Annotated in this window: 53 protein-coding genes, 1 other RNA gene, 3 pseudogenes and 2 riboswitches; of the genes and pseudogenes, 38 read left to right on the plus strand and 19 right to left on the minus strand. The window is 65.7% G+C overall.

The window, feature by feature from the left end; all coding sequences use genetic code 11:
• Window positions 1-170 precede the first annotated feature (170 nt).
• Together MSM1_RS18205 and MSM1_RS18210 are read left to right on the plus strand one after the other, a co-directional pair.
• Complete coding sequence (locus MSM1_RS18205) at window positions 171-1304, plus strand: epoxide hydrolase family protein (protein ID WP_213445046.1); 1134 nt, start codon at window positions 171-173, stop codon at window positions 1302-1304.
• Window positions 1305-1312: 8 nt separating this feature from the next.
• Window positions 1313-2281 (plus strand): cobalamin biosynthesis protein, encoded by a 969-nt coding sequence (locus MSM1_RS18210; RefSeq protein WP_213445724.1) that lies wholly within the window; start codon window positions 1313-1315, stop codon window positions 2279-2281.
• On the opposite strand, the gene MSM1_RS18215 is transcribed toward MSM1_RS18210, so the two are convergent.
• Both MSM1_RS18215 and MSM1_RS18220 read right to left on the minus strand, forming a co-directional pair.
• Entirely contained in the window at window positions 2235-3059 is an 825-nt protein-coding gene (locus MSM1_RS18215; RefSeq protein ID WP_213445048.1) for an SURF1 family protein, read from the minus strand. The genes MSM1_RS18210 and MSM1_RS18215 overlap by 47 nt on opposite strands.
• A 195-nt stretch (window positions 3060-3254) precedes the next feature.
• Complete coding sequence (locus MSM1_RS18220; RefSeq protein WP_307857456.1) at window positions 3255-3941, minus strand: HAD-IA family hydrolase; 687 nt, start codon at window positions 3939-3941, stop codon at window positions 3255-3257.
• A 110-nt stretch (window positions 3942-4051) separates the two neighbouring features.
• On the opposite strand from MSM1_RS18220, the gene cobC reads away from it, so the two are divergent.
• Genes cobC through MSM1_RS18240 form a run of 4 tightly spaced genes read left to right on the plus strand, consistent with a single transcriptional unit; the run spans window position 4052 to window position 8036 of the window.
• On the plus strand, window positions 4052-5053 hold the full coding sequence (cobC, locus tag MSM1_RS18225) for an Rv2231c family pyridoxal phosphate-dependent protein CobC (RefSeq protein WP_236057112.1): 1002 nt from the start codon (window positions 4052-4054) through the stop codon (window positions 5051-5053).
• Window positions 5050-6189, plus strand: coding sequence for a Nif3-like dinuclear metal center hexameric protein (locus MSM1_RS18230; protein WP_213445054.1), 1140 nt, complete (start codon window positions 5050-5052; stop codon window positions 6187-6189). The genes cobC and MSM1_RS18230 overlap by 4 nt, the downstream gene beginning before the upstream one ends.
• Entirely contained in the window at window positions 6186-6917 is a 732-nt protein-coding gene (locus MSM1_RS18235; protein WP_213445056.1) for a zinc ribbon domain-containing protein, read from the plus strand. Before MSM1_RS18230 ends, MSM1_RS18235 begins: the two co-directional genes overlap by 4 nt.
• A 3-nt stretch (window positions 6918-6920) precedes the next feature.
• A complete protein-coding gene (locus tag MSM1_RS18240; RefSeq protein ID WP_213445058.1) occupies window positions 6921-8036 on the plus strand; it encodes a bifunctional RNase H/acid phosphatase in 1116 nt (371 codons plus the stop codon).
• Between the two features lie 134 nt (window positions 8037-8170).
• Here the strand turns inward: MSM1_RS18240 and MSM1_RS18245 are convergent, their stop codons facing one another.
• Window positions 8171-9625 (minus strand): FAD-binding oxidoreductase, encoded by a 1455-nt coding sequence (locus MSM1_RS18245; RefSeq protein ID WP_213445060.1) that lies wholly within the window; start codon window positions 9623-9625, stop codon window positions 8171-8173.
• Between the two features lie 298 nt (window positions 9626-9923).
• Here MSM1_RS18245 and MSM1_RS22555 point away from each other — a divergent pair, with 298 nt between their 5' ends.
• Together MSM1_RS22555 and MSM1_RS18255 are read left to right on the plus strand one after the other, a co-directional pair.
• Entirely contained in the window at window positions 9924-10166 is a 243-nt protein-coding gene (locus MSM1_RS22555) for a transposase (RefSeq protein ID WP_307857434.1), read from the plus strand.
• 100 nt (window positions 10167-10266) lie between these two features.
• On the plus strand, window positions 10267-11058 hold the full coding sequence (locus MSM1_RS18255; RefSeq protein WP_213445064.1) for an IS3 family transposase: 792 nt from the start codon (window positions 10267-10269) through the stop codon (window positions 11056-11058).
• Window positions 11059-11638: 580 nt separating this feature from the next.
• Here the strand turns inward: MSM1_RS18255 and MSM1_RS18260 are convergent.
• Window positions 11639-12109 (minus strand): hypothetical protein, encoded by a 471-nt coding sequence (locus MSM1_RS18260; protein WP_213445066.1) that lies wholly within the window; start codon window positions 12107-12109, stop codon window positions 11639-11641.
• A complete protein-coding gene (locus MSM1_RS18265; RefSeq protein WP_213445068.1) occupies window positions 12106-12492 on the minus strand; it encodes a hypothetical protein in 387 nt (128 codons plus the stop codon). Before MSM1_RS18265 ends, MSM1_RS18260 begins: the two co-directional genes overlap by 4 nt.
• 1239 nt (window positions 12493-13731) lie before the next feature.
• Between MSM1_RS18265 and MSM1_RS18270 the strand changes: the two genes are divergently transcribed.
• Window positions 13732-14649, plus strand: a complete 918-nt coding sequence (locus MSM1_RS18270; protein ID WP_307857435.1) for a transposase — start codon at window positions 13732-13734, stop codon at window positions 14647-14649.
• Between the two features lie 101 nt (window positions 14650-14750).
• Window positions 14751-15047: a hypothetical protein gene (locus MSM1_RS18275; protein ID WP_213445070.1), complete on the plus strand. Its 297-nt coding sequence runs from the start codon at window positions 14751-14753 to the stop codon at window positions 15045-15047.
• Window positions 15048-15396: 349 nt separating this feature from the next.
• Here MSM1_RS18275 and MSM1_RS22145 read toward each other — a convergent pair whose 3' ends face one another.
• The gene (locus MSM1_RS22145; RefSeq protein WP_236056878.1) at window positions 15397-15609 is read right to left on the minus strand and encodes a hypothetical protein; all 213 of its coding nucleotides are present in this window, start codon (window positions 15607-15609) and stop codon (window positions 15397-15399) included.
• A 27-nt stretch (window positions 15610-15636) separates the two neighbouring features.
• Here MSM1_RS22145 and MSM1_RS22560 point away from each other — a divergent pair, with 27 nt between their 5' ends.
• The 6 genes from MSM1_RS22560 (at window position 15637) to MSM1_RS18300 (ending at window position 20424) form a co-directional block, all read left to right on the plus strand.
• On the plus strand, window positions 15637-16206 hold the full coding sequence (locus tag MSM1_RS22560; protein WP_236057431.1) for an alpha/beta hydrolase: 570 nt from the start codon (window positions 15637-15639) through the stop codon (window positions 16204-16206).
• The gene (locus MSM1_RS22565) at window positions 16161-16607 is read left to right on the plus strand and encodes an alpha/beta hydrolase (protein ID WP_236057423.1); all 447 of its coding nucleotides are present in this window, start codon (window positions 16161-16163) and stop codon (window positions 16605-16607) included. The genes MSM1_RS22560 and MSM1_RS22565 overlap by 46 nt, the downstream gene beginning before the upstream one ends.
• The gene (locus tag MSM1_RS18285; RefSeq protein ID WP_374101740.1) at window positions 16604-17290 is read left to right on the plus strand and encodes an LppA family lipoprotein; all 687 of its coding nucleotides are present in this window, start codon (window positions 16604-16606) and stop codon (window positions 17288-17290) included. Before MSM1_RS22565 ends, MSM1_RS18285 begins: the two co-directional genes overlap by 4 nt.
• 216 nt (window positions 17291-17506) lie before the next feature.
• Window positions 17507-17836: a transposase gene (locus tag MSM1_RS18290; protein ID WP_213445728.1), complete on the plus strand. Its 330-nt coding sequence runs from the start codon at window positions 17507-17509 to the stop codon at window positions 17834-17836.
• A complete protein-coding gene (locus MSM1_RS18295; protein ID WP_213445072.1) occupies window positions 17833-18141 on the plus strand; it encodes a hypothetical protein in 309 nt (102 codons plus the stop codon). Before MSM1_RS18290 ends, MSM1_RS18295 begins: the two co-directional genes overlap by 4 nt.
• A 543-nt stretch (window positions 18142-18684) precedes the next feature.
• Window positions 18685-20424, plus strand: a complete 1740-nt coding sequence (locus MSM1_RS18300) for an IS1634 family transposase (RefSeq protein WP_213443518.1) — start codon at window positions 18685-18687, stop codon at window positions 20422-20424.
• Between the two features lie 238 nt (window positions 20425-20662).
• Here the strand turns inward: MSM1_RS18300 and MSM1_RS18305 are convergent, their stop codons facing one another.
• Both MSM1_RS18305 and MSM1_RS18310 read right to left on the minus strand, forming a co-directional pair.
• A complete protein-coding gene (locus MSM1_RS18305) occupies window positions 20663-21505 on the minus strand; it encodes an MOSC domain-containing protein (protein ID WP_236056882.1) in 843 nt (280 codons plus the stop codon).
• A gap of 75 nt (window positions 21506-21580) precedes the next feature.
• Entirely contained in the window at window positions 21581-21775 is a 195-nt protein-coding gene (locus MSM1_RS18310; RefSeq protein WP_213445074.1) for a ferredoxin, read from the minus strand.
• A 230-nt stretch (window positions 21776-22005) separates the two neighbouring features.
• On the opposite strand from MSM1_RS18310, the gene rnpB reads away from it, so the two are divergent.
• An RNA gene (rnpB, locus tag MSM1_RS18315) (RNase P RNA component class A) lies at window positions 22006-22422 on the plus strand.
• 18 nt (window positions 22423-22440) lie between these two features.
• Here rnpB and MSM1_RS18320 read toward each other — a convergent pair.
• The 5 genes from MSM1_RS18320 to panB all read right to left on the minus strand — a co-directional run bounded on the left by MSM1_RS18320 (window position 22441) and on the right by panB (window position 27712).
• Window positions 22441-23952, minus strand: coding sequence for a CYTH and CHAD domain-containing protein (locus tag MSM1_RS18320; RefSeq protein WP_213445076.1), 1512 nt, complete (start codon window positions 23950-23952; stop codon window positions 22441-22443).
• Window positions 23953-24076: 124 nt separating this feature from the next.
• Window positions 24077-25165 (minus strand): hypothetical protein, encoded by a 1089-nt coding sequence (locus MSM1_RS18325; RefSeq protein ID WP_213445077.1) that lies wholly within the window; start codon window positions 25163-25165, stop codon window positions 24077-24079.
• Between the two features lie 48 nt (window positions 25166-25213).
• Window positions 25214-25939 carry a ZIP family metal transporter gene (locus tag MSM1_RS18330; protein WP_213445079.1) on the minus strand — a complete coding sequence of 242 codons (726 nt, stop codon included), beginning with the start codon at window positions 25937-25939 and terminating at the stop codon, window positions 25214-25216.
• 78 nt (window positions 25940-26017) lie between these two features.
• Complete coding sequence (locus MSM1_RS18335) at window positions 26018-26713, minus strand: phosphoadenylyl-sulfate reductase (protein WP_213445081.1); 696 nt, start codon at window positions 26711-26713, stop codon at window positions 26018-26020.
• A gap of 144 nt (window positions 26714-26857) precedes the next feature.
• A complete protein-coding gene (panB, locus tag MSM1_RS18340) occupies window positions 26858-27712 on the minus strand; it encodes a 3-methyl-2-oxobutanoate hydroxymethyltransferase (protein WP_213445731.1) in 855 nt (284 codons plus the stop codon).
• 281 nt (window positions 27713-27993) lie between these two features.
• On the opposite strand from panB, the gene MSM1_RS18345 reads away from it, so the two are divergent.
• The 12 genes from MSM1_RS18345 to MSM1_RS18400 all read left to right on the plus strand — a co-directional run bounded on the left by MSM1_RS18345 (window position 27994) and on the right by MSM1_RS18400 (window position 44329).
• The gene (locus MSM1_RS18345) at window positions 27994-29487 is read left to right on the plus strand and encodes an alpha/beta hydrolase (protein WP_307857457.1); all 1494 of its coding nucleotides are present in this window, start codon (window positions 27994-27996) and stop codon (window positions 29485-29487) included.
• A gap of 66 nt (window positions 29488-29553) precedes the next feature.
• A complete protein-coding gene (locus tag MSM1_RS18350) occupies window positions 29554-31128 on the plus strand; it encodes an alpha/beta hydrolase (protein ID WP_213445085.1) in 1575 nt (524 codons plus the stop codon).
• 135 nt (window positions 31129-31263) lie between these two features.
• Complete coding sequence (gene glnA / locus MSM1_RS18355) at window positions 31264-32604, plus strand: type I glutamate--ammonia ligase (protein WP_213445087.1); 1341 nt, start codon at window positions 31264-31266, stop codon at window positions 32602-32604.
• 84 nt (window positions 32605-32688) lie between these two features.
• Complete coding sequence (locus MSM1_RS18360; protein ID WP_213445090.1) at window positions 32689-35685, plus strand: bifunctional [glutamine synthetase] adenylyltransferase/[glutamine synthetase]-adenylyl-L-tyrosine phosphorylase; 2997 nt, start codon at window positions 32689-32691, stop codon at window positions 35683-35685.
• 986 nt (window positions 35686-36671) lie between these two features.
• A riboswitch (M-box (ykoK) riboswitch) is annotated at window positions 36672-36844 on the minus strand.
• An 869-nt stretch (window positions 36845-37713) separates the two neighbouring features.
• A riboswitch (M-box (ykoK) riboswitch) is annotated at window positions 37714-37886 on the plus strand.
• Between the two features lie 293 nt (window positions 37887-38179).
• Window positions 38180-38479 (plus strand): PE family protein, encoded by a 300-nt coding sequence (locus MSM1_RS18365; RefSeq protein WP_213445092.1) that lies wholly within the window; start codon window positions 38180-38182, stop codon window positions 38477-38479.
• 32 nt (window positions 38480-38511) lie between these two features.
• Window positions 38512-39786, plus strand: coding sequence for a PPE family protein (locus tag MSM1_RS18370; protein WP_282100999.1), 1275 nt, complete (start codon window positions 38512-38514; stop codon window positions 39784-39786).
• A gap of 28 nt (window positions 39787-39814) precedes the next feature.
• Window positions 39815-41083, plus strand: a complete 1269-nt coding sequence (locus MSM1_RS18375; RefSeq protein WP_282100970.1) for a PPE family protein — start codon at window positions 39815-39817, stop codon at window positions 41081-41083.
• A 136-nt stretch (window positions 41084-41219) separates the two neighbouring features.
• Complete coding sequence (locus tag MSM1_RS18380) at window positions 41220-41516, plus strand: WXG100 family type VII secretion target (RefSeq protein ID WP_213444167.1); 297 nt, start codon at window positions 41220-41222, stop codon at window positions 41514-41516.
• Between the two features lie 38 nt (window positions 41517-41554).
• Complete coding sequence (locus MSM1_RS18385; RefSeq protein WP_213445094.1) at window positions 41555-41839, plus strand: WXG100 family type VII secretion target; 285 nt, start codon at window positions 41555-41557, stop codon at window positions 41837-41839.
• Window positions 41840-41919: 80 nt separating this feature from the next.
• Window positions 41920-42213, plus strand: coding sequence for a PRC-barrel domain-containing protein (locus MSM1_RS18390; protein ID WP_213445096.1), 294 nt, complete (start codon window positions 41920-41922; stop codon window positions 42211-42213).
• A gap of 177 nt (window positions 42214-42390) precedes the next feature.
• Window positions 42391-44061, plus strand: a complete 1671-nt coding sequence (locus MSM1_RS18395; protein WP_213445098.1) for an Nramp family divalent metal transporter — start codon at window positions 42391-42393, stop codon at window positions 44059-44061.
• A gap of 52 nt (window positions 44062-44113) precedes the next feature.
• Window positions 44114-44329, plus strand: coding sequence for a hypothetical protein (locus tag MSM1_RS18400; RefSeq protein ID WP_213445100.1), 216 nt, complete (start codon window positions 44114-44116; stop codon window positions 44327-44329).
• 225 nt (window positions 44330-44554) lie between these two features.
• On the opposite strand, the gene MSM1_RS18405 is transcribed toward MSM1_RS18400, so the two are convergent.
• Window positions 44555-46294, minus strand: coding sequence for an IS1634 family transposase (locus MSM1_RS18405; protein ID WP_213440569.1), 1740 nt, complete (start codon window positions 46292-46294; stop codon window positions 44555-44557).
• Between the two features lie 319 nt (window positions 46295-46613).
• Here MSM1_RS18405 and MSM1_RS23085 point away from each other — a divergent pair.
• From MSM1_RS23085 to MSM1_RS18420, 4 genes and pseudogenes are all read left to right on the plus strand, one after another.
• Window positions 46614-46910 (plus strand): annotated as a pseudogene (locus MSM1_RS23085) (hypothetical protein); the annotation flags it as partial.
• Window positions 46911-46954: 44 nt separating this feature from the next.
• Window positions 46955-48016, plus strand: a complete 1062-nt coding sequence (gene glsA / locus MSM1_RS18410; RefSeq protein WP_236056886.1) for a glutaminase A — start codon at window positions 46955-46957, stop codon at window positions 48014-48016.
• Window positions 47952-48245: an ankyrin repeat domain-containing protein gene (locus tag MSM1_RS23090; protein WP_374101741.1), complete on the plus strand. Its 294-nt coding sequence runs from the start codon at window positions 47952-47954 to the stop codon at window positions 48243-48245. The genes glsA and MSM1_RS23090 overlap by 65 nt, the downstream gene beginning before the upstream one ends.
• A 245-nt stretch (window positions 48246-48490) precedes the next feature.
• Window positions 48491-48634, plus strand: a pseudogene (locus MSM1_RS18420) (IS110 family transposase); the annotation flags it as partial.
• Window positions 48635-48878: 244 nt separating this feature from the next.
• Here MSM1_RS18420 and MSM1_RS18425 read toward each other — a convergent pair.
• Window positions 48879-49283, minus strand: a complete 405-nt coding sequence (locus tag MSM1_RS18425) for a DUF732 domain-containing protein (protein ID WP_213445107.1) — start codon at window positions 49281-49283, stop codon at window positions 48879-48881.
• Window positions 49284-49496: 213 nt separating this feature from the next.
• On the opposite strand from MSM1_RS18425, the gene MSM1_RS18430 reads away from it, so the two are divergent.
• Complete coding sequence (locus MSM1_RS18430) at window positions 49497-49829, plus strand: DUF732 domain-containing protein (protein ID WP_213445110.1); 333 nt, start codon at window positions 49497-49499, stop codon at window positions 49827-49829.
• 57 nt (window positions 49830-49886) lie between these two features.
• Here the strand turns inward: MSM1_RS18430 and MSM1_RS18435 are convergent, their stop codons facing one another.
• Entirely contained in the window at window positions 49887-50219 is a 333-nt protein-coding gene (locus MSM1_RS18435; RefSeq protein ID WP_213445112.1) for a DUF732 domain-containing protein, read from the minus strand.
• A gap of 77 nt (window positions 50220-50296) precedes the next feature.
• Entirely contained in the window at window positions 50297-50575 is a 279-nt protein-coding gene (locus MSM1_RS18440) for a DUF732 domain-containing protein (protein WP_307857436.1), read from the minus strand.
• 647 nt (window positions 50576-51222) lie between these two features.
• On the opposite strand from MSM1_RS18440, the gene MSM1_RS18445 reads away from it, so the two are divergent.
• From MSM1_RS18445 to MSM1_RS18455, 3 genes are all read left to right on the plus strand, one after another.
• On the plus strand, window positions 51223-52380 hold the full coding sequence (locus MSM1_RS18445) for a PPE family protein (protein ID WP_213445116.1): 1158 nt from the start codon (window positions 51223-51225) through the stop codon (window positions 52378-52380).
• A 155-nt stretch (window positions 52381-52535) separates the two neighbouring features.
• Complete coding sequence (locus tag MSM1_RS18450; protein WP_236056888.1) at window positions 52536-53855, plus strand: PPE family protein; 1320 nt, start codon at window positions 52536-52538, stop codon at window positions 53853-53855.
• A gap of 577 nt (window positions 53856-54432) precedes the next feature.
• Complete coding sequence (locus tag MSM1_RS18455; RefSeq protein ID WP_213445120.1) at window positions 54433-54732, plus strand: PE family protein; 300 nt, start codon at window positions 54433-54435, stop codon at window positions 54730-54732.
• A gap of 322 nt (window positions 54733-55054) precedes the next feature.
• Here the strand turns inward: MSM1_RS18455 and MSM1_RS18460 are convergent.
• A pseudogene (locus MSM1_RS18460) lies at window positions 55055-55333 on the minus strand (IS256 family transposase); the annotation flags it as partial.
• Between the two features lie 122 nt (window positions 55334-55455).
• On the opposite strand from MSM1_RS18460, the gene MSM1_RS18465 reads away from it, so the two are divergent.
• Complete coding sequence (locus tag MSM1_RS18465) at window positions 55456-56562, plus strand: site-specific integrase (protein WP_213445122.1); 1107 nt, start codon at window positions 55456-55458, stop codon at window positions 56560-56562.
• Between the two features lie 461 nt (window positions 56563-57023).
• Here the strand turns inward: MSM1_RS18465 and MSM1_RS22155 are convergent, their stop codons facing one another.
• The gene (locus MSM1_RS22155) at window positions 57024-57227 is read right to left on the minus strand and encodes a hypothetical protein (protein WP_236056889.1); all 204 of its coding nucleotides are present in this window, start codon (window positions 57225-57227) and stop codon (window positions 57024-57026) included.
• Window positions 57228-57671: the final 444 nt, after the last annotated feature.

A 57671-nucleotide genomic window follows, 5' to 3' on the forward strand; every position in this document is an offset into this window, starting at 1 on the left:
ACCGATGAGACGCATTCGCACACCAGTCGACCGTTTACGCTTCTTTTACACACCAGCGGTCGGCGGTTCGATCCCGTCCGCGCCCGCCAGCACACCGGGTGCACGTCTCGCGCCACGACGACGGCGCCCCGCGATGTGGCCCGAAGCCGCTATCGGCGATTATGAACGGCATGTCCGAGGTCAGGCCGTTTCGGATCGACGTCCCCGATGAAGTGCTCGCCGATTTGCGATCACGTCTGGCGCGTACCCGCTGGCCCGACGCCGAGTGTGTGGACGATTGGAGCCAGGGTGTGCCGCTGGGCTATATCCGCCAGCTGGCCGCATATTGGGCCGACGGATATGACTGGCGGGCCCGCGAGGCCGCGCTGAACCGATTCGATCAGTTCATCACCGAAATTGACGGGTTGGACATCCATTTCATCCACCAGCGCTCGCCGCATCAGAACGCCTTTCCGCTGCTGATCACCCACGGCTGGCCCGGCTCAATAGTGGAGTTTCACAAAGTGATCGAGCCGCTGACCGATCCGACCGCCCACGGTGGCCGGGCCGAAGATGCCTTCCACGTCATCTGCCCATCGCTACCCGGGTTCGGCTTCTCGGGAAAGCCTACCCGCACCGGGTGGGGCGTGGAAAAGATCGCGCAGGCCTGGGAAACACTCATGGCGCGCCTGGGCTACCAGCGTTACGGCGCCCAGGGCGGCGACTGGGGCGCCGCCGTGACCACCCAGATTGGCCGCAACCGCGGCCGCTGCGCGGCCATCCATCTCAACATGCCGCTCGCTCTCCCCCCCACCGGGGGTATTGCCAACCCGACCGCGGAAGAGCGGCACGCCCTGGCCGCGTGGGCGCACCACCGCCGTTGGGGCACGGGCTATTCCAAGCAGCAATCCACGCGACCGCAGACCTTGGGCTACGGGCTGGTCGATTCCCCGGTGGGACAGCTGGCGTGGATCATCGAGAAATTCTGGGCGTGGACGGACTGCGACGGAAACCCGGAGAACGTCCTGAGCCGCGATGAGCTGCTGGACAACGTGATGATGTACTGGGTGACCGGTAGCGGCGCCTCGTCGGCTCGCCTGTACTGGGAGAGCATCAGCAGCTTCGCCACGACGGGGCGGGTCGAGTTGCCGACCGGTGTGGCGGCGTTTCCCAAGGAGATCCTGCCCGCGCCGCGGCGCTGGTGCGAGCCGAACTACCACATCACCCACTGGACGGCCATGCCCCGCGGCGGACACTTCGCCGCATTCGAACAACCGGACTTGTTCGTCGAGGACGTCCGGGCATTTTTCGCGACTCTGAGGTGAGGGTCGTCCTGTGGGGGCGTGCACGACGGGAATGGGCCGGCGGTGCGCTGGCGGGCTATCTGGCCGATGTGCTGCTCGGCGACCCGCGGCGAGGTCATCCGGTCGCGATGTTCGGCCGTGCGGCCGCGACCCTGGAGAGGGTCACCTACCGCGACAGCAGGATTGCTGGCGCCGGGCACGTGGGTGTGCTGGTCGGTGCGCTGGGGCTGGCGGGCGCGGCGCTGCAGCGGGGATGCGGGCGGCGTGGCCGGCGGTGGTCGATCGCCGCGACGGCCACCGCTACCTGGATAGCGCTGGGCGGAACGTCTCTGGCACGCACCGGCCGCCGGATGGCCGACCTGCTGGACGGCGGCGATCTCGAGGCCGCGCGACGGCTGCTGCCCTCGCTATGCGGGCGCGACCCCGCCGTCCTGGACGCCACGGGGCTGACCCGCGCCGCGCTGGAGTCGGTCGCGGAGAACACGTCGGACGCGGTGGTGGCGCCGCTGCTGTGGGCGGCGGCGGGGGGCACGCCCGCGGTGCTGGCCTACCGCGGCATCAACACCCTGGACTCGATGATTGGGCATCGCTCACCGCGCTATAGGCGATTCGGTTGGGCCGCCGCACGACTAGATGACCTGGCCGGCTATGTTCCGGCCCGGGTTGCCGGTGCGCTGGCGGCGCTGTGCGCACCCCTCGTCGGAGGCTCACCGGCAGGCGCGGTGCGGGCCTGGCACCGCGATGCCGCACGGCATCCCAGCCCCAACGCCGGAGTTCTCGAGGCGGCGTTTGCCGGGGCGCTGGGTGTGCGGCTGGGCGGACCCACGCAGTACCACCACCAACTGGAGATCCGGCCCGTGCTGGGCGAGGGCCGGGACCCGCGGGTGGCCGATCTGCGGCGTGCGGTGCTGCTGTCGCAGGTGGTGCAGGCGGCCGCGGCGGCGGGGTGGTTCAGCGTCGTCGGCCGTAGCGATCGGCGAGCTTCTCCTCGACGGTGATCGCGGGCGGCGCCGCCTCGTGCGGAGTCTTGCCCGCCCGCTCCCGATGGCGGGCACGGAGCTCGGCGAACACGAAATAGCCCAATCCGATCGGCGCGAGGATGCCGAACGCGATCCACTGGATGCCATATGAGAGAAACGGCCCGGCGTCCAGGCGCGGCACGCCGATCACGCCCAGTCCACCGGGTTGGCTGTCGGCCAGCTGCAGATAAGACCCGGCGAGCGGCACCTTGGTCAGTGCCGAGATCTGCCCAGCGTTGATCGAATACACCTGTTGAACACCGTCTTTGAAGAACGGGTCCTTGCCCCGCACGGGCGGCTCAGAGTCTCGAAGCCGCGCTGTGATGGTGACGGTCTGGGTCGGCGGCGGCGGGATCGGCGGCACCCGTGAGCCGTCCACAGGCCGCACGTACCCCCGGTCGACCAGGACCGTCGGGCCGGCGTCGACGGCGAAGGGGGTGAGCACCTCGAACGCCGGCGCCCCGTCGGCGACCCGCAGGCGGGCCAGCACCTGCGCTTCGGGCAAATAATGCCCGGTAGCGGTCACACGGCGCCACTGGGCCTCGGGAGCTGACGAATCCTGCTGTGGTAGAAGTGTTATCACCGGCACCGGTGCGACTTCCAGGGCATGCTCGATTTGCTGGTTCTGCCGTGAGGTCTTGGTGTGCTTTCCCAGCTGCCAGGGCGCCAGCACGGTAAGACACAGGTAGGTGAACGCGATCACCACCAGGGCCAGCGCCAGCCAGCCGGGCCGCAGCAGAAACGCCAGGCGGCGCATCAGCGACACCCGTTCTGGATGCGGGGGCCGCGCAACACCCCGACGGCCGGCCCGTCGGCCCGGCGGGCGAGGAGCATCTCGGACGTCGGCGAGCCGCAGATGTTGGCGGCGCCGGCGAACGCGATGTGCGGCCGGGGCCCGGCCCCGCGACGATGCGGGCCCGTCAGAGCCTGGGAGGGAGTTGGGCGCTCGGGGTCACACACCGAGCGCCTCCCGCAGCTCGGCGACCGTCGCGGCGCGGCGCACCCCGATACCGCCGTCGGGGAAATCGGCCTGCCCGTAGCCCCAGCCGACCACCACGGTGTCGATGCCGTGGGCGGCCGCGCCTTCGACGTCGTGGGCGCGGTCGCCGACCATCAGCACCCGCTCGGGCAGCGGCTGCAGTTGCGCGAGCGCATGGGCCAGCACCTCGGCCTTGCTGCTGCGCGCGCCGTCCGCGCCGGCCCCGGCGACGACCTCGAAATGGCCATCAAGGCCGAAATGGGCCAAAATGCGCCGTGCGGTCGGCTCCGCCTTGGAGGTGGCCACCGCGAGGCGGACACCGGCGGCCCGCAGATCCGCCAGCAGTGGCGCGATCCCGTCGAACAGCTTGCTCATCGCCCAGCCGCGGGTGCTGTAGTCGGCCCGGTAGGCCGCGCTCGCGGCCTCGGTGCGCTCCCCGAGCCCCATGGCGGCCAGGGTGCGGTGCATGGGCGGGCCGACGACGCGGGCCGCCAGGTCGCCCTCGGGCAGGGAGGCCCCGACCTGGCTCAAGGCGTGGCCGAAGCTGGCGAGAATCCCTTCCGCCGAGTCGGTCAGGGTGCCGTCGAGGTCAAAGATCACCAGCCCCGGGCGGCCGTTCCCGGCGGAAAGTGGTGTTGTCACGTTCTCATTGTCCTCAATGCTGCCCTTGGGGCGCACGCCCGCCGGCAATCACGCTCCGGACGCCGGCAGCGGGCCGTGGCCGACTACTGTTTGACCCTGTGGCGAGTCTGGACCCCGGCACGCTTGCGATGCCGCGCTACCACGGTGATCAGGCCGCGGCGCCGGGAATGCTGGATTTCGCCGTCAACGTCCGCCACCGGCAACCGCCGGCATGGCTGCTACGTCGGCTTGCCTCCCGGCTGCCGGAGCTTGGGCGCTATCCGGGCGCCGAGGACGAGCGTGCCGCGAAGGACGCGGTCGCGGCCCGTCACCGCCGCGCCCGCGAGGAGGTGGCGCTACTGGCCGGGGCGGCCGAAGGGTTCGCGCTGCTGCCGAATCTTCGTCCCCGACGGGCCGCGGTGATTGCGCCGTCGTTCAGCGAGCCCGACGCGGTCCTGGCGGCGGCCGGGGTGCCGGTGCACCACGTCGTGCTGGCGCCGCCCTTCGGCCTGGCCGGCGCGCGGGTACCCGAGAATGCCGACCTCGTTGTCGTGGGCAATCCGACCAACCCGACGGCGGTGCTGCACACCCGCGAGCAGATCCTTGCGCTGCGCCGCCCCGGCCGTATCGTGGTGGTCGATGAGGCGTTCGCCGACTCGGTTCCGGGTGAACCCGAGTCGCTGGCCGGTGACTCGCTTCCCGATGTGCTGGTGCTGCGCAGCCTGACCAAGACGTGGGCGCTGGCGGGGCTGCGGGTGGGCTACGCCCTGGGCGCACCGGAGGTGCTGGCGCGGTTGACTTCCCGGCGCGCGCATTGGCCGGTGGGCATCCTGCAGCTGACGGCCATCGCGGCCTGTTGCGCTCGCGCAGCCGTGGCCCAGGCCGCGGCCGGCGCGGCAAGGCTGGCGGGCATGCGCGCGCAGATGGCCGCCGGACTGCAAGCGGCGGGCGTCGAGGTGGTCGAGGGGCGGGCGCCGTTCATATTGTTCAGTTCGCCGGATGCGGAGTTGCTGCGCAAGCACTTATACGGCAAGGGGATCGCGGTGCGCCGATGTGACACGTTCGTCGGCCTGGACGGGCGGTATCTGCGGGCGGCGGTGCGCCCGGAGTGGCCGATGCTGGTAGCCGCGATCGGCGAGATGCTGCGATGAGTGCGCGCCTAGCCGAGGTGATCGACGTCTTGGACGCGGCTTACCCGCCGCAGCTGGCCCAGCCGTGGGATTCGGTCGGCCTGGTGTGCGGCGATCCGGGGGATGTGCTGGAGTCGGTGACCGTCGCGGTCGACGCCACGGCCGCGGTCATCGACGAAGTTCCCGACGGCGGGCTGCTGGTGGCCCATCATCCGCTGCTGTTGCGAGGCGTGGACACCGTGGCGGCCCACACGCCGAAAGGCGCGCTGGTGCACCGGCTAATCCGTTCGGGCCGTTCACTGTTCACCGCGCACACCAATGCCGATTCGGCATCCCCAGGGGTGTCCGACGCACTGGCGGCGGCGCTTGGACTAACCGTCGAGGCGGTGCTCGACCCGCTGCCGGCGAGGGCCGATCACGACAAGTGGGTCATCTATGTGCCGCCGCAGAACGCGGAAGAGGTGCGGACGGCCGTCTTTGCGGCCGGCGCCGGCCACATCGGCGAGTATTCCCACTGCAGCTGGAGCGTCACCGGCATCGGGCAGTTTCTGCCGCATGATGGGGCGTCGCCGGCCATCGGCAGCATCGGCGCCCTCGAGCGGCTGCCCGAGGACCGCATCGAGGTCGTCGCGCCTCGGGGTTTGAGGCCGCAGGTGTTGGCGGCGATGCGGGCAGCCCATCCCTACGAGGAGCCGGCATTCGACATCTTCGCGCTGGAGCCACCGCCCACCGGCGTCGGGCTCGGCCGGGTCGGCTCATTGCCGCGGCCCGAGCCGCTGCGCAGCTTCGTCTCCCGGGTGAAAGCGGCGTTACCGCCGACGTCATGGAGCCTGCGCGCGGCCGGCGATCCCGAGCTGCCGGTGACGCGGGTCGCGGTCTGCGGCGGCGCGGGCGACTCGTTGCTGGCCACGGTCGCGGCCGCCGGAGTGCAGGCGTACGTCACCGCCGACCTCCGCCACCACCCCGCCGACGAGCATTGCCGGGCCACGGATGTCGCCCTGATCGACGTCGCACACTGGGCCAGTGAATACCCGTGGTGCGGGCAGGCCGCCGATGTGCTGCGGACGGCGTTCGGCGCCGCCCTGCACGTGCGAGTGTCTGCCGTCCGCACCGACCCCTGGAACCTCGAAACTGACACCTGGAGAGATAATTCATGAAAGCTGCAGTGGCACAGCAACGTTCGCTGCTAGAGTTGGCTGAGCTGGACGCCGAGCTGTCCCGGATCGCGCACCGGGCCAGCCACCTTCCGCAGCAGCAGGACTACGAGCAAGCGCAGGCTGAGCACACCGCCGCCAACGAACGGTTGGCTTCCCTACGCATGACGTTGGCCGACATGGATGCCCAAGTGTCCCGCTTGGAGTCCGAGATCGACGCGGTACGCCGGCGCGAAGATCGCGATCGCGCACTGCTGCATTCGGGGGCAACGGACGCCAAGCAGCTGTCGGATCTGCAGCACGAACTGGAGACCTTGCAGCGCCGCCAGACCAGCCTGGAAGATTCGCTCCTGGAGGTGATGGAGCGCCGCGAAGAGCTGCAAGAACGGCAGAACGCCGAGTTGGCGGCGATCGACCGGCTGCAAGCCCGGCTGGCGCATGCCCAGCAGGCGCGCGACGGCGCACTCGCCGAGATCTACCAGGCCCGTCAACAACTCGCCTCGCGGCGCGACGAGCTGACTGGTGCGCTAGACCCCGAGCTGGTCGCCCTCTACGAGCGGCAGCGAGCGGGCGGCGGTCCGGGCGCCGGCCCGCTGCAAGGGCACCGGTGCGGCGCCTGCCGCATCGAGATCGGCCGTGGCGATCTAGCGCGGATCGCGGCGGCGGCCGAGGACGAGGTGCTGCGCTGCCCGGAGTGCGGCGCGATCCTGTTGCGGGTTAAGGACGTCTAGCCGGTGAAAGTGATCGTCGAGGCCGATGGCGGGTCGCGGGGTAATCCCGGCCCGGCCGGCTACGGGTCGGTGGTGTGGAGCGCCGATCACGCCACCGTGCTTGCGGAGAGCAAGCAGGCGATCGGCCGGGCCACCAACAATGTCGCCGAATACCGCGGGCTGATTGCAGGGTTGGAAGAGGCCGCGAAACTCGGCGCCACGCAGGTCGTGGTGTCGATGGACTCCAAGCTGGTGGTCGAGCAGATGTCGGGTCGCTGGCGGGTCAAGCAACCGCATTTGGCCGAGCTGTACGCCCAAGCCCGTGCGCTGGCATCGAGGTTTGATCAGATCAGCTATTCATGGGTTCCGCGGGAACGGAATTCGCACGCCGATCGGTTGGCCAACGAGGCGATGGACGCCGCGGCCCGCGCGATCGGCATGGCCGGGGAATCCACGAAGCCCATTGCCGAGCGGTCCAAAGCTGCTGTGGCCCAGCCGGTGTTAGCTCCGGGGTGGACCGGTGCGCGCGGGGCGCCGACCCGCCTTGTGCTGTTGCGCCATGGACAGACCGAGCTGTCGGCGGAACGTCGCTACTCGGGGCGTGGCAACCCGGCGCTGACCGAATTGGGGTGGCGCCAGGCTGACGCCGCGGCACGGTATTTGGCGCAGCGCGGCGGGATCGCCGCGGTCTTGACCTCCCCGCTGCAGCGGTGTTTTGACACCGCGGTGGTGGCCGCCAAAGCGCTGGGCCTAGACGTGACCGTGGATGACGACCTCGTTGAAACCGACTTCGGCACCTGGGAAGGGCTGACGTTCGCCGAAGCCGCACAGCGCGACCCACAACTGCATCAGCGCTGGCTGCGCGACACCAGCGCCCGGCCGCCGGGAGGGGAGAGCTTTGACGAAGTGCACCAGCGGGTGCGCCGGGCGTGTGACCGCATCATCGCCGGACACGGTGGCACGACGGTGCTCGTGGTGTCGCACGTGACGCCGATCAAGATGCTGCTGCGACTCGCGCTGGATGCCGGTCCGGGAATCCTGTACCGCTTGCACCTGGATCTGGCCTCGTTGAGCATCGCCGAGTTTTATCCCGACGGCGCCTCCTCGGTGCGGCTGATGAACCAGACCAGCTATCTGTGACGCGTGCCGCCATGGCCACGCACGTCAGCCGATCGCTGATACCTCGCGCAGGGTGACGGGGTCTCCGGTGCGGATGGTGCCTCGCGTGAGCACCTCGAAGTACGCTTCGGCGCAAGGCGACATCGCCGAAGGAATCAAAAGCTTAGGCCCGAGAACATGGTCCGTTGTGGGTCATATTTCTGCCGCACGGCGATCAGCCGTGACAGGTTCGCGCTGAAGTAGCGCGACGCCGGTTGGCTCGCCTCGAGATAGTTCACATAACCACCGACCGAATACGGTTGCACCGCTTGGTGTGCGGTGTTGAGCCAGCCGGTGGCTGCCGCGGGCGAGCCGGATGTCTCGACGTACCATTGAATGAGCGACGACTGCCGCCGCCACGGAAAAGCTGTGGCCTCCGGTGCCACGCTGGCGAGGGCGCCGTCGAGCGCGTGCATGATCACCAACGCACGGCCCGCCCCACTGGGAAAGGCGTCGAATGCCGACGCGATCCCCTGAGCGGCAGCCGGTGTCATCGTTGGCAGAACGTCAGATCCACCGACGTATCCCAGAGGCGACGGGTTGAGGTTGCCGACGGCCAGATACCTCACCAGGTCCAAGTAGTTGAAGGTATAGCTCTCGGTTCCGGTCGGTTGCATTCCAACGGCTGAAGTGATGGCCCTCGTCACGCTGCCACCCGACCCCGCCGGGCAGGTCGCAAGAATACGACAGTGTTGGCCCACCGCGTCGGCGGTCGCGTCGGCCAAGGCCCAGCTGTTTCGGTCAGCGTTACGCAGCCAAGTCTGCCAACCGAGGAGAACCTGCGCGAACGACTGCGGCGGGAAATTCAGGTTTACCACATCGACCTCGCCGGTGGGAAACGTGGCGAAGGTGAGCGAGGTCGTCACGCCGAAGTTGCCGCCCCCGCCGCCGCGCAACGCCCAAAACAGGTCGGGGTGGTCCTCGGCAGACGCGGTGACCGCAGCACCACCGGGCAGCACCACCGACGCCGACCGCAATGCATCACACATCAGGCCCGCGTGCCGGGAATGGGCGCCCAGCCCGCCGCCCAGGGCGTGCCCCGCGGTACCGACCGACGGGCAAGTACCCGTTGGGATTCCACGGCCGGCCGCGGCTAGTGCCTGATGCAGCGCATACAGACTCGTCGCGGGCGTCACCGTGACGTGCCCGGTGGTGGCGTCGTAGTTGGCTCCGCCGGGCAGCTGACGAAGGTCGAGGACCATGGTGCCGTTCGCCGTGGACGCTCCCACATAGGAGTGCCCACCGCTGCGGGGAGCGACCTTGAGGTTATGGGCAGCAGCGAATGCCATCGCCTTCTGCACATCCGCCGCCGATGTCACGGTGACGACCGCCGCCGGCGTCGAGCCATTGTAGTTAGTATTGAAAACCTGTTTGGCCGTAACAAATTGGCTACCACTATCCGGTAATACCACCTGCCCGCCGATGGCACGGGCAAGACCGCTCCAGCCCGAGGTATTCGGGGCGGCGGTGGCACGCGACCCGGAAACGACCCATGCAGCCGACGCTCCGGCGGCAGCCGCCAGAAACGCTCGCCGCGAGATCTCACGCTTGGGCTCTGGCGGTACCGTCATGTCCGCATTGTGGGCTATGCGACGCCAAAAACCTCCCCGGCGTATGACGTGTCGCAAAAGTAGCAAAAGTAATAGCGTCGTATGCCCGAGGAGTTGCCTAACCTCACCGATGGTGGGGTTGGCAGGCCACACGATATCGTTCCCCTCGATCCGTGTGTCCCGCACCCGCCTGTCCTGGGGTTGACCCCTGATGGTGGACACCTGACTGGTGGGACTGCTGGTCTCGCGGGAAGGATGTCCGCATGTCGGGCAAGCGTGGCAAGTACACCCCGGAGTTTCGGGAGCAGGCTGCCCGCCTGTGGTTGAGACCGGCCGGCCGGTGGCTCATGTGGCCGCCGAGATCGGTGTTGGTGAACAAGTGCTGGGGCGTTGGGTGCGCCTGCAACGCCGAGCCCTATCGGCTGGCGATGCTGGCGCAGTGTTCGATGCTGATGAACGCGCCGAGTTGGAGCGTCTGCGTAAAGAGAACGCCGAATTACGTTTGGATCGTGACTTTTTGACAAAAGCCGCGGCCTTGTTCGTCTCCGAACGGCACTGGTAGAAGCCTAGCGGGTGATCGAGGCGCAGCAGGCCACCTACCCGATCAAGCGGATGGGCGAACTGCTGGACGTGTCGCACTCGGGCTACTACATACAAATGGCGTGCATCCCGCGGGCGCGCACCGAGTCCGGCTCAGCGGCGCCGCGCAGTTGGATGCCACGCTCGCCAAGGTCCACGCGGCCTCCGACGGCGTCTATGGCGCCCCGCGTATCCTGGCCGATCTGCGCGATGAGGCTGAGCGGGTGTCGCGCAAGACGGTGGCGGCCGCACTGCGCCGGCGGGCTTTGGCCGGGATCTGTGCGCGCCGGTTCGCGCCGGCCACCACGGTGGTCGACCTGGATGCTGCGGCGCCTAAAGACCCGCTCACGCGCCGCTTCGACACCGCGATCCTCAACCGAGTGGGGACCAGCGATATCACCTACCTGGGCACCGGTGAGGGCGGGCTTTATCGATGCGCCGTCCGCGACAATTACTCACGGCGGGTGATCGGCGGGGGCAGCCACGATTGCCTGCACACCGATCTGGTGCGGGCCGCCGTGCAGGTGGCTGTGGCGATGCGCGGCGAGCTGGCCCAGCGGGTCGTGGTGCACGCCGATCGCGGCTGCCAGTGCACCTCAGCACAGCTGGCGCGGTTGGCCCGCGAGCACAACCTGGCCCGCTCGCTTGGCCGCACCGCGCTGTGCTGGGACAACGCTCAGCAGGAATCGTTTTGGGCGACACTGAACGTCGAGTTCTACGACCGCTACCTGTGGCGAACCAAGACGGCCGCCACGCTCGCCGCCGGCGATGGGATCGAGCGCGTCTACAACCGGCGCAGAGGTCATTCGGCCCTCGCTATGATTTGCCCCGTCGAGTTCGAGAACCGACTCACTCAGACGGCACAAGCCGCCTGACCCTGTGTCCACCAAACGGGTTCAAGCCCAGTCCAATCAGTCATCGTGGATAGGCCATTGCTTGGGTTGCAGTGCCTTCGTGTATTGGCTCCGTGTTGGACTCGAAGGCGGTAGGCTGCTCCGTCGTTCGCCGATGGGCTTCCCGCGTTCCCACGATTGGTGGTGCGCGGCACGACCTTGAGCAAGCATTGCCGAAATCGCGATCACCAATCGCGCTCCGTACCTGGCATACTTGCTCAATGAGCAACTGCGAGAGGTCTTTCGAGTCAAACGCGCAGAGGGGCGGGAGCGGAACGTGTCAAGGTCGGTGAGACAGTTTCTTATGCGGATTTGATGAGTGCTTCGGGGGTTGGTTGGTTGATCCAGGCGACGGTTGGCAGTTTCGGTGGGGTGGGTCGGCGATGCCGGAACCTGGCGGGGTTGGCGGGAGTTGGGCGACCGGCTTGGACGTCATCGAGGTGCCGCGATCAGCATGGAGAGCCAGTTGGCCGGGCTCGATGCTGTGGTGGGCCAAGGTGTCGTCGATGAACTGCTTGGCCAGTTCAGCGGTCTCGGTGGCCGCAACGGTCCAACCGACGACCTAGCGCGAGAAGATGTCGATGATCACATACAGTTGATAGAAGGTGCCACGTTGTGGCCCTTGTAATTTCGTTATATCCCACGACCAAACCTGGTTGGGCGCGGTGGCGATCAGCTCGGGTTTCTTGCGCGCCGGGTGGGTGCGCTGACGGCGCCGCTCCCGATTCTCCCCAGCGATCGCCAAAAGCCGGTACATGGTGCGGATCGAGCACAAATAGATGCCGTCATCGAGTAGGCGCGCCCACACCTGCGCCGGCGCCAGGTCGCAATACTCGGCCGAGCGCAGCACCGTCAGGATCTGCTGGCGTTCGGCCTCGGTGAGCTTGTTGGGCGGCTCGGACCGAGTCCGCGGCACCGGCCGTGATGCTGGGTTGCGGCGCCGATACAGCGTGGCCCGTGATGCGCCCAGCAATTCACAGGCCTGCTTGGTGCTGGTCGCCGCCTCCAAGTCGGGTAGATGCTCGCCGATCACGGCTTCGACTTCGGCTCGAAATCCACGCTCTCGGAGAGCATCTCCAAGAGCGCGTGCGCTTTTCCCGTGATCTCCAAGGCTAGCTTGGTCCGGTCCAGCTCGGCCTGCAGTTGCTTGGTGCGTCGCCGCAGCTTCTCCAACTCGACCTGCTCAGCGGTGCGTTTGGACTTACTCTTCGGCGTCAGCCCGTCTCGGGCACCGGCAGCACGGGCCTTGCGCCATTCGGCGATGTGCGAGCTATACAGGCCTTCGCGGCGCAGCAACGCACCACGCTCGGACGAACCGGTCGGCAGCGCGTCGTACTCATCGAGGACACGGGCCTTGTACTCGGCGGTGAACGTGCGCCGCCGTGCCCGCGCGCCCGGATCCGGTGTACTGCCCACTTGATCAGTCTCAGCGCACCCTTCCAGGGACGCGATCGTCATAGTCACGGAAAACGGTGATCCTGTCTCGCCCTGTAGTGATAATCGGCTACTGCTGCTGTCTCACCAAACCCTGTCACACAGGGGAGCTACTAGCCGGGTGGCTGTCGTTGGCGTCGCACTCGCGCCGGGTCCTCCGCCCATTCTTCTTCGGGTGTCTCGCCAAGCCAGTGCGGATGAGCGGGCGGAGGGGGCACCACACGGGGACCGAAGGTGAGGTGTTGCGAATCTACCCTCATACACGGCGGTGGATGTGCCAGTGGTCGCGGCGGTGATCTATACCCCTGCGCCGCTTAGATGAGGAGCAAATTCACTGTGAACCAAGGCAATTAGAAGACTGCGACACGTTCCGCGGCAATGGCCTGAGTCGCCAGTACGCCATCATCCGCGCTGTGCTGGACCACCCGGTGATCGCCCAGCGCTCACGCTGCTCGTGCGCTCGTCACAGGTCGCCGCCTGGCGCAGCCAACAGCAGACGAACGCCTCAACAGCCCCGGCACTCGACCCGGCCACGTCCCAAACCACGGGGCATCTCAGGACCACGCCGTGGCGGCTCCCGTCCGCTGCGCTCCCGTGCGCCGCCACCGACCCAGCCAGCCCGACCGCCGTGTTCAGCCGAATGGTGTCATCCAGCGCGACGTGTGGGGGCTTTGTGTCGAGCGGATGACCGCGACGACCGCTGGGGCGTCACGACGACGAGGGTCACCACAGGTCAGCTTGCGGAGGAAACCGGTTCTCACCTGCGGTGTGAGAACTTTCTTTGCTGCTATTTAAAGAACTACCGGCGTTTCCGCGGCCTCACCAAGCGGGGCGTCGGTAGGGTCCGCGTCCGAACCGGTGCGGTCTGGCTCATCTTTACCGGCCGCGCGCAGCATGGTGTGCCTTCAATTGTCAGATCCGTCGACCACACCTGGTTCGGCGCGGAACCGCCGGACGGAGTGACCTGATAGGAGCGCGACCAAGCATCCGCTAGCAGTATCGTCCCCGCCCGACGGCTTCGCCCTTCACCCCATCCAGGAAAATCCCGGTCACAGGAAGGGCCGCAATGGAATCCACCACCGCCGCATCCACTCAACCACAGGTCACTGTCGGCATCGACACCGGCAAGCAACACCATGTTGCGCACGCCGCCGATGCACTCGGCCGGCCGCTGGGCAGCTACCGCATGCCAACCACCACCGCCGGATACCGGCAATTCCTGTGCTGGCGCGCGGGCTGGGCCAGCTCATTGTGGTCGGGGCCGAAGGCCCCGGTCACTACGGTGCCAGCCTGGCCCGCCATCTGCGCGGCGAGGGGATCACGGTCACCGAGGTTGGTCGCCCCAAACGCCAGCGCACGGCGCGCTACGGCAAATCCGATGACGCCGACGCCGCCGGGGCCGCCGCCATCGTGTTGGCCGGCGAAGCCCTCGGTGAGCCCAAATCCGCCGACGGCCCCGCGGAGATGGTGCGCATCCTGCGCGTGACCCGCACCAGCGCGCTGCGTGCCCGCGCCAAGGCCTACACCGCCCTGCAAGACCTCTTGGCCACCGCCCCCGCAACACTGCGCGAACAACTCGCAGGTTTCTACAAAGACCGCCTCATCGCCGCATGCGAAGAACTCCCAGAGCCCGAAATACTTGGCAGCGCAGTCGATGCCGTGATCCTCGCGGTCAAGGCACTGGCCAAGCGCTGCCGCGAACTCGACACCGAAGCCCAGCGGCTCGCCCAGCACCTCGACGCCATCACCGCCACCGCGGCCCCACGGTTGCGTGCCGTCTACGGCGTCGGCCCCGACACCGCCGCCACCTTTCTGGCCGCGATCGGCGACAATCCCGACCGGATCAGCAGCGACGCCGCGTTCGCCACACTCTGCGGGGCCAGCCCGCTGGAAGCCTCCAACGGCAAAACCGTCCGACACCGACTCAACCGGGGAGGTAACCGCGACGCCAACCGAGCCCTGCACGTCATCCTGGTCGTCCGCCTGCGCCGCCACCAACCCACCCGCGACTACCTGACCAGGCGCCTCGCCGAAGGCAAGACGAAAAACGAGATCAAGCGGTGCATCAAACGCTACATCGCCCGAGAAATCTTCCACGCCGTGCAGCCACCAAGAACGACCGCGAAAACCGTTGCCTGAACATAGGAGCATCTGGGATCAAGGCGTGCCGTCGCTGGCCGGACACCACCGGGTAACCGTCACCGTTACACCCGAGCCTGGTTTCCGGTTAGGCTTGCCCCATGCCCGCGCTGCTGGCCTTTGACCCTGCCGAGCTGCGGGGGCGGGCGTCGCGGTGCGGGGCGTTGGCCGCCGAGGTGGGCAGCTGCGGGGAGACCGCGCTGGGACAGCTGACCACCGGACAGGCGAGCGCGGCGGCGGCGCACACCGCCCGCTTGGCGGCCCAGCATGCCACGACGGCGATGGTGGACTGGCTGCGGGCCGCCGCCAGCGGGGTCAGCGGCTACACCGACCGGATGCTGGCCAGCGAGGCCCTGTCCGCCGCGAAGCTGCGCGCAGTGGACCCGAAGGCGGGGTAGGCGTGCCCGCGGTGCCGGGCGGTCTGCCGCCGCTTTCGGAGGTGCGGTTCTGGTCGGTCTCCCCCTTGCTCTCGCTTGCCGCGGATTTGGAGGCGAGGGCAGAGCGCTGCGAGGCGTGCTTTTCTGAGGCCTACACGGTGCTGTCGGCGCCCGGCTGGAAGGGCGCCTTCCGCGACACCACCGTCGAGCGCGCGGCGATCGCCAAGACGCGGGTGGACGGGGCGGCTGATCAGCTGCGGGAGACCGCGAGCACGGCCCGCCGCGGCGCGGAGCGCATCAGGGCGGCCAAGAAGTACGCGCTGGAAAAGGTCCATGAGGCGGAACGCGAGGGCTTCGAGGTCGGTGAGGACTACAGCGTCACCGACACCCGCCGCGGCGGCAGCGAGCAGCAGCACGCGGCCCGGGCGCAACAGGGCGCGGTGCTGCGGGCCGACATCCGCCACCGGGTGGCGCTGCTGGTGGCCGCCGACGGGAGGTCGGTGAGCAGGTCATCGCGGCGTCGGCCGGGCTGGCCGAGTTCGGCTTTCCCGAAGACGTGCCCGGCACCGGCGGGAACCAGCACGCAGACCCGGCGTCCGGCGCGACCGACATGTCCTCGGGTGACATCACCGCCATCGACAACGCCAACCGCGGCCTGCTCGACCAACTCGAGCGGGAATACCGGGCGCTGCCCGACGGCCAGGTCAAAACCGACCGGCTGGCCGACATCGCGGGCATCCGCTCGGCGCTTAAGGTGCCCGACTCGCACCTGCTGTATCTGGCCCGCCCCGACGACCCCTCGCAGATGATCCCGGCCGCTGTCGCCATCGGCGACCCGTTCACCGCCGACCACGTGTCGGTGACCGTTCCCGGGGTGTCGGGCACCACCCGGGAAGCCCTCGCCACCATGACGAAGGAAGCTGCCGGGCTGCGACAGGAAGCGCAATTCGTGGCCTGGAGGGTCGGTGAGAGCCAGAATGTCTCGACGGTCGCGTGGACCGGATATCAGCCCCCGCCGACGCTGGTCTCGGGGGACACCTCGTCCACCGATTTGGCGCACGCCGGGGCGCTTAGGCTGGAGTCGTTCCTGGCGAACCTGAATTCGCGTCGCACAACCCGAACCACAGCACGGCGTTGTTCGGGCACTCTTACGGGTCGCTGGTCTCGGGGATCGCGCTGAAAGACGGCGCCAGCTCGGCGGTGACCAACGCGGTGATGTACGGCTCGCCGGGCTTTGAGGCGACCTCCCCGGCCAAGCTGGGCATGACCGACCACAACTTTTTCGTCATGACCGCCCCCGATGACCCGATCCGGTTCATCGCGGCCACCGCGCCGCTGCACGGCTGGGGCGCCGACCCCAACGACATCATCGACGGCCCGCCCGTGCCGCGCTACCGATTCACGCACCTGCAGACCGAGGCGGGCTGGGTGCACCTGGGCGATGGGGACATCTACAAGAGCGCCTCCCATGGGCACGGCGGATACCCTCACGACGCGATGCGGCAGATGACCGGCTTCAACCTGGCGGCGGTGCTGTTGAACCGGCCCGACCTCACCGTGCAGGTGCAGCCCCACCAATGATGGCCCCGCCGGTGCGTGCGCGGGCGGCTGCGGCCCTGGCCCCGGTCCTCGCTGCCGCCCTGATAGGGCTGTTGACGGGCGGCTGCGCGCTGTATGAGAAGGCAAGAAAGGCAGGCAAGGAGTTGAGCAACCCCTATGAGACCCAGCGCTTGACCGAGCAGCAGGAGATCGCGCTGATCGACAGTATGCGCGCCAAGGGCTCCTACGAGGCCGCGCGCCAGCGCCTCAACAACACCGCCCGCGTGATCGGCGAGCGGATCAGCGCTGCCGTGCCGGGCCAGACCTGGAAATTCGGCGACGACCCCTACGGTCTGGAGTCCCGTAGGCAAGGAGGGCTGTGTGACAGACTCGAGGCCGACATCGCGCGTCGCCCCATCGCGGACGGCATCGTGTTCGGGCGCACGTTTACAGCGAACGAGTTCACCACCGCCGCCGGCATCGTGCGTGAGGAAGCCGCCAAGTACGGCGCCACCGACCAGTCCTGGCTGTTCAACGAGGCGTCCAAACGCGACTACACCGTGTCGGGCAACGGCTACGACTTCAACCTGGGGCAAATCAAATTCGCCACACTGGAGATCACCGGCGACTGTCGCCTGTTGCAGAAGGTCATCGAACTTCCCCCCGGTCAGCTCCCTCCAGAAGAACCACCCATCCTGCCGACAATGCCGAAACCAACGCCTTGAGTACGCCGTCGGCGTTGTCGTTGACATAGGGGCGGGTCAAATGGTGCCGCGCTGCAAGCCACGTCCGTCAGGGGGTAGCTTAAGGACTTGCAACAAAGGTTAGAGCGGTGTGTCGTTCAGATGAGAAGCTAGCGGAAAAATAGCTGGTGAGAGCGTCGGCGAAAGCATGGGGTGTTGTTTGCAAAATGCGAATTACCGCATGCCTCTGTGTCGGAAATGAACAAACTGGGCCGAGACGCACACCAGACCATTGACTGGAGCAAGCGGGCCGACTACATCGGGGAGCGGCACGGCGTCTCTGTTGCTTGGGCAGATGAAGCGGTCAACGACCGTCACGCCGTTTGGCAAGTGCCGGACCCGGCCAGTCGCTCGGGATTGTCGATTCTGGTGATCGGCTATTCGCCAGCCGCACGGGCGGTACTGACCGTGATTTTGCTATCCGCCGACGCCGACATCGATGAGCGCCCGGAGGGCGACTGGTGGGGCAGCAACTCCTCGATCGCGAATCAACAGGATCAGGGCCTCTACAGTGAGGAGCAAGAATGAGCAGGATTGACGATCTACTCGCCGACGAAGGCGCTCGCGCGGAGGCATACTCGGGAGGCTCGGCGCCTGAGCATGTCACGACGAGCCGGCCGAACCTCGGCCGCCAGACTGTGGTCTCGGTGCGCTTGGCTGCCGATGAGCATGAGCGCCTGAGCCAGGCTGCCCGCAAAGCGGGAATGTCGCTATCGACCCTTATCCGGGTGTGGGCCGTCGATCGGCTGCACGCCGAAGATCACGGCGAGTCAGGGACCGTCGCTGAGCGTTTAGCCCGGCTCGAACGCGAAGTATTCAGACGGCCCGCCTGAACTACCCAAACTCCACAGGATGCAAGTGGGAACCCGCACCGGTACGCCGGTTGCCTGGCCTCTTTCTGCGGGGAATGCGAACGGCCGGAAGGTTTTTGGCGGTCGAGTACCGGCGACCTAAGGGGGTAGGTTAGCGATTTGTCAGCAAGGTCTAGGGGGTGCGCCAAAGATGAGAATCCCGGGCTCCACAGGCGCTTTGGGTAACGGCTGAGCGGGCCGGTTCGGGACCGGAAGCGGCAGGCGCTCGTGGGCGCCGTGGGGGAGGTTTTTGATCGCCTCGCGTATGTCTTCAGCCGAGAGGGTGGACGGCTGCGTGGACTGGCCAGGTCCGCGGCGACACGGGCGACACGTACGTGACCGTCATCATCGACTTGACCCCGGTCTGCCCCGACTTCCGCAGTTCGTAGGCATATTTCGGGGTAGCGCGGAGCGATTGTGCTGGTAGGAGGCTTGCAGAGTCACCGAAACGGCGGATTCGTGTAGGCACACGAGTTCTGGCGTGTCGCTGGACTTCACCAGCGAATATGTGCTAGCAGTGTAGGGGTGTACCTGCGGGAGACGAAGCGGCGCAACCGCGACGGGTCGACGGTGTCGTATCTGCAGCTGGCGCACAGCGAACGCCATCCGGTCACCGGGGTGCCCTCGGCGAAGGTGATCCACAACTTCGGCCGCGCTGACACCGTGGACCGCGACGCGCTGGCCCGACTGGTCGCCTCGATCTCGCGGTTCCTCGACCCGGCACAGGCGATCGCGGCCGCGCACACCGGCGAGATCGAGATCTTGGACTCGCGCCGCTTCGGCGGGGCATGGGTGCTCGACCAACTCTGGGACCGGCTGGGTGTGGGCGCGGCGCTGCGCCGGGTCGCCGCGGACCGGCGCCTGGACGCCGCGACCGTGGAGCGGGTGCTGTTCGCGCTGGTGGCGCAGCGGGCGCTGGAACCGGGCAGCAAGCTGGGCGCCACACGGTGGGTCGCCGAACGGGTCGCGATCGCCGAGTGCCCCGGGTTTTCCGATGACGCGGCGTATCGGTCGATGGACTTTTTGCTCGCCGCGCTAGGCGAGATCGCCGCGCAGATCTTCGATTCGGTCGCGCACCTGCTCAACCTGGACGTCGACATCGTCTTCATCGACACCACCTCCACCTACTGGGAGGTCGATGTGCCCGACGAACTGGCCGACCTGGCCCCCGAACCCGAGGTCGACGACGGCACCGCGAAAGCGGTCGAGCGGGCCGCGCGCCGGTTCGGCAAGTCCAAGGACCACCGCGACGACCGGCCTCAGGTGGTGATCGCGATGGCGGTGACCCGCGACGGAATCCCGGTGCGCTGCTGGACCTTTCCCGGCAGTGAGAGCGATCAGCGGATCATCCGCACGGTCAAAGACGATCTGGGATCGTGGAATCTGCACCGGCTGGTGTGGGTGGCCGACGCCGGGTTTGCTTCCGCGGCCAACCGCGCCTATCTCACCCGCGGCGGCGGGCACTACATCCACGCCGAGAAGCTGCGCCACACCAACGCCGAGGCCGCCGACGCGCTGGCCCGCCCCGGCCGTTACCACGACGTGGCCGACAACCTGCGGGTCAAGGAGATTCGGGTGGCACCCGGCGGCGGCAACAACGAGGGGGTGCGTGCGGAGCGGTTCGTGGTGTGCCACAACCCGGATGCCGCCGACCGTGACGCAGCAGTGCGTGAGCGGCTCATCGAGCACCTCTCCGGGCTGATCGATGGCTCGGACGCCTGGCCGAAACGCAAGCGCGACGAGTTCGTCGGCTCCTTGAAGGGCAAGCCCGGGCTGCGCAGGCTGTTGCGGCGCACCAAGACCGGGCTGCTGCGCATCGACCGCGCCGCCGCCCAACGTGAAGCCCACTACGACGGCAAGTGGCTGCTGCGCACTTCCGACCTCACGCTTACCGCCGAGGATTTGGCCGCCGCCTACAAGCAGCTGCTCGCGGTGGAACGCGGCTGGCGCGACGCCAAGAGCTCGCTGGGGCTGCGCCCGGTCTACCACCACCGCGAGGACCGCATCCGCGCTCACGTCCAACTGTGTTGGCTGGCACTGCTTCTCATCCGCGTCGCAGAAACCCGCACCGGCGACACCTGGCGCAATCTGCGCCACGAACTCGACCGCATGCACCTGGTCACCTTCGCCACCGCCGACGGCCGCGTGGCGCAACGCTCCGCCCTCACCGGCGATCAGAAAACCATCCTCGCCGCGCTCGACCTACCCGAACCACCCAAGTACCTCGACTTCACACCCGGCATCGACGCCGCCGTCGCCGACTGACGAACCCCGCCCGGATCGCTGGCGTCGTGTAGTAACACGACCCAAATCGGCTCATCCCACGTTTGCGCTAGTAAACGCCCAAATCCGGCGATCCGTGTGCCCACTATCTGCGGAAGTCAGGTCTGCGACGAGACCGGGCGGCCCGGCTTCTCGACATGGGCGAAGGGCGGTCGAAGAAGGCCTTCGAGCAATGAACCAGACCAGCTATCTGTGACGCGTGCCGCCATGGCCACGCACGTCAGCCGATCGCCGATACCTCGCGCAGGGTGACGGGGTCTCCGGTGCGGATGGTGCCTCGCGTGAGCACCTCGAAGTACGCTCCGGCGCAGGGCGACATCGCCGAACCCGATGTCGTTACCCTGTTTTCGGTAATCAGGATGCGCAGCGCACGCGGAGCGGGCGGCAGTGCGCCATGCTCGAGGGTGGGGACGGCACAACGCGAGGTAGGCTTGAGCGCGCGTAGCCGCACCTCGCCAACCGTCAACTCCCGTCCAGTCCAGTCGTTTTCCGCATACGGCGGATATCCCGGCGGTGTGGCTATCACCAGGTTAGGCCGGTAGCGTAATGCCTCCACGCCGGTGCGTTTGAGGGTGGCCGTCGTGATCGCGTGCAGCGGAGCAACATCGGTGAACGCATCGCCCGGGGTGGCTTGGGCTATCTCGAGGATGCGGCCCTCCACGTCAGCTTCGACGCCGCACTCGAGGACTTTCTCCGGGTCGGGCCGCTCCACCGTTGCTCCCGGTGGCCGGCGGTGCACCAACCGAACCGACCGCCCCACTACCCGGGAGAGCAGCTCGTCGATGCCGGGCGCGTCGGTGGGCACCCGTGTCCCGTCGGGCAGCCCGATCGCCACCCGGCCAGCGTCCCCGCCGGCGCTGCACTGCAGCAACGCCCGCCACAGCCGGGGCTGCTTGGCACTGGCCACCCGCCCGGTCATCGTGTCGATCAGCGCAAGACGGCGGTCGCCCGCGGCGCCGCACTCGTCGACGAACAGGGCGCTCACCGTCTCGCCGAGCATCGATTTCACCGGGTAGCGACGCAAACTTTGCACCCACATCGGTACCGCAGAGTCGGCTCTCATCCACATACTCCGTTCGGCGCCGGCGGCTTTGGTCGCACCACGCCATCGGGTAGCGTGCCCGGTGTCACCGGACTGTCAGGGTGACAGCGTGATCGCGCTCTCCGGGCAGTTTTGCTCCGCGACAATCGCCTGCTCCTCGAGTTCGCCGGAGACGTTCCCGACGCGCACGATCGAGCGCCCGCACTCGTCGGCGTCGAACACGCCCGGCGCCAGTGTGTAACAACGCCCGTGCCCGACACAGAGATCCGGGTGGACGACGACTCGGGTCATGATGAGCGCACCGAAAATCGGGGCGCGCGGCCCGGCTGCCGCTGTGGGCCGCCCGGCGGGGCGGTGCTTGTTTGGTGGTCACGGGTGATCATCGCAGCCTCAATCATGTCATGCGGTCGGTCCCGAGGCGATGCATCAGACGATAACGAACGACGGTTTCTGGGATCGACCCGGCCGGCATGCGGCTGTCGCACGGGAATTTTGCAGCGGGTATGGTGGTTGTTTGCGGACGAGTTGGCCGGGCGGCCGCGGCGTGCGCTGGTCCCGCAGGGTCTAGCGACGCGTCGAGGAAAGTCCGGACTTCGCAGAGCAGGGTGATTGCTAACAGCAATCCGAGGTGACTCGCGGGAAAGTGCCACAGAAAACAAACCGCCACCCTCGCGGTGGTAAGGGTGAAACGGTGCGGTAAGAGCGCACCAGCATCCCGGGTGACCGGGATGGCTCGGTAAACCCCACCCGAAGCAAGGCCAAGAAGATCGCGCCACGCACGGCGCGATCGCGCAGGCGTTTGAGGGTTGCTCGCCCGAGCCTGCGGGTAGGCCGCTTGAGGCACCCGGCAACGGTGTGTCCAGATGGATGGTCGCCGCCCCGCCGCCGTTCGTCGCGGTGGTGGGGAACAGAATCCGGCTTACAGGCCAACTCGCCCGCCCCACCGAAATGCGGGCTCATCGCTTTGTGTGGCGCATCGCCTTCGCGAGATCGTCCAGCGCATCGCTCAGCTGCCGACGGCAGCGGTCAGCCACATCGGCTTCCTGCTGGTAGAGCAGACCGTAAGTGAAAGTGTCCTCACCGGCCGCGAACGCGGCGTCGGCTTGCTGCCTGAGATGGTTCCGGCTGATCACGCTGTCTTGGTGGTCTCCGAGCAGGGTCTGGATGGCTTTCGCCCGCTCGGACACCTGCAATGCCCCCAGTGCCGCTGCGGTATACCGGAGCCGCTTGGCGCGCTTACGGATTCGGTGCAACGCCAAGTTGTGATCTTCGCCGGTAGCCAGCGCAGCCGCCTTGGCGGCCTTTCGCACCCGTTTGTAGGCGGCACGGATGGTGGCGGGCGCCGGCTGCCCGCGCCCGGGCGCCCGGGGCTGCGACACTATCGCGTCGAGGGCATCGAGCATGCGGAAGTAGCGTTCGGACCGCATTGCCGTCAACGACCGCTGTAGCCCTTCCTGGTAGCGGTGCCGAGAGCCGTCGACAAGACGTTCCCGAACCCGTCCGCGCGCCAACTCCGGAGGCAGCCGGTCGAGCGCGCGCTGATAACGTTCGCCGAGCACTTCGGCGTCGCGGGCCTCGCTTAGCACCAGGGCAAAATCCCGCAACTCATCAAGGATCGGCGCGTTGTCGGGCACACCGAACTCCGCTGGGGAGGCTTGCAGCAGGCTGCGGAGCTTGCGCAGCGTCACTCGCATCTGATGCACGGCGTCGTCAGCGCCCGCGCGCACCGCGCGATCCCACACCAGCAACTGCTCGATTTGCTCGGCCACTGCTCGGCGCACCGGGGCTGCGGCGCTTCGCGAGCCGTCGGGCGAAGGCATTGGCCCGAGCACCCGTGCGAGCTTGGAGCTGTGTCCGGCCGGCGTGGCGCCGGCGGTGAGCAATCGGTTGCCGAGCTGGTCCAGCAACTCGGTACCGGCAACCGTACCGGGGGCGGCGAGCTCCACTTCCCACTCCCGCCAGCGGTGCTCGGCGGGAACCTCACCGGTGGGCGCCGCCGGCCACGCGGTGACGTGGTCATCACAAAATTCGGCCCGCACGGCATCGTCGGCGCCACGTAAGAGCCAGCGCTCACGCCTGGTGGTGATCCGCGCAACCGGCTCCAGTGGGCGGTCTCGCACGATCGCCAGCACGACATCCAGCAACTCCGCTGGTATGTGGGTCTGGTCGGCACCATCGGCCGCGCCGAGCGGCGCGCGAACCTCGGTGCGGGCATCAGGTCCGGCCGGCAACTTCAGATGCCAACCGGCATCGGAGCCGCCGGTACGGCGGCGCAGGGTAATCCGTTTAGACGCCAGATCACGCCCCGGCGTGTCGAAGTACACGGCATCCAGCTCTTGCGTCGGGGGTTTTTCCACCCGGACCACCGGGGTCAACCCGTCGAACGACGGCACCACGGCCGCCTCCGCGACATCGTACTTGCGTTCCACCTCCAGGTAGCCTGGGGTTTTTGGCGCTTTGACAGGCATTTTTGCCTCCGGTGGGTGCGACGCCGCGACGGGCGAGCCCAGTGTGCCATACCAGACTGCCGCATTCGCCCATAGTGCACGCGGGAAAGCCCACGCGGCGCGACAGCTCGCACGGGTATCGGTCCTACCAGCGAAACGCACGGTCAAGGGTCAGGGTCTTCTCGGCTTTGGCGTACCAGCCCTGCGGCGCATACTGACTGGTGTGCAAATAGCATTGCACCCGCACCTGGCGGCTGCCAGGGGTGAAGGTCAGCAGCCGGCTCATGGGCACAGTGGTCAGGGGCATGTGGTAGCGGCTTAACGCGGAGACGTTGAGAAACCATGTTCCCCAACGCTTTTCTATGTGAGTTTTGCCGCCGAAGGAATCGTCAGGGTTGGTGTGGGTGTGACCAGCAAGCCACAGCTGCACCCGACCGGGGCGGGCCGCCAAAAAGCTCTCGAAGGCACCCGAATCCGGCTTGCTGGCAACCCAGTACAAATATGACGCCCCCTGCGGGGTGCCCTGGGCGTATGGGCGGTGGTAGTGCTCCACCCAGTCTCCTGCCGCATTCTTGCGCACACCTTCCCACTCGCCAGAGGCCACCGTGGTGTCTTTCAGGACATAGTGATGCACCGAGGCGACGATGGAGTCAGGATTGGCGCCGACCATCTTCGTGAACCACGCGAACGTCTCGCCGCTGACCACGCCGCCAGGGTTGCCCCCGAGCGGTCCCCGGCCAATCGACTGGGTGGGCTCGTTGCGGTCGCTCATCATGAGAAACAGCAGATTGCCGACACGGAACGAGTAGCGCTCCCAGGTCCCGTCGATCGGGTACCGGCGCGCTTCCGGGCGCACGCCGGAGAACTCGGTGTGCTCGCCGAGCGGGTCGACCCATTTCTGCCACCACCACGCCTCTGGCTCCGAAAGGCCGCTACGGTCATGGTTTCCGCACACGCTGTAGATGTCTTCACGCCGATGAAGCTGCAGCGCGGAAAATTGCTTTCGCACCTCTAGGCCTTCGGCATCATCGGGCGTGCTGTAGTGGGCACCTGACATATCGCCCACGTCGATGGCGATATCCCAGGAAAAAGGCGGGCCGCCTTCGGAACCGCCGAATTCGGATTGCGAAATCGCTTCGGCGAGGCTGCTTCTGCCAAATCGTTTATCCGTCCCCACGTGAGCATCGCCAAATGCCCAGAGGCGAAATTGCTCAGAGTCGTGGTCATCGGCCACTGCATCGTCACCTTCTTCGCGTTTCTTCGCTATTGCTTGAGCGAAAGATCATGCTGGCAACAACCCGGTCATGACGTAGATCAGCAGCGCGCCGACCGCGGTGAGCGCCAGGCGGGGCACCGACGGCGCGCGATGGGCAGCCGGCAGCAGCTCGCCGGTGCCGATCATCAAAAAGACCCCCGCGAAGATCGCCAGACCGACGCTATAGGCGTGCGGGGTGAGGGGAAGCGTCGCGCCGGCAAGAGCCCCGATTTCGGGGGCAACGGCGTCGATCACCAGCCATCGGCGTGCACGCGAGACGTCACCACCGTGGGATAGCACGAAGACGACGGTATTCATCCCATCGGCGACGTCATGGCCGACGACCGCGATCAGCACGAAAGCTCCCACCTGGGGAGACATCGCGAACCCGGCGCCGATCCCGAAACCATCGAACAGGCTGTGCATCGATAACACCAGTGCCTGCAGCGCGCCCGTCGGCCGCTGCCCGAACGCACGGTTGGGGTTCTCGCGATGGCGCAGCACGAGGAGCCGACTGAGCACCAGGAAACCCACGAACCCCGCGCCCATCGCCACACCCACTGTGCGCCCCGCCGCTGAGCCCAGCCGGTTTACGGCCTCGGGGCCGAGGTCGAATAATGCCACTCCCAGCAACACCCCGCCGGTGAACGCCATCACTCCCGGGAGACGGGCGCGAAGCCGCAAACCGAGCAGCCCGCCCAGCAGGGTGGCCGCCACGGTCAACAACGCCCACGCCGGACCGGCCCCGGTCACTGCGGGCTTCCAGTGCCCATGAACAGCAGGATAGGTTGCGGCCTCCGGCACGCATGGGACGGCGCTGTTTACCGCCGCTCAGGGCTGAACGTGTATGCCGCACTCGGTCTTGGCGAACCCCGGCCAGCGCCCGCTGCGTTTGTCGGCGCCCGCGGTCGGCTTCGCCGTCATCGGGGCGCAGCCGATGGACGTATAGCCTTCGTCGATCAGGGGATTGACCAGCACGTTGTTTTCGCTGATGTAGTCGGCCATGTCCTGATCGGACCACGCCGCCAGCGGGTTAACCTTCACCAACTTGAACTTTTCGTCGAAGCTGATCAATGGGGCGTTGGCGCGGGTGGGTGCGTCGACGCGGCGAATCCCGGTCACCCATGCCGAGTAGTCACGCAGCGCTTTGGTCAGCGGAACGACCTTGCGCAACCGGCAACACTCGTCGGGATCGGTGTAGCACAGGCTTGTCCCCAGCTTTAGCACCCACGGCTCGGGGTGCAGGGTGATCAACCTGATGTCATATGTGGCCTCGACCGCGTCACGCATACCGAGGGTTTCGGCGAATTCGTTGCCGGTGTCAATGTAGAGCACCTGCACGCCGGGGCGAACTTTGGCCGCCAGATCGACCAGCACCGCGTCCTGCATGTTGCAGGCCACCACATATTTGTCGCCGAAGGTTTCGTCGGTCCAGCGCAACAGCTCGGTAGCGCTAGCGCCCTCGAGGCTGGCCGCCGCGTGCCCGGCAAGCTCGCGTAGCTCCGCTTCGGTGAAAGCATCACTCATCGGCATTCTCCCATCGTCGTCGCGCCGCCATTACCTAACCCACGGTAGCGCGGTTCGATCAACTCGGCGCAAAGCGGCGTCGACGCCGGGTAGCCGGATGCTACCCTAAAGCATTGCTCGCGCAGGGCCTTTCGAAGTGCGGCGTCAGTAGCAATGCTCATCGGCGGGGAAAACCCCGCTCGCTACTTCTTGCGCGTATCGGATTGCGGCACGTCGTAATTCGCCGCCGATATCTGCGAATTGCTTGACGAAGCGCGCCGTTTTGCCGCTGGTGAGCCCCGCCATGTCCTGCCATACCAGAACCTGCGCGTCACAGTTCGGCCCCGCCCCGATGCCGATGGTCGGGATGGTTAGCTTACCGGTGATCCGCGTGGCCAGCTCCGCTGGCACCATCTCCATCACAACCGCAAACGCGCCGGCCTCCGCGGCGGCGATAGCGTCGGTAATGGTTTGCTCGGCGGCGTCACCGCGCCCCTGCACCCGAAAGCCGCCCAAGGTGTTGACGCTTTGCGGGGTGAAGCCGATATGCGCCATCACCGGGATACCGGCGGCGGTCAGGCAAGCGATCTGCTCGGCGACTCGCTCACCGCCCTCCACTTTGACCGCGTGCGCGCCGGCCTCCTTCATGAAGCGGGTGGCCGACGCCAGGGCGGCCGCGGGCCCGGCCTCATAGCTGCCGAACGGCAAGTCGGCGACCACCAGAGCGTGCCGGGCACCCCGCACCACGCCGCGCACCAGCGGGATCAACTCCTCGATCGAGACCGGCACGGTGGTGTCGTAGCCGTAGACGACGTTGGCGGCGGAGTCACCGACCAGCAGCACCGGGATCCCGGCATCGTCGAAGATCCGCGCGGTGGAGTAGTCATAGGCGGTCAGCATGGCCCACTTGCGGCCCTCGGCCTTCATCTGCTGCAGATGATGGACGCGGATCTTGGTCCGCGAGGGCTCGCCGGCATCCGGCCGGGAAGGCCGGGCGGGGTAAACAGCGTGCTCAGACATCATTGTCCCTACGGTGTTTGGTTCGGTCCTCGTGGCCCCATGGGTCCCCGGGTCCGTATGACCATGCCAGTCTGCCAAAAGTCTGGCCACCGGCCTACGGTCGGGTCCAGTGGACTTGCTCACAGCTACGGAGCCCAGGTGCCAGCCACCTCGACAATGCGGGCGGCGCCGCCGCTCCCCGAGTTTTGTGCGTGCTCATGGCAGCATTGGGTGCCATGGGCCTGGCTTACCGCACCACGAAGCTGCGCGCGACCCTGACGTGCGGCGTGATCACCGCCACGATGCTGCTGGTGGCGGGTTGCACCCACGTGGTCGGCGGGCGGGCGCTGCTGGCCAACCCGAAGATCGGCCGGCCGGTGGAGTGGGGACTGTGCCGGGTGGTGGGGGGGACCTCGGTGAAGCTTCCGGCCGGCGCGCAGTGCGGCAAGGTCGCCGTTCCCGTCGACTACAACCACCTCGACGGCAACGTCGCGGCCCTGATGCTGATCCGCTTTCCGGCGACGGGTAAGAAGATCGGGTCGCTGGTCATCAACCCTGGTGGGCCCGGCGAGTCGGGCACCGACGCCGCGGTAAACATCGTGCAGACGTTGCCGCCGCGAGTGCGTGAGCGCTTCGACCTGGTCGGGTTCGACCCGCGCGGGGTGGCATCGTCGCGGCCCGCCATCTGGTGTAACACCGACGCCGAGAACGACAAGCTGCGGGCCGAGCCGGATGTCGACTACACCCCCGGGGGAGTGGCGCACATCGAGGATCAGACCAAGGCGTACGTGGCCCGCTGCGTGAAGAAGATGGGCAAGAAATTTTTGGCGAACGTCGGGACAGTCAACGTCGCCCGGGATCTCGACACCATCCGGGCCGCGCTGGGCGACGACAAACTGACCTACCTCGGCTACTCGTATGGCACCCGGATCGGCTCGGCCTACGCCGAGGCGTACCCGAAGAACGTGCGGGCGATGATCCTCGACGGCGCGGTGGACCCCAACGTCAGCCCCATCGAGGCAGACTTGCGTCAGGCCAAGGGATTCCAGGATGCGTTCAACGACTACGCCGCCGACTGCGCGAAGGCCCCAACCTGCCCGTTAGGCACCGACCCCGCCAAATCCGTGCACGTCTACCACAGCCTGGTCGACCCACTGGTCGACCCGAACCACCCGAACATCGGGCGGCCCGCCCACACCAAGGATCCGCGGGGGCTGAGCTACGGCGACGCCATCGTGGGCACCATCATGGCGCTGTACTCACCGACTCTGTGGCACTATCTGACCGACGGCCTGACCGAGCTGCACGACGACCGCGGCGACACCTTGCTCGCGCTGGCCGACATGTATTGGCAACGTGGCCCACACGGTCACTACACTAACGCCACCGACGCCCGGACGGCGATCAACTGCGTCGACCAGCCCCCGGTCAAAGACCGGGCCAAGGTCATCGAAGAGGACCGCCGCTCACGCGAAATCGCCCCATTTATGAGCTACGGGAAATTCACCGGTGATGCGCCGCTGGGCACCTGCGCGTTCTGGCCGGTGCCGCCGACCAGCCGACCGCACGTCATTTCCGCACCCGGCCTGGCGCCCACGCTGGTGGTCTCCACCACCCACGATCCGGCCACCCCGTATAAGGCGGGGGTGGATCTGGCGAAGCAACTTGGCGGTGCGTTGCTCACCTTCGAGGGCACCCAGCACACGGTGGTCTTTCAGGGCAATAGCTGCATCGACGACTACGCGACGGCGTATCTGATCGACGGTGCCGTGCCAGCACCGGGCGCAAAGTGCTAAATCAGCGACCTACCTGTGACCTTGGGCGGTCCGCGGAAGCGGCGCCCGCGTGCGACCATGTGACGTATGTTGCGTCTGAGGCAGTTGAGTTCTGTGTTGCTTTCAGCGGGGCTGCTGTCGGTCGCGGCGGTGATGGCCGTTCCGGGAGCTGTGAGCGCGCCGGCAGCCGGCGCCACCGGGGAGCCCGGCGCCGGCCAGGCTCCCGGCCCGGCGGTGCCGCCGACGACCGGGGTGCGCAGGCCGGACTGGACCAGCTGCGAGCGGTTTCTCATCGACACCAGCGACATTCCCGACGCTCGGTGCGCCACGGTGCCGGTCCCGGTGGACTACGGCAGTCCCGGTGGGGCGCACGCCGATCTTGCGCTGATCCGGATTCCGGCGAGCGGACCCCGGATGGGGTCGCTGCTGATCAATCCGGGCGGACCCGGAGCGTCCGCCGTCGATACCGTCGCCGCGATGGCCACCGATCTGGCGGACACCGACATCGCTCGGCATTTCGATCTGGTCGGATTCGACCCGAGGGGGGTTGGTCATTCCACCCCGCAGCTGCGGTGCCGCACCGATGCCGAGTTCGACGCCTATCGGCGGGAGCCAATGGTCGACTACAGCCCGGCCGGGGTCGCCCACATCGAGCGGCTCTATCGGCAGCTGGCCCAACGGTGTGCCGAGCGGATGGGCCCGGGCTTCCTGAGGAACATCGGCACCGCATCGGTCGTGCGAGACATGGAAGTGATCCGCCAAGCGCTCGGCGACGAGCAGCTCAATTACCTCGGCTACAGTTACGGCACGCAGTTGGGCACCGCCTACGCCGAGCAGTTTCCCGATCATGTGCGCGCGATGGTGCTCGACGGTGCCATCGACCCGAGCGTGGGCCCGGTGCAGCAGAACATCGACCAGATGGCGGGGTTTCAGACGGCGTTCAACGACTACGCCGCCGCCTGCTCCCGTTCGCCGCGCTGCCCGCTGGGCACCGACCCCGCTAAAGCCGTCGAGGTCTACCACCGGCTGGTTGACCCGCTGGTTGACAAGCCGGGTAGGACGTCGGATCCGCGGGGGCTGAGCTATGCCGACGCCACCACCGGCACGATCAACGCGCTCTACACCCCACGGTTTTGGAAATATCTGACCCGCGGCCTTCAGGGGCTGGCGGGCGGCACCGACGCCGATGACCTGCTGTTGCTCGCCGATGACTACCACGGTCGCGACGCGCACGGCCACTACAGCAACGGCCAGGACGCGTTCAATGCGATCCGCTGCGTCGACGCCCCCGCACCGCCGGATTCATCCGCGTGGGTGGCCGCCGACCGCCAGATCCGCCAGGTCGCGCCGTTGTTGAGCTATGGGCCGTTCACCGGCGCTGCGCCCCGCGATCTGTGCGCGTTGTGGCCGGTGCCGGCGACGTCGGCACCTCACCGCGCAGCGCCGGTCGCGGGGGGCAAGGTCGTCGTGGTGTCCACCACCCACGACCCGGCCACCCCGTATCAGGCCGGCGTGAGCCTGGCGCGTCAGCTCGGCGCGCCGCTGATCACCCACGACGGCACCCAGCACACCGCCGTGTTCAACGGCGACCGCTGCGTCGACGCCGCGGTGGTGCGCTACCTCGTCGACGGGGTGCCGCCGCCGGACAACCTGCGGTGCTAACCAGGTGCGCCCGTGCTAGCCCGGTGCGCCCGGCCACGATGCGCGGCGCGCAACGGCGGGCGAGGAAGCCGGGCCACTTGGGCTCGCGTGACCGCGGTAACACTCAGTTAATAGCGGGCGCATACTGTACCCGTTATGGATCGTCAGAAGGAATTCGTGCTTCGCACGATGGAGGAACGAGACATCCGTTTCGTCCGGCTCTGGTTCACCGACGTGCTCGGCTTCCTCAAATCGGTCGCGATCGCCCCGGCCGAGCTCGAGGGCGCCTTCGAGGAAGGCATCGGCTTCGACGGGTCCTCGATCGAGGGCTTCGCCCGGGTATCGGAATCCGACACCGTCGCCCACCCCGATCCGTCGACCTTCCAGGTACTGCCCTGGACCACCCCTTCCGGGCAGCACCACTCCGCGCGGATGTTCTGCGACATTAAAATGCCGGATGGCTCGCCCTCCTGGGCGGACCCGCGCCATGTGTTGCGGCGCCAGCTAGGTAAGGCCAACGAACTCGGATTCTCCTGCTACATACACCCCGAGATCGAGTTCTTCCTGCTGCAGCCCGGTCCCGACGACGGGTCGGTGCCGGTCCCCGCCGATGACGCCGGCTATTTCGACCAGGCGGTGCATGACTCCGCGTCGAATTTCCGCCGGCGCGCCATCGACGCGCTGGAGTTCATGGGCATCTCGGTGGAATTCAGTCACCACGAGGGGGCACCCGGTCAGCAGGAGATCGACCTGCGTTTCGCCGACGCGCTGTCAATGGCCGACAACGTGATGACATTCCGCTATGTCATCAAAGAGATCGCGTTGGAGGAGGGAGTGCGGGCGTCGTTTATGCCCAAGCCGTTCGTGCAGTTCCCCGGCTCGGCGATGCACACCCATATCAGCCTGTTCGAGGGCGAAGTCAATGCCTTTCACAGCCCCGACGACCCGTTGCAGCTGTCCGACGTCGCCAAGTCGTTCATCGCGGGCATTATGGAACACGCGTGTGAGATCAGCGCCGTCACCAACCAGTGGGTGAACTCCTACAAGCGGTTGGTGTCCGGTGGGGAGGCACCCACCGCGGCGTGCTGGGGAGCCGCCAACCGGTCGGCGCTGGTGCGGATTCCGATGTACAGTCCACGCAAGACATCGTCGCGGCGCATCGAAGTGCGCAGCCCCGACTCCGCGTGCAACCCCTACCTCGCGTTCGCCGTGCTGCTGGCGGCCGGCCTGCGTGGCGTGGAAAAGGGTTACGTGCTGGGCCCGCAGGCCGAGGACAACGTGTGGGACCTCACCGTCGAGGAGCGCCGTGCGATGGGCTATCGCGAGCTGCCCACCAGCCTGGACAGCGCGCTTCAGGCGATGGAGAACTCCGAGCTTGTCGCGGAAACCCTGGGGGAGCACGTTTTTGACTTTTTCTTGCGCAACAAGCGCACAGAATGGGCGAACTACCGCTGCAACGTCACACCGTTTGAGCTGAAGACCTACCTGTCGCTTTAGCGCCCAGCGCCGGTCCGCGGCTCAGTGGCGCCACCACCGTCCAGCCGTTGGCGGGCCGGTCGGCGCCGGGGGTGCGCTACCTTCGTGGTGGTGACCAAACCCGTAACCGAGCGACCGACGCTGCCCAGTGCGGCCCGGCTCGGACTGGTCGACCCGAACGCCGCCGCCAATTTAGCTCGGCTGGGGTGGGACACCCGCGATGACGAGGCTCACGCCGAGGTGCTGTGGTCGCTGTCGCGGGCTCCCGATGCCGACGCTGCGCTGCGTGCCCTTGTCCGGCTGGCGGAGGCTCTGGGCGCCGGCTGGGCCGAGCTCAACGAGGCGCTGTTCACCGACCGTGGCCTGCGCGGCCGGCTGTTCGCCGTGCTGGGCTCGTCGCTGGCATTGGGAGACCACCTGGTGGCCCACCCGGGGTCGTGGCGGCTGCTGGCCGGCCGGGTGATATTGCCGTCGGCCGAGGAGCTGCGCCGGATGTTCCTCGGGTGCCTCGCCGACAGCCAGGCCGAAACATCGACTGCACCGCGGTCGGTGCTGTCCCGACTGCACACCCTCTACCGGGATCGGCTGCTGGTGCTGGCCGCACTCGACCTGGCGCCTGTCGTCGAGGATCAGCCCGTGCTGGCTTTCCGGGCGGTCGGTGCCCACCTGGCGGATATGGCCGATGCCGCGCTGACGGCGGCCCTGCGGGTGGCGGAAACGACGGTATGCGGGGACCGCACCCCGCCCCGGCTGGCCGTCATCGCGATGGGCAAATGCGGTGCCCGCGAACTTAATTACGTCAGCGATGTCGACGTCATCTTTGTGGGCGAGCGGGCGGATTCGGTGACTACCCGGGTGGCCGGCGAGATGATGCGGGTGGCGTCGCAGGCATTTTTCCAGGTGGACGCCGGGCTGCGACCCGAAGGCCGCCACGGCGAGCTGGTCCGCACGCTCGACTCACATATCGCCTACTACCGGCGATGGGCAAAGACCTGGGAGTTTCAGGCGTTGCTGAAAGCCCGGCCGGCCGCCGGCGACGCGCAGCTGGGGGAGCGCTACCTGGCCGCGTTGATGCCGATGGTGTGGCGGGCGTGCGAACGCGAGGATTTCGTCGGCGAAGTGCAGGCGATGCGGCGCCGGGTGGAGCAGTCGGTGCCCGCCGAGGTCCGCGGCCGCGAACTCAAGCTGGGCAGCGGTGGGCTGCGTGACGTCGAGTTCGCGGTGCAATTGCTGCAATTGGTGCACGGTCGCGCCGACGAGTCGCTGCACGTGGCTTCCACGGTGGACGCCCTGGCGGCCCTAGGAGCCGGCGGCTACGTCGGACGCGACGACGCCGCAAACCTGACGGCGTCCTACGAGTTTCTGCGGCTGCTCGAGCACCGGCTGCAGCTGCAGCGACTCAAGCGCACCCATCTGCTGCCCGCCCCCGACGACGATGAGGCGCTACGCTGGCTGGCGCGTGCGGCCCACGTCCGCCCGGACGGCAAACACGACGCCCTGGGGGTGCTGCGCGAGGAGCTCAAGCGCCATCACCTGCGGGTGTCACGGCTGCACGCCAAGCTCTTCTATCAACCGCTGCTGGAATCGGTTGGCCCGGCCGGGCTGGAGTTCGCGCACGGCATGACGCCGGAAGCCGCGGAGCGTCAGCTGGCCGCGCTCGGCTATGAGGGCCCGCAGAGCGCGCTGACCCACTTGAGCGCGCTGATCAACCAGAGCGGGCGCCGCGGACGCGTGCAGGCGGTGCTGTTGCCCAGGCTGCTGGACTGGTTGTCGGACACCCCGGACCCGGACGGCGGGCTGTTGGCCTACCGGCGGCTCAGCGAGGCGCTGGCGCCACAGCGCTGGTATCTGTCCACGCTGCGCGACCAGCCCGCGGTGGCCAAGCGGTTGATGCGGGTGCTGGGCACCTCGGCGTACGTGCCCGAGCTGCTGATGCGCGCGCCCGAGGTCATCCAGCAATACGCCGACGGTCCATCGGGCCCGAGGTTGCTTGACCCCGAGCCCGGGGCGGGGACCCTCGGGCTGATCGCCTCGGCGAGCCGGCATCCCGACCCGGTGCGCGCCATCGCCGCCGCGCGGGCGCTGCGCCGGCGGGAGCTGGCCCGCATTGCCTCGGCGGACCTGCTGGGCATGCTGGACGTGCGGCAAGTCTGCAAGGCGCTCACCTCGGTGTGGGTGGCGGTGCTGCAGGCCGCCCTTGACGCGGTGGTCCGCGCGAACCTCCCCGCCGACGGCAGCGCCCCGGCCACCATCGCGGTGATCGGGATGGGCCGGCTGGGCGGCGACGAGCTGGGCTACGGGTCGGACGCGGACGTGATGTTCGTGTGCGACCCGGCCACCGGTATCGATGACTCGCGGGCGGTGCAGTGGTCGCAGTCGGTCGCCGAGCAGATGCGGGCACTGCTGGGAGCCCCCAGCGCCGACCCGCCACTGTGCGTGGATGCCAATCTGCGGCCCGAGGGCCGCAATGGCCCGCTGGTTCGCACGCTGGCCGCCTACGAGGGCTACTACGCCCAGTGGGCGCAGCCGTGGGAGATCCAGGCACTGCTGCGGGCGAGGTGGATCGCCGGCGACGTCGAGCTGGGCCGACGGTTTTCGCAGATGGCCGAGAAAATCCGCTATCCCGCCGGTGGGGTGTCCGCAGAAACCGTCCGGGAGATCCGGCGGATCAAGGCGCGCGTGGACGCCGAGCGCTTGCCGCGGGGCGCCGACCCCAAAACCCACACCAAGCTGGGGCGCGGAGGACTGGCGGATATCGAATGGACCGTGCAGCTGCTGCAATTGCAGCACGCGCACCGCATTCCCGCGCTGCGCAACACCTCGACCCTGGACACCCTGGATGCGATCGCCGCGGCTGAGCTGCTGGCCGGTGACGACGTCGAGCTGTTACGGCAGGCGTGGCTGACGGCGACACGGGCCCGCAACGCGCTGGTGCTGGTGCGTGGCAAGCCCACCGACCAACTGCCCGGACCCGGGCGTCAGCTCAACGCCGTTGCCGTTGCCGCCGGCTGGGGCAACGGCAACGGCGGCGAGTTCCTGGATCACTATCTACGGGTGACGCGACGGGCAAAAGCAGTGGTGCGCAAGGTCTTCGGGAGCTGAGATCTCGCGTGGCAAGTTGATCGCAGCGACGGGTCCGGGTGGCCCTCTTCAGTGCCGAACCGGCACACCTGTGTTGTTCTGGCACGCTCACACCCAATCGCCAACGCAACAACCGCACCCCAGCCCAACTGCCACCGCTCACGCGCCCGTGACACGGCTTCCCGACCCAAAAATCTGCCTTCACGCTAATTAGGTTGGCTAGCATCGCTTCTCATCCATGTCGCGGTAACCGCACCGGCGACACCTGGGGCACCGTGCGCCACGAACGCAACCGCATGCCGACGTTCTGCGGAGGGCAGCGGAAGTAGTAGTTATCGATCACCGACAAATTCGTTTATGCCGATTGCCTTTGAGATGAGTGCCAGCTTTGAGGCAGTCTCTTGCCGATGCGGTTGCGATAGTGTGACCAGGGCTGGCGGTGTTCAGTCGGGGTGCCCACCATCTGGTCAAGGAGGTTGATGGCATGAAGGGCTATGGCGACGTGATGCTGGGCCCGTCCTAAGTCGCTGAAGGCCCGGAACACATCATCATGGCCAACGCAAGGGACTGTCGCCTCCGAAAGTACCTCTAGTGCGCCACAGAGAGCTGCGCGTATGTCGCCACAGGCCCGGTGAATCTGACGCTCCGGATTGGGTGCGGCCATCGTTAACAGTCATCCCCTCGATAGCTTGTCCAACAACAAAAGACGGCACGGTGGTCTCAGCGGGCTCAATTACCTACTGCGAGCGCCCACCGACACCCGCCATTGGGCGTACTTCGCTAGAGCTGCACGCGCAGAATCGACAGCTCTAGCCGTACAGCGTCCGAAACGGCTTAAACAGCAGATAAAATGCCGCTCACAGTTCGGGACGAAACGGATTTTGAATACGCCCAGGTACTATCGCTTGGACTCATTTCGCCCTCACCTCCTCGCGGCCGGAACACACACGTGTCACTGCGGTACATGCACGTAAGGGGATCGAGCGCCCGGCGGCGACGGTGCCGGGCACGCACCCCATTCGTCGGAGCTTTGGCACTGCACGGCGTATCCGGATCGAATCCGGAAGCCACTTGGGCTCAACCCTTGTACCGGGAGGAGCTGTCCTGACCCGGGGCGTCTCTCGACGTTCGGGGTCAGTGGCCTGTATCCGTGCAGAAGCCTCACCTACCGAGGTGCTTGCCGTTCTATGGTGGCACCGCCTCACGGCATCCGTCAACGTTTTGAAGAAACTTTGCCCATCGGATTCTGATCGCATGCCAGAGCGCCGAGCGCGAGTGAGTCTTACCCGTGACATCATGGTGAAGCTTCGCCGCCGCAGATCCCAGCAATGCGACCACTGATCACGGCGTTGCTGGGCTGTTAGCGCGCCCCAGTCGCAGATTGTCGCGGTTATCGGTGAAGTGCCGCTGGGCATGTGACGTTAACGTGATCCGCTGCGTGAGCACTGGGTCTGCGGTACGCCGCCCTGCTTTCGATGGCCGCTCCGCTCATGGCATCTAGGGCAGCAATGGCTTGATCTGTCCAGTGTGTGGGGGAGAACCTGATTTCGAGCCTGGCGGGGAACGCCGTTCGGATCGGTCACCGACACCCGCGGCTCATCGCGGGATCTCAGAGGCGCGGATATAAACAAGTGACCTGATCTTGCCCGAGGTCGTCCACCGCCGCGGCGGGCGATCATTGCCGGGCTTGCTCAGCCCATAGGCCCGGTCGTGTCACTCGACCGCCGGGCCGTGGCCGGTCGGGGCGGGTGCGCGCGACGATGGGAGGCGCGTCGGCGCTGATGGCGTTGGCTATCGTGTGTTTGAGATCGTCGGCGCTCCAAAGAAACTCGGCGCTACTTGTCACCGTTGCCGGCGCGGACGCGTTCTCGGTGCTGTCGGCCAAAGTCTTTGAGCCAGCGAGACCTCACCGCAGTCCACATGCCGGAGGTCATCGTCGTCGGCGTCGGACTGCGCAACGTCAAACCTCTCCGGTCTGCACGGCTGAGCTATGTCATGTTCAGTTTTTCGGCTTGACTACCTCCGGCTGCAGTGCCATCATTGCCAGTGCATGCACCTCGCTAGGTGAGGCGTCGGCACGGATACAGGCCACTGACCCCGAACGTCGAGAGACGCCCCGGGTCAGGACAGCTCCTCCCGGCACAAGGGTTGAGCCCAAGTGGCTTCCGGATTCGATCCGGATACGCCGTGCAGTGCCAAAGCTTTGACGAGAGGGGTATCTCATCCAGGCTGATTGGCCTGTTGACCTCACCCCATCGTGCAATATGATCGCATCCCCTGGTGTCTTGACCACGAGGAGGTGAGAGCGAAATGGCTTGCAGTGATAGTCCCTATCCGAATTCAGTGACCACTTCGTTCGACGCCGGCCTCGGCATCGTTTCCGCTCGCTGAACCGGCGCGTTCGTAGAAACACGTCCAGTGCTGCATTGTGCGGCTGGCGTGATTGTGGCGTACTCCAGCAGGTTACGCGCTCCTGTGAGTTTTATGCGCTTGTTTTTCAGAAGGAGGCGTGCGCATGTCTTTTGTAATCACCAATCCCGAGTCGCTGACCATGGCTGCCGGCTACTTGCAAGGGGTAGGCTCGGCGCTGGCTGCCCAGAACGCGGCCGCCGCGGGACCGACAACCGGCGTGGTTCCCCCTGCTGCCGACGAGGTATCAGCTTTAACAGCAGCACGATTCGCGGCGCATGCATTGTCCTATCAGGGCGTCAGCGCTCAAGCCGCCGCTATCCACGGCATGTTTGTCAGCATTTTGCAAACGAGTGCCGATTCATATGCGACCACCGAGGTGGCTAATGCGGCTGCAGTTTTTTAAGCGTATTGGAGTTGACAGTGCTGGATTTTTCGATGTTGCCGCCGGAAGTTAATTCGGCCAGAATGTATTCCGGTCCTGGATCGGCGTCGATGCTGGCTGCTGCGGCTGCTTGGAATCAGCTGGCCGCTGAAATGCAGTCGGCGGCAGAGTCTTACAATTCGGTGATTTCCGGGCTGACCAGCGGGAGTTGGCGTGGCCCGGCGTCGGCAGCGATGGCGGCGGCGGTCGCTCCGTATGTGGCGTGGTTGAATACCACTGCGGCGCAAGCTGAGCAGACGGCAGCGCAGGCCCAGGCGGCGGCCGACGCTTATCACGCCGCGTTGGCGATGACGGTGCCCCCGCCGGTGATCGCGGCCAACCGCGCTCAGCTGGCGTCGCTGGTGGCGACCAACATCTTGGGGCAAAACACCCCGGCGATCGCGGCCACCGAAGCCCACTACGGGGAGATGTGGGCCCAAGACGCCGCGGCAATGTATGGCTATGCCGGCAGCTCGGCGGCCGCCACCCAGCTCAGCCCGTTCACCACACCGCCGCACATCACCAATGCGACCGCGGCGGCCAACCAAGCCGCCGCGGTCACCCAAGCCACCACCGGCGCAACGGCCACCAACGCGACAGCGACGGCCACCCAAGCCGCCACCAACTCAACCGCCGCCAACGCCACCACGAGCTCAGAGCTGACATCACTACTAGGAGGAACCGTGTCGGGCTCGGGAGCGTCGGCCTCGGGTTCGTCGTCGGCCTCCTCGGCGTCGTCGAGTTCTTCGTCGGCGCTGTCGAACCTCGCGGCAACTCTCAATGGATCGAATAATTCGGCATTGGGTACGTTTTTAAACGGCAACTTTTTCAGCACCATGGTCGTCAACGGAGCGTTGGCGGGCGGGCCGTTCAACCCGGAATTCATTCTTCCGTCTATCGCGGCGTTCAGTTTTTTGGACACCTCCAAGGACGCCGCGGCCGGGTGGCTGCCGGGGCTGGCAGACCTGTTCGATCCGGGGACGGTCGGCCTAGGAGCGGCGGGGTTGTCGGGTATGGGCGGCGCCCGATCCGCGGTGTCGGCAGGCCTGGGCCACGCGGCCTCAATTGGCGGGTTGTCAGTGCCGCCGAGCTGGACCGAGCTTGCCCCGTCCAGTCCGTTAGGGGCAACGTTGGGCGACACGCCTTTTGTCGCGCCGCGGGCGGCACCGGTCGGCGGGCCGGGGGGCGTCGCATCCCCTATGGGCATGGCGGGGGGTTTGCGTCGCGCCATCCCGAAATACGGCTTTCGGCCCCCCACCGTGATGTCGCGGCCGCCCGCTGCTGGCTAATGGACGAAAACGATGAGAAGGAAGCGCAATGCTGGATTTTGCGATGTTGCCGCCGGAAGTTAATTCGGCCAGAATGTATTCCGGTCCTGGATCGGCGTCGATGCTGGCTGCTGCGGCTGCTTGGAATCAGCTGGCCGCTGAAATGCAGTCGGCGGCAGAGTCTTACAATTCGGTGATTTCCGGGCTGACCAGCGGGAGTTGGCGTGGCCCGGCGTCGGCAGCGATGGCGGCGGCGGTCGCTCCGTATGTGGCGTGGTTGAATACCACTGCGGCGCAAGCTGAGCAGACGGCAGCGCAGGCCCAGGCGGCGGCCGACGCTTATCACGCCGCGTTGGCGATGACGGTGCCCCCGCCGGTGATCGCGGCCAACCGCGCTCAGCTGGCGTCGCTGGTGGCGACCAACATCTTGGGGCAAAACACCCCGGCGATCGCGGCCACCGAAGCCCACTACGGGGAGATGTGGGCCCAAGACGCCGCGGCAATGTATGGCTATGCCGGCAGCTCGGCGGCCGCCACCCAGCTCAGCCCGTTCACCACACCGCCGCACATCACCAATGCGACCGCGGCGGCCAACCAAGCCGCCGCGGTCACCCAAGCCACCACCGGCGCAACGGCCACCAACGCGACAGCGACGGCCACCCAAGCCGCCACCAACTCAACCGCCGCCAACGCCACCACGAGCTCAGAGCTGACATCACTACTAGGGGGAATCACCGCCCCCAACTCGAACACCGCCACGACTGGACTGGCCGGAATCCTCAACTACCTAGACGGGTCCGACGGATCGTTGTTGGGTAGCTTCCTCAACGATGCCTCGGTGTCCAACTTCAGCAACGCGCTCACCACAAGTGGGCTAACAAATCCCACGGCGATGATCGACTCGGTGACGTGTTTCTCCTATTTGTTTCCCGCCCTGGCGATGGCGCATGGCGGTGGGTTGGTGGAGGATTTCGCCGCCGGACTGGGTATCGGCCCGGCGACGGGCGCGCTTCGGGCCGCGGGGCTTCCGAGCCTTGGTGCGATTTCGGCCGAGATGGGTCACGCGGGGTCCCTGGGTGCGTTATCGGTGCCGCACAGCTGGGCGTCGGCCGCAGCGTCTTTCGATCAGACTCGATCGGTGGGCAGCAGCCTTGGCGCCGCTCTGGGTGCCACGCCGCTAGTGTCGCCGTCCGAGTCGATGGGCATGCCCGGGACACCCCTCGGTGGAATAGGGGGTGTGGCCAATCACGAAGCGGAAGAGGTTCCCATGTACGGATTTCGGCCCAATGTGATGGCCCGGCCGCCGGCGGCGGGATAACGAGCTGAAAAGACGCCTTTGCACCCCAACGTGATTTGGCGGGCAACACAGACTTCGAAGGATCTTCGCGGACAAAGGAAATCCACGACTATCTACTTGTTGCAACATCCCTGCTACACCAATAAGGAGGCAAACCATGCCGACGCGTTTTATGACCGATCCGCATCAGATGCGGGCGATGGCGGGCCGTTTTGATGTGCACGCCCAAACGGTGGAGGACGAGGCCCGCAGGATGTGGGCGTCTAGCCAAAACATCGCCGGGGCGGGCTGGAGCGGGGCCGCGCAGGCCACCTCCTATGACACCATGGCCCAGATGCATCAGGCGTTTCGCAACATCGTGACCATGTTGCACGGGGTGCGTGACGGGCTGATCCGTGACGCCAACAACTATGAGGCCCAAGAGCAGGCCTCCCAGCACCTGCTGAGCAGCTAGCGGAGCCAAGACCTCTACACGACTTTCAGGAGAACACCATGACGATTAACTACCAGTTCGGGGATGTGGACGCCCACGGGGCCACGATTCGCGCCCAGGCGATGGCGCTGGCGGCCGAGCATCAGGCCATTGTTCGTGATGTGCTGGCCGCCGGGGACTTTTGGGGTGGGGCGGGCTCGACGGCCTGCCAGCAGTTCATCGCCGAGTTGGGCCGCAATTTTCAGGTGATCTACGAGCAGGCCAACGCCCATGGCGCCAAGGTGCAAACCGCCGGCGCCAACATGGCCGACACCGACGCCGCCGTCGGCTCCAGCTGGGCCTGACGCGGTGGGCAAACAGCAATGGCGGCTGCTCTTGGCTATGACCAATGCCCATTTGGGTGTCGAGAAGGGACATTATCAGCATGGCAGCAACCGAACTCCGCGATGCCGGCGCCGGTCCACCGCTCATCCATCTCTCTGAGTTGTTGCTGTCCCCGGTTGTGACGACATCCGGTGAGGTGATTGGAACGGTCGACGACGTCGTCGCGCGACTACGTCACAAAGACGTCTGTCCGGTGCTGGCAGGGATCGTGGCGGGCGTTGGGAGCGGACGGCTTTTTGTCGCCAGCGCATCGATCCGGCGGTTCGGGCCGGATCGGGTGATCCTGGCCCATCGTTTGCCCTTGGATGAGCTTCTGCGTGAGTTGCCACGCTGAAACCGGCAATCATCGAGCCCTCAACCACCTTGGGCACGAGCATTTACAGCTGCGTGGTCCGCGTGGTCAAGGAGTCCACCGATTCGCGTGTGAGGTGTCAATGATCGCTTTGCTATCGGGACCGTCTTCGGCATTCAGATATGTGATTGCTACCCGCAAGGAAAGGAGCGCGTCGCTGTGACTCTGCTTGAAGAATCCCAGCCCGGCCGCGCGGCGGTCGCTCGGTCACAGACCGCAGTCCTCGACAGCGCTCATGTCGGTGATATCGAGGGCGCCCTGGGTCGGATCAGACTCGGCGACAGCGAACGTCCGCGCACCGTTAAGGCCCGCGTGGCGACCATGTTAGCCATCATCGGTCCCGGCTTGATCGTCATGGTTGGTGACAACGACGCGGGTGGCGTCGCGACGTACGCGCAAGCAGGCCATGATTATGGCTATAGCTTGCTGTGGGTGCTGCTGTTCTTGATTCCGGTGTTGATCGTGAACCAGGAGATGGTGGTCCGACTCGGCGCCGTCACCGGGGTAGGGCACGCACGACTGATCAACGAACGATTCGGCCGGGGCTGGGGTTGGTTCTCCGTCGGTGACTTGTTCCTACTGAACTTCCTCACCCTTGTCACCGAATTCATCGGTGTCACGTTGGCGGCAGAGTACATGGGTATGTCCAAGTATGTGGCTGTGCCACTGGCCGTGATCGCGTTGATCGCGATCATGATCAGTGGCAGTTTCCGTCGCTGGGAGCGTGCGATGCTTCTTTTTATTGCCATCATGCTGGTACAGATCCCGATGGTGCTCATGTCCCATCCTGATTGGGGGCACGCGGTGAAATCCTTTGTTTTTCCAGGGATTACTAACGGCGCGACTTCCGACGTGGTGCTACTGGTCATAGCGATCGTTGGCACCACGGTTGCGCCGTGGCAGCTGTTCTTTCAGCAGTCCAACGTCGTCGACAAGCGCATTACGCCGCGGTTCATCAGCTACGAACGCGTCGATACTGTAGTGGGGGCATTCATTGTCACGATCGGCGCGGCAGCCTTAATGATGACCGGTGACTGGGCCGCTCGGGCTAGTGGAAGCCGGGGCGGCTTCATCGACGCCAGCACGATTGCGCGTCTGCTTGGCAACGACAACAGCACTTTAGGGTCGATTTTCGCGATCGTGCTTCTCGACGCCTCCGTCATTGGGGCGGCAGCGGTTACCCTGTCTACCAGTTACGCATTCGGTGATGTGTTCGGTATCAAGCACTCCCTGCACCGCAGCTGCTCGGACGCCAAGCAGTTCCATCTGTCGTATGCCGGGATGGTTGTGCTCGCCGCACTGATCGTGCTAATCCCGGGCGCCCCCCTCGGGCTGATAACGACGGGTGTGCAGGCGCTAGCTGGCTTGCTGCTGCCCAGTGCCACGGTATTTCTGCTTCTTTTGTGCAATGACCGAGAGGTGTTGGGACCGTGGGTGAACCGGCCGTGGCTCAACGTGGTTGCGGGGATCATCGTCGGCATATTGTTGCTGCTATCAGGAATATTAATGATGACCACAGTTTTCCCGTCGATGGGCATCGGTACTATTCTAAAAATTCTTGCGGTGGCTGTGATCAGCTGCAGTGCAGTTATCTTCGTGGCGCAGAAAGTGTTTAGCTACTGGCGGCCATCTAAATCGCCAGCTACTAACCGATTTTCGACCGCACCGGCAGTACCTGACCGAAGGAGCTGGCGGATGCCGCCGTTGGTGTTGCTAGAGCCGGTCACGTGGTCACTTGGTACCCGAGTGGGCATGCTGGCATTGCGTGTCTATTTGATCGGCGGAGCTATGTTATTGGTTGTCAAAGCGACTCTATTAGCCAGTTCTTGACCCTTGCCGAAGCCAGGCTGCTCCTGGCCGAGAACGAGAAGGAGGTAAGAACATGTTCGTCATCCGGTTACTTAACGGACAGGAGATCCGTGCAACCGAGGGGGATGAGATCTCCATCAACCACGACACCGGCATGATCACAGTCACCCGGATAGAGGGATTTGAGCGTGTAGCGACGCACTACTCGCCGTCAGCGTGGGCAGTCGTCACACACCGGGTCAAAGATGTCGCCGTCAATCCTGTGTATCGCTATGCAATAAATGCGTAATGGCGCTTGGGCGCGAAAGACCTCTTTCGTTGAGATTCGACGGGCCGCGGTACTAGGGTATTAATTACGGTAGATACTTGACCTAATCGGCTGCGCAACCCAGACCTGACTTCCGCAGATAGTGGGCACACGGATCGCCGGATTTGGGCGTTTACTAGCGCAAACGTGGGATGAGCCGATTTGGGTCGTGTTACTACACGACGCCAGCGATCCGGGCGGGGTTCGTCAGTCGGCGACGGCGGCGTCGATGCCGGGTGTGAAGGCGAGGTACTTGGGTGGTTCGGGTAGGTCGAGCGCGGCGAGGATGGTTTTCTGATCGCCGGTGAGGGCGGAGCGTTGCGCCACGCGGCCGTCGGCGGTGGCGAAGGTGACCAGGTGCATGCGGTCGAGTTCGTGGCGCAGATTGCGCCAGGTGTCGCCGGTGCGGGTTTCTGCGACGCGGATGAGAAGCAGTGCCAGCCAACACAGTTGGACGTGAGCGCGGATGCGGTCCTCGCGGTGGTGGTAGACCGGGCGCAGCCCCAGCGAGCTCTTGGCGTCGCGCCAGCCGCGTTCCACCGCGAGCAGCTGCTTGTAGGCGGCGGCCAAATCCTCGGCGGTAAGCGTGAGGTCGGAAGTGCGCAGCAGCCACTTGCCGTCGTAGTGGGCTTCACGTTGGGCGGCGGCGCGGTCGATGCGCAGCAGCCCGGTCTTGGTGCGCCGCAACAGCCTGCGCAGCCCGGGCTTGCCCTTCAAGGAGCCGACGAACTCGTCGCGCTTGCGTTTCGGCCAGGCGTCCGAGCCATCGATCAGCCCGGAGAGGTGCTCGATGAGCCGCTCACGCACTGCTGCGTCACGGTCGGCGGCATCCGGGTTGTGGCACACCACGAACCGCTCCGCACGCACCCCCTCGTTGTTGCCGCCGCCGGGTGCCACCCGAATCTCCTTGACCCGCAGGTTGTCGGCCACGTCGTGGTAACGGCCGGGGCGGGCCAGCGCGTCGGCGGCCTCGGCGTTGGTGTGGCGCAGCTTCTCGGCGTGGATGTAGTGCCCGCCGCCGCGGGTGAGATAGGCGCGGTTGGCCGCGGAAGCAAACCCGGCGTCGGCCACCCACACCAGCCGGTGCAGATTCCACGATCCCAGATCGTCTTTGACCGTGCGGATGATCCGCTGATCGCTCTCACTGCCGGGAAAGGTCCAGCAGCGCACCGGGATTCCGTCGCGGGTCACCGCCATCGCGATCACCACCTGAGGCCGGTCGTCGCGGTGGTCCTTGGACTTGCCGAACCGGCGCGCGGCCCGCTCGACCGCTTTCGCGGTGCCGTCGTCGACCTCGGGTTCGGGGGCCAGGTCGGCCAGTTCGTCGGGCACATCGACCTCCCAGTAGGTGGAGGTGGTGTCGATGAAGACGATGTCGACGTCCAGGTTGAGCAGGTGCGCGACCGAATCGAAGATCTGCGCGGCGATCTCGCCTAGCGCGGCGAGCAAAAAGTCCATCGACCGATACGCCGCGTCATCGGAAAACCCGGGGCACTCGGCGATCGCGACCCGTTCGGCGACCCACCGTGTGGCGCCCAGCTTGCTGCCCGGTTCCAGCGCCCGCTGCGCCACCAGCGCGAACAGCACCCGCTCCACGGTCGCGGCGTCCAGGCGCCGGTCCGCGGCGACCCGGCGCAGCGCCGCGCCCACACCCAGCCGGTCCCAGAGTTGGTCGAGCACCCATGCCCCGCCGAAGCGGCGCGAGTCCAAGATCTCGATCTCGCCGGTGTGCGCGGCCGCGATCGCCTGTGCCGGGTCGAGGAACCGCGAGATCGAGGCGACCAGTCGGGCCAGCGCGTCGCGGTCCACGGTGTCAGCGCGGCCGAAGTTGTGGATCACCTTCGCCGAGGGCACCCCGGTGACCGGATGGCGTTCGCTGTGCGCCAGCTGCAGATACGACACCGTCGACCCGTCGCGGTTGCGCCGCTTCGTCTCCCGCAGGTACACCCCTACACTGCTAGCACATATTCGCTGGTGAAGTCCAGCGACACGCCAGAACTCGTGTGCCTACACGAATCCGCCGTTTCGGTGACTCTGCAAGCCTCCTACCAGCACAATCGCTCCGCGCTACCCCGAAATATGCCTACGAACTGCGGAAGTCGGGCCAGAGGGCCATTACCGTGCTAGGTGGCTCCCTTGATGCTTTGCGAGAGATTCATTATGCGGAGCGTACTGGCACCTCATTTATATGGGGATCGCTGCGTCGTTCATGCGCGCAGTAATTAGTACATGGAGAGCGCGAGCTTTATTTGAAGGGGCGAGGATCATGTCGTTGTCGTGCACACAGGCGGAGAACTGGTCTCGTGAGCGCGGTGGTGTCGGTGGCACCGGTGTCAAGGGGGTCGGCTCCATTGCGCACACGTTTAAAACCGATGCTCAACAGCGCATCGCGTTGACGGACCTGATGCACAGGATCAATACGGCGGGGATCGGAACAGACGATCCTCGGGTGCGGGACATTTTTGATAGCCACGATCGGGACGGCGGTTGGCTGACGCCCGAGCAGTTTGCCGTAATCTGCGAAGCTTACGGCGGGCTGATTTCGCGGGCGGTGCGTCGAGATCTCGCGATTCCCGATTTCCCGCGATTGGAACGCGAGTTTCCGAGATGTACGACATCGTTCGGGAAGACAGGGGTGGCACCGTGGCGGACTACATTCCCCAGCTCAAACGGGTTGATCCGGATAAGTTCGGAGTTGCGATCTGCACGGTTGACGGCCAGAGGTTTACCATTGGAGATGCTCATGATCTGTTTTGTGTGCAGTCTATCTGTAAGCCGGTGAACTACAGCTTGGCCTTGGAGGAACACGGTGTTGCGACCGTTCACCGCCATGTTGGCCGTGAGCCCAGCGGGCGCTCCTTCAATGAGCTGTCGCTGAATGGCGATGGGCTGCCGCATAATCCTATGATCAACTCCGGGGCAATCATGACGTGTTCGCTATTGCGCCCTCATGATGAGCTCGCAGATCGGTTTGACTATGTGGCCGAGACATGGCGGCGACTGTCGGCCTCGAGCAGAGTTGGGTTTAATAACTCTGTGTATCTATCTGAGCGCAGGACAGCAGATCGCAATTTTGCGCTCGGCTACTTCATGCGAGAACACAGCGCATTTCCCGACGGCACAGATCTTGTGGAAATATTGGAATTTTACTTCCAGTGCTGCTCAATTGAAGTCGATGCGCAGGCCTTGGCCGCCGCAGCAGCCACTTTCGCCAACGCGGGCATCAACCCATTGACGAATGACCGCATCTTTAAACCTGGCACGGTGCGCCATTGTTTGTCGTTAATGTCGTCCTGCGGTATGTACGACTACTCCGGCGAGTTCGCGTTCATCATCGGTCTGCCAGCCAAAAGTGGTGTTTCGGGCGGTCTGATGCTTGTTGTTCCTGGGGTTATGGGCGTGTGCATATGGTCGCCTCGACTCGATGAACATGGCAACTCAGTGCGCGGAGTGGCATTTTGCAAAGAGTTCGTCGCGCGATACAATTTTCACGTCTTCGACTCATTAATAGTTGACGGAGACAGCGGCAAGCGCGACCCGCGCCGGAAGAAGAACGAAGCCGAGATCAGCGGGACCATGCGGCTGCTATACGCCGCAAGCCAAGGTGACGTGGACGAGCTGCGCGCAGTCCTTGCAACGGGGGCTGATCCCAAACGAAGCCGACTATGACGGTAGGACGGCGCTGCACCTTGCCGCAGCCGAAGGCCACCTTGCTGCAGTGAAATACCTGCTGTCCTGTGGGGCGAGGCCGGATGCCACCGACCGTTGGGGAGGTACGCCGCTCACGGATGCCAAGCGGGCCAGCAACACTGCTATAGCTGAGTACCTGGTGGCGCATGGTTCCGGCGCGGAGCCCGCGGTGGATGGGGCCGGCGCGCTATCTGTTCTCGAGGCATGACCAGAACAGCCGGGTGTGGTCTGCGGCCCGGATACCTCGACAAGCAAACCGGCTCGTCAATATTGTGCGGGCAGTCGTGATTTCGCTGTCAGAGGGGTTGAGATGCCGGGGTGAGATGCTTTTCAATTAACCGCAGAGATGGTGTGGCAAAGCACCCAACTTATGGCGTCTCCCCCGTGGGGTTGGTGCTGTGCGAGGGTAGTCGACTCGGTGTTGCCGGGCTTGGTCGACGCCTGGCTTGACCGTTGGGCGCCCATGGCCTGATCGGAAGGTCGTTCGTTGCACCTGAACCGATCCAGCTGCTACGCGATCTGACCCGCACACGCACCGCCATCACTGGGGAACGCACCCGCGAGATCCAGCGCTTGGAGAAGGCCCTCGAGGACGCCGGACCGGTTGAGCGCCGATCACACATTGCTTTACGCGCATGACCTGGACCTCATCGACCAGCACACCGTGGCCATCGAGCAGCTCACCGGGACGGTCAAATCGCGGCGTCCTTGTCCGGGTAACCCCCACCTGCACGGTGCCCTCGGCACAGCGGCGATGTCGATCTCCCACACATCGGCAAACAGCGGGCCGCAACGTAGGTTTCACGCCGATTGCCCGGTTAAGCCGAGCCGCCGAACCCGTTCACGCCGAGTGCCGGGCTCCGCTCGGGGGCAACGATGGCCTGGTCTCGGGCCCCGATCCGGGATTCGTGCCACGAGAATCTTGACCCTCGCTGTCGGTGGACTGCAGCTGCGCGGGACAGTAGACACTCGCGGCGATCCCGGCGAATTTGATGGCACCGTTGCCGGTGAACCCGGGGTTGACACTGGTTAGCTGGTGGACAAGGTCTGGAGCCGTCGCGCCATCGCTGAGCTGATCACAAACCGCTTTTCCGGCGCTGATGGCCCGATCTGGACTTGCGTAGGTGATACCAGCCTGCTTGAGTGCTGCGAGGAAGCTCGCGTCATCGCCGTCAGGGTCGGCATACGCCGGCGCGGCCACGCCTATCGCGGCAATCGCGCTTGACACCACAACCACAAACCTCATGGACCCATTATGGCCGAAAAATGTTGCGCGCACAGCGCTATGGGAGTTTTCTGTTCGACACATCCGTGGTTTACGGCACCGGGTGCTATGCGTGACGGTGTGCTTGCCCAGTTCCGACATACGCGGCCCCTGGCCGGGCGAAACCATGGTCGTGCTCTATGCTTTTAATCAAGCAATTGCACAGCGTTTTCCGACCTCAAGGTGGTGGTCCAGATGCACGTGGTAAAAGTGTTTTTCGCTACCGTCTGCACAGCCACCTTGATTGGCGTCGCTGGCGCTGCGCGTGCCGATGATGATCCTCGTGACGATGCTTTTCTGCAGGCACTCAAAGATGTCGGTATCGAGTATCCGAATGCGGATCAAGTCATTGCCAGTGGTAAAGCGGTTTGCTCGTATATGGCTGGGGGGCACACTCTCAACGAGACCGCGCAGGCGGTCGCAGAACAGAATCCCAACCTTTCGCCGCTGCAAGCCCTCCAATTCGTGGACCTCGCGCGAGGCGCATATTGTCCCCTGCCGCCCATGGGCGGTGGCGGCGGTGGTTAGCCCAACCTGATCGAACTCGCGGAGAGGGTCGGGTTTGAGGTTGTTCGCTTGCCGGCGTTACGACTCACCGGCGGTCTGGGGCTGGTTACAGTACGTTGCTCGCGCCATCGCGACGAATTGGGATGCCTTCGTCAGGGACAGGTCGGGATTGGCATTTTTCACCCCCCTGGCGGCCTGGTTGGAGGTGTGGCCCTGTGCGAGATAGTCGCACACCTCTTTGGCGCTGGTGATGGCGTCGGTGGGGTTTGGATATTGGATACCGAGCTGGTCGAGCGAGCTTAAGAACGCACTGTCACCGGGGTCGGCATTGGCGATCGCCGGAATGCCAATCAATGCGGCTAAACCTGCGGCGGCCAAGAACGGCTTAGCAACTGCCATGTTCTCCTCCATAAAACAACAACAACAAGTTGGTCGCTACGGGTGCAAAACACCGAATAGCTGTTCACCACAATCGAACCGTTAGGCGACTATCCGCCAATGTCACCAGCCGACAGCTGGCTGGGGCAGTAGGTCTGCTCGGAGATTGCCACGAACTGAGCCGCGTTATGCAGAGACAAGTGATGATTTCTTATCTTCAAGGCACGTACGGCGGTATTAACCGGGTTCCCCGCCGCCAGATAGTCGCAGACATCCTTGCCGACAGAGATGGCGTCCTGCGCATCTGCGTACTCGATACCAGCGCGATCGAGTTGATCGAGGAACACGCTGTCAGTGTTATCGGCATGCACCGGCGCGGCCACGCTCACCGCCGTTACAGCACCGGCTGCCGTCAAGAACCATCTCGCACACCTCATAGCTTTGGCAGCCTCAGCGCCTACGATGAACCGCGGCTGGCTAAAAGATGAAGTCCACGTGAATGTTGATCGGTGGTTTCGTAGCGTTGGCCCGGCCGCCGCAGCGGCCGAGCCAGCATGAGATTTGCGCGGCAGCATGGCTTTCGACGTTGTCGGTCGGGTAGCACAGTAATGAGCTGAATTGGCGGTGGCACCCAACAGTTCACCTGAAGTGCGACGTTTGGACCATCCGGCTGTAACCTGCGGTTCACTGTGGCGAGCTTGCATGGCGCCCGGTCCGGCAACGGTCGCTGGGAGAGGCGTGACTGCTGATGAATCGGTGCCAGCTTGCCAAACCTCGAGACATGGTCCGCCGAATGTACGCGTGGTGGCAACGGTGGCCCCCCGGGGCAGCCGGATGGTCGGCACCGCTGCAGCGCGTCCGCGGATCCGCCGCAGCTGCTCATGCCGAGCTGAGCGCGGCCTGACTGACGAAATCTGCGCCGCACGACCCCAACACGCAAGGTTAGGTGGATAGAAAAAAGGACAACGCGTAGCGCTAAATAAAGCTGAATCAAAAGGGGCTGCGCATATCAGCAGCAAGGAGAACAGGAGACGAGATGTTTCTTGACTACAGCTTGTTGCCGCCAGAGATCAACTCGGGGCGCATTTATGCCGGTCCCGGAGCCGGGTCGCTACTGACAGCGGCGGCGGCCTGGGATGCGCTGGCTGAGGAGTTACATTCCGCTGCGGCCCAATATGATTCGGTGATCTCAGGATTGACGGCCGCACGGTGGACCGGCCCATCGTCGACTGCCATGGCCGCCGCCGCCGAAACGTATGTGACCTGGCTGCATAACACCGCAGTCGAGGCCGAACAGACGGCCGGCCAGGCGAAGGCTGCCGCGAGCGCCTATTCGGCGGCGCTGGCTGCCCACGTACCTCCGCCGGTCATCGCGGCCAACCGCTCCCTGTTGGCCGCACTGATCGCTCACAATTATTTCGGGCAATACACCGCGGCGATAGGGGAGACCGAGCGCCAGTACGCGCAGATGTGGGCGCAAGACGCTACGGCGATGCATGCCTACGCGCGCTCGTCGGTGGCCGCGTCGAGCCTCGCGCCCTTTAGCCCACCGGCGCAGAACACGAACCCGGCAGCGCAGGCCACCCAGAGTGCCTCGGTTGCCCACGCCGCAGGCGGTGCCGCCGGCACCAACACCCAATCGATACTTTCCCAGCTGCTACATCTTGACACGGCGTCGGGAACGTCGGGAGCGTCGTCGAACGCGACGAACACGCTGAGCACCGCAGCCAACAACGCTGCGAGCTACGGCTCGCAGACGTTTGGTAACGGCGCCGCCGGGTGGGCCGATGCCGCCAACGCCGTCAGCAATGTCAACAACGGGATTGGTCTTTTCACGTTCATGGCAGAAAACCCCGCAGGGCTCTTCGAAACACTCAACCCGCCGTTTGTGGGACCGGCGGCGTTGAGCTTCGGCGGCTCGGGGATGGCCGCGGGTGTCGGCCAGGCCATCAAGATCGGCGCATTGTCGGTGCCGCCGACTTGGGCGCTGCCTTCCTCGGCCATCACTCCCGCCTCCTTCACCCTGCCGATCAGCACAGCGCCCGCTACCCAGGCCCTCGCTGGAGGCTTCCCAGGTGGAGCGTTCGGTGAGACCATGCTAGGAACATTGGCGGGGCGGGGCCTCGGCGGCGCCACCGCCCGCGCACTCTCACGCCGCCGCAGTGTAATTCCCCGGTCGCCCGTTGGAGGCTGACGACGGAAACCAGGGCCGTGTCGCCCGTAGGCCGGGGGCTGAATGGCGGTGCCGCTCGATCCGGGAGCTTGTTCGGAACTTGCGCAGCTAGCTACAGAGAGCGAGAAACGACAATGGATTTCGCGTTGCTTCCGCCAGAGATTAACTCTGGGCGGATGTACACCGGCCCCGGGGCGGGGCCGATGCTGGCGGCCGCGGCGGCGTGGGACACGCTGGCTGTCGAGTTGGAGTCAGCCGCGGCCGGTTACTCCTCAGTGATCTCGGGTCTGATCGGCATGAATTGGACTGGTCCTGCGTCGGCGGCCATGGCGAGCGCCGCCACCCCCTTCGTGGAGTGGCTGCAGACCAGTTCGGCGCTGGCCGAGCAGACCGCGCTGCAGGCCAAAGCCGCGGCGGCGGCCTACGAGGCCGCGTTCGCCGCTACCGTGCCTCCACCGGTGATCGCCGCCAACCGGGCGCTGCTGGCGGCGCTGGTAGCAACCAATTTCTTCGGACAGAACACCCCCGCGATCATGGCCACCGAAGCCCACTACGCCGAGATGTGGGCGCAAGATGCCGCGGCAATGTACGAGTATGCCGGTACCTCGTTACCGGCGAGCACGCTAACGCCCTTCCGCGAGCCACCGCCCATTACCGATCCGGCTGGGCTGGACGCACAGGCCGGCATGGTCGCTCAGGCCGCTAGCACTGCTACCCATGCCCGGGCCGCCTCCTTGCCGGCCACAGTGCTGCACCAGCTGGGCTCACCGGCAGACATCTCGGCGCTGTCTGGGGCGAGCGAATTGGCCTTGCCGGGGCTGAGCGAATTGAACACCTTGTTCGGTGGCTATACCGGCATGACGGCGGCTAATGCGTCTAACTCGTTTGGCTGGTTTACCGCCAGTTACACGGCGGGCTCGAACTTTTTCGGTTGGTACCGGGAAATCCTCGTTCGGGGTGGGATTGCGGGCTATCTCACCTTCGATGGGCTGGGCCCGCGTGAGGCGCTCTCGGGCGTTTCGGGGTCGTTTGGCGGTCTGGGCAGGGCGGCCTCGCTTGCGCCGGCGGCCGGGCTGGGCGAAGCGTCCTCCGTCGGGGCGCTGTCGGTGCCACCTAGCTGGGCGGTGGCCGCCTCCGAGGTACAGCCGGTAGCGCTTTCCCTTACGGCCGCCGACAGCACCGGCGCAGCGAGCGCCGTTGGTCTGCCGCCAGGGATGGCGTTGCAAGAAGCGATGATGGGCACGATCTCCGGGAGAGGTGCCCTGGCCCGTGCAACGGATTCCCGCGACGGAAGTGACGATGACCGCGACGGTAAGAGCCAGAAAGAGAAACAGGACAAGGAAGTGGAGCGGCCGGCCGCTGCCTTGATAGCGCCGAGTGCCTGGCTGGCGTCCACTTTGGGCTACACCACACGCAGACGTGCGGAACCGGATCCGCTACCGCTGCCTCCGCAATGGGAAGAGGAATTGGCCGCCAACCAGCTGACCTGGGGATAAATGAACTTCCCACGGCTCGTGTGCATTTCGTATTGCTTGCGAGGGCCTGCAAGGATCGCAGCAACACCGTTTGATCACGACTGCAGTGATTTTGTTTGGGGCCATGCGTATACGCGATCTGGCTGGGCGCTCAATCACTCGATAGCCAGATGCCCAGGCACGATCCACCTCCACACAGGATATGCAGTAGAAAGTCATGACACCACAAATACATTGAGGAGGACACTATGATCGAGCGGTAACCCATAGATCACAGATAGCGGTACCTCCAGTGGATGAGATAGCTTAGCTTACACACGAATATTACTGTGACAAAGTCGTTTTAGATGAGTAGTTGACCAGCGTGGCTGGTTTGTCCCGATAACTCATCAAAGACTATCAAGCCAGGATTTTGTTGTTGCGCAAGCTAATATGATCCGATACACTTAGCAAGGAGTGCGCTGGGCGGTGCGGTCTCGGCTTCACTCGTGTGCTATGCCGATGATGAGGTACCTGCTCCCTCCGTGATCGATCCGGGTCAGCGCACCACGAAAAACTCCAAACAACAATGTTGCGAACCTTTTTAAGGGGGACATCTATGTCGTTCGTCACGACACAGCCGGAGGCGATGACTGCTGCCGCTGCTAATTTGGCGGGTATAGGTTCGTCGGTGAGCGCCCACAACGCGGCCGCCGTAGCACCGACGACTGGGGTAGTACCCGCGGCGGCAGACGAGGTATCGGCATTGACCGCGATGCGCTTTGCGGCACATGCCTCGGCATACCAGGCGGTAAGCGCCCAAGCTGCGGCGATCCATGAGTTGTTCGTTTCGACCCTGGAATCGAGTGCGGGCTCGTATGCTCTGACCGAAGCCGCCAACGCGGCCTCGGTCATCTGATTCGGCACTTCCGTGAGCGTGGGTTCACGCGCGGACGTTCTCGACCGATTTCTCGTTCAGCTCACCGGCCGCGCAGTCGCTGGTGGTGGACGTGTGTCATGCCAACAAGGGCTAGCGGGCAATACCCGATACCGTTGGCGGCGCTGGATGGTTTCGGCTTTCGAGGCGTATACCATCTCGCTGGCGCTCGGTCTCGGTGCCACGACATGACGCCGGCGGCTGCGGCCTGATGATCAACTTCCGGATCCCACATGTTCCTTCGGCGCCTTGATCAACCGCGTCCGGGTCGGCCGCTTCCAGCGGCACGGCCCCTGAGAAATTGTCAAGACCTGTGGATCGGGATGTTGCAGGCGACCTCCGTTTCGGTTGATTCGGCATCGGGTGCTGCGGGTGTGATGTCGATGGGGCGTTCGAGCAGTTTGCCTTTGTGGAAGACGGCGCCGGCACGGACCAGGGCGACCAGGTGCGGGGCATTGACGGCCCGCCAACGGGCCTGGGCGGCGTCGATCAACTTGTAGGCCATGGCAATACCGGCTGCCCGTGATCCTGGTCCCTTGGTGACCTTGGTCCGCAACCGCACCGTGGCGAACGTCGATTCGATCGTTATCTGGAGTTCCTCTGAGGGTGTCTTCGATGTCCGACACGCGGCGTTGAGGTGCTGGGTTCTGCGTGGTGGACATGGTTATCTGCAGTCGTCCAGGAAGCAGAGCCTGCGGAGGGACGATGCAAGTTGCCCGAGTCATCTCACCGGTCTCGTCGCGTGAATCGTGGACGGTCCTCGGCGAGGACGATGCCCCGGTCGCGCCGGTGGAGCGGTATCTGGCGTATCTGAGTGACATCGAGCGATCGCCGAACACGGTCAAGGCGTATGCGCACGATCTGAAGTTCTGGTTTACCTTCCTGGCCGATCGCGGGCTGGATTGGCGGGCGGTGCGGCTCGCCGATGTGGGTGAGTTCGTGGCGTGGCTGCGGCTACCGCTGCAGTCCCGCGACGGGCGGGTGGCGGTGTTGCCGTCGGTGGCGCATCATTGCACGGAATCCACCGTGAATCGCAAGCTTTCGGCGGTCGGCGCGTTTTATACCCATGCCGGTCGAGACGGCGTCCAGGTGGGCGAGTTGTTGACGTCGTGGCAGGTCGGCGGTGGGCGTGGCGGCTGGCGGCCGTTCCTGCATCACATCAGCAAGAGCGACCCGAAACCGCGGCGAGTGGTCGCGGTGAGGACGCCGAAGAAGTTGCCCCGGGTGCTCACCCCGGTCGAGGTGCAGGCCGTACTGGATGGTTGTCAGCGGCTGCGGGACCGATTGCTCTTTGCCCTGTTGTATGAGACCGGCATGCGGATCGGTGAAGCACTCAGTTTGCGGCACAACGACTTTGCCGCTGCCGAGTGCGAGGTGACGCTACAGTGCCGCGACAATGCCAACGGCGCGCGCGCCAAGTCGGGCAACTCGCGCACGATCCCGGTCAGCGCCGAACTGATCCGGTTGTATGCCGACTACCTGCACGCCGAGTACGGCGATTTGGACAGCGACTACGTGTTCGTCAATCTGTGGGGTCACCCGCGCGGGCATCCGTTGACCTACGCCGCGGTCTACGACGTGGTGCGCCGGTTGCGCCGGCGGATCGGCATCGACTTCGACCCGCACTGGCTGCGTCACACGACCGCGACGCGGATGCTGCGCAACGGTATTGGCATCGAGGTGGTGGCACGGCTGCTCGGTCACTCCTCGGTGGCCACCACGAGTTCGACATATGGGCACCTGACCGTCGAGGACGCCCGCCGGATGATGGAGCAGGCGGGCTGGTTTGCCGATAAGCAGGTGAGCTGGTGACCGCCCCGGTTCCCGGCGGTGTCTCGTCTGGGCTGCTGGGCAAGCTGATGGCGGCAGTGCGTAGTGAATTCCGCAGCGATGTCATGGAATTCGGTCCCGAGGACCCGGTGTTCGGCGGGGACTCCTGTCGGGTCGAGGAATGTAGCAGAACAGCACGCGGGCGTGGTTTGTGTCAGGCGCATCTGCACCGGTGGGTCGACGAGGGACGCCCGGATATGCAGCAGTTCGTTGGCTCGACTGATCCACGATGGCGCCGGCAACGCCCTAACCAACGCTGCCGGGTGCAAGGCTGCGGATACGGTTCTGCCCGTGGCGGTTTGTGCGGTCTACACGCTCAGCGATGGCAGCGAGCCGGTCGGCCGGATCTGAATGTGTGGCTGGCCGACGCCGCGGCGGCGCAGCAGCCGACTCCAGGTGGAACGTGCCGCATCCCGCACTGCCAGTTGTGGCCGCAAGGGACATCACCGTTTTGCCAGTCCCACACCAACACCTGGAAAGTCAACGGGCGACCCGACGTCAACGAGTTCGCCGACCGCTTCGCGGCGACCCGGCCGCTGGCCAGCGAGGTGATCCGGCTCGATGGGCTGAATCCGCAACTGAAGCTGGAGATGCAGTACGTGCTGCAGCGCCGTCACGACGAACGGCAGGGCAAGCTCACCGCGCACGTTGTGATGCGTGTGGTGCGGATGCTCGCTGAGGCGGATGTGTCCTCGTTACTCGACCACGATGAACACGCCTGGAATGAGCGAGTCCCATCGTTGATCAACGATAACCGTGCGCGAGGCCTGTTCGGCTACGGCTACCGCGCGATCGCTGACCTGGCCGAAGGCGGCGGGTGGGAAGCCGAATTCGACCGAGATGTCTGGCGGATGCGCCGCCTCGGCTACGACGGTGACCGCACCCTGCGGTTCGGCGGGATACCCCAGCCGTGGCTGCGGGATTTGGCCAAACGATGGATTCGTTGGCGACTATCAAGCGGGTTGGGGCTAGAAGCCGGCGGCGCCAGACCGAACGTCGTGATCACCCGCTTCGCGCGGTTCCTCGCTGATATCGACGTCACCGGGATCGACCGGATCGAAAGATTGGTGCTCGAACGCTACCTCGCTGAT

It is taken from the genome of Mycobacterium sp. SM1, from assembly GCF_018361265.1.
Taxonomy (GTDB): domain Bacteria; phylum Actinomycetota; class Actinomycetes; order Mycobacteriales; family Mycobacteriaceae; genus Mycobacterium.

What these genes read in the sequence shown, in the direction of transcription:
- MSM1_RS18205 (WP_213445046.1), top strand. Translation starts at nt 171, where the DNA reads ATGTCCGAGGTCAGGCCGTTTCGGATCGACGTCCCCGATGAAGTGCTC.
- MSM1_RS18215 (WP_213445048.1), bottom strand. Translation starts at nt 3,059, where the DNA reads ATGCGCCGCCTGGCGTTTCTGCTGCGGCCCGGCTGGCTGGCGCTGGCC.
- cobC (WP_236057112.1), top strand. Translation starts at nt 4,052, where the DNA reads ATGCCGCGCTACCACGGTGATCAGGCCGCGGCGCCGGGAATGCTGGAT.
- MSM1_RS18230 (WP_213445054.1), top strand. Translation starts at nt 5,050, where the DNA reads ATGAGTGCGCGCCTAGCCGAGGTGATCGACGTCTTGGACGCGGCTTAC.
- MSM1_RS18235 (WP_213445056.1), top strand. Translation starts at nt 6,186, where the DNA reads ATGAAAGCTGCAGTGGCACAGCAACGTTCGCTGCTAGAGTTGGCTGAG.
- MSM1_RS18245 (WP_213445060.1), bottom strand. Translation starts at nt 9,625, where the DNA reads ATGACGGTACCGCCAGAGCCCAAGCGTGAGATCTCGCGGCGAGCGTTT.
- MSM1_RS18275 (WP_213445070.1), top strand. Translation starts at nt 14,751, where the DNA reads ATGCCCGCGCTGCTGGCCTTTGACCCTGCCGAGCTGCGGGGGCGGGCG.
- MSM1_RS22560 (WP_236057431.1), top strand. Translation starts at nt 15,637, where the DNA reads ATGTCCTCGGGTGACATCACCGCCATCGACAACGCCAACCGCGGCCTG.
- MSM1_RS18285 (WP_374101740.1), top strand. Translation starts at nt 16,604, where the DNA reads ATGATGGCCCCGCCGGTGCGTGCGCGGGCGGCTGCGGCCCTGGCCCCG.
- MSM1_RS18290 (WP_213445728.1), top strand. Translation starts at nt 17,507, where the DNA reads ATGAACAAACTGGGCCGAGACGCACACCAGACCATTGACTGGAGCAAG.
- MSM1_RS18295 (WP_213445072.1), top strand. Translation starts at nt 17,833, where the DNA reads ATGAGCAGGATTGACGATCTACTCGCCGACGAAGGCGCTCGCGCGGAG.
- MSM1_RS18305 (WP_236056882.1), bottom strand. Translation starts at nt 21,505, where the DNA reads ATGAGAGCCGACTCTGCGGTACCGATGTGGGTGCAAAGTTTGCGTCGC.
- MSM1_RS18310 (WP_213445074.1), bottom strand. Translation starts at nt 21,775, where the DNA reads ATGACCCGAGTCGTCGTCCACCCGGATCTCTGTGTCGGGCACGGGCGT.
- MSM1_RS18320 (WP_213445076.1), bottom strand. Translation starts at nt 23,952, where the DNA reads ATGCCTGTCAAAGCGCCAAAAACCCCAGGCTACCTGGAGGTGGAACGC.
- MSM1_RS18335 (WP_213445081.1), bottom strand. Translation starts at nt 26,713, where the DNA reads ATGAGTGATGCTTTCACCGAAGCGGAGCTACGCGAGCTTGCCGGGCAC.
- panB (WP_213445731.1), bottom strand. Translation starts at nt 27,712, where the DNA reads ATGTCTGAGCACGCTGTTTACCCCGCCCGGCCTTCCCGGCCGGATGCC.
- MSM1_RS18345 (WP_307857457.1), top strand. Translation starts at nt 27,994, where the DNA reads ATGCTGCTGGTGGCGGGTTGCACCCACGTGGTCGGCGGGCGGGCGCTG.
- MSM1_RS18350 (WP_213445085.1), top strand. Translation starts at nt 29,554, where the DNA reads ATGTTGCGTCTGAGGCAGTTGAGTTCTGTGTTGCTTTCAGCGGGGCTG.
- glnA (WP_213445087.1), top strand. Translation starts at nt 31,264, where the DNA reads ATGGATCGTCAGAAGGAATTCGTGCTTCGCACGATGGAGGAACGAGAC.
- MSM1_RS18365 (WP_213445092.1), top strand. Translation starts at nt 38,180, where the DNA reads ATGTCTTTTGTAATCACCAATCCCGAGTCGCTGACCATGGCTGCCGGC.
- MSM1_RS18370 (WP_282100999.1), top strand. Translation starts at nt 38,512, where the DNA reads ATGTTGCCGCCGGAAGTTAATTCGGCCAGAATGTATTCCGGTCCTGGA.
- MSM1_RS18375 (WP_282100970.1), top strand. Translation starts at nt 39,815, where the DNA reads ATGCTGGATTTTGCGATGTTGCCGCCGGAAGTTAATTCGGCCAGAATG.
- MSM1_RS18380 (WP_213444167.1), top strand. Translation starts at nt 41,220, where the DNA reads ATGCCGACGCGTTTTATGACCGATCCGCATCAGATGCGGGCGATGGCG.
- MSM1_RS18385 (WP_213445094.1), top strand. Translation starts at nt 41,555, where the DNA reads ATGACGATTAACTACCAGTTCGGGGATGTGGACGCCCACGGGGCCACG.
- MSM1_RS18390 (WP_213445096.1), top strand. Translation starts at nt 41,920, where the DNA reads ATGGCAGCAACCGAACTCCGCGATGCCGGCGCCGGTCCACCGCTCATC.
- MSM1_RS18400 (WP_213445100.1), top strand. Translation starts at nt 44,114, where the DNA reads ATGTTCGTCATCCGGTTACTTAACGGACAGGAGATCCGTGCAACCGAG.
- glsA (WP_236056886.1), top strand. Translation starts at nt 46,955, where the DNA reads ATGTACGACATCGTTCGGGAAGACAGGGGTGGCACCGTGGCGGACTAC.
- MSM1_RS18425 (WP_213445107.1), bottom strand. Translation starts at nt 49,283, where the DNA reads ATGAGGTTTGTGGTTGTGGTGTCAAGCGCGATTGCCGCGATAGGCGTG.
- MSM1_RS18430 (WP_213445110.1), top strand. Translation starts at nt 49,497, where the DNA reads ATGCACGTGGTAAAAGTGTTTTTCGCTACCGTCTGCACAGCCACCTTG.
- MSM1_RS18435 (WP_213445112.1), bottom strand. Translation starts at nt 50,219, where the DNA reads ATGGAGGAGAACATGGCAGTTGCTAAGCCGTTCTTGGCCGCCGCAGGT.
- MSM1_RS18445 (WP_213445116.1), top strand. Translation starts at nt 51,223, where the DNA reads ATGTTTCTTGACTACAGCTTGTTGCCGCCAGAGATCAACTCGGGGCGC.
- MSM1_RS18450 (WP_236056888.1), top strand. Translation starts at nt 52,536, where the DNA reads ATGTACACCGGCCCCGGGGCGGGGCCGATGCTGGCGGCCGCGGCGGCG.
- MSM1_RS18455 (WP_213445120.1), top strand. Translation starts at nt 54,433, where the DNA reads ATGTCGTTCGTCACGACACAGCCGGAGGCGATGACTGCTGCCGCTGCT.
- MSM1_RS18465 (WP_213445122.1), top strand. Translation starts at nt 55,456, where the DNA reads ATGCAAGTTGCCCGAGTCATCTCACCGGTCTCGTCGCGTGAATCGTGG.